Source organism: Kitasatospora sp. NPDC086801, from assembly GCF_044745805.1.
Taxonomy (GTDB): Bacteria; Actinomycetota; Actinomycetes; order Streptomycetales; family Streptomycetaceae; genus Kitasatospora.
Genome location: NZ_JBIVAX010000025.1, coordinates 57,672 through 114,090, shown reverse-complemented (window position 1 = coordinate 114,090; position 56,419 = coordinate 57,672). Strand labels below are relative to the sequence as shown.

At 72.5% G+C, this 56,419-nt stretch carries 50 protein-coding genes and 1 riboswitch (1 of these 51 running past the window's edge); of the genes, 14 read left to right on the top strand and 36 right to left on the bottom strand.

Going from position 1 to position 56,419, the window contains the following annotated elements; all coding sequences use genetic code 11:
* Positions 1-217: 217 nt before the first annotated feature.
* Positions 218-481 carry a DUF397 domain-containing protein gene (locus tag ACIPLC_RS24420; protein WP_400475125.1) on the bottom strand — a complete coding sequence of 88 codons (264 nt, stop codon included), beginning with the start codon at positions 479-481 and terminating at the stop codon, positions 218-220.
* Between the two features lie 559 nt (positions 482-1,040).
* Here ACIPLC_RS24420 and ACIPLC_RS24415 point away from each other — a divergent pair.
* Both ACIPLC_RS24415 and ACIPLC_RS24410 read left to right on the top strand, forming a co-directional pair.
* Complete coding sequence (locus tag ACIPLC_RS24415; protein ID WP_400475124.1) at positions 1,041-2,015, top strand: hypothetical protein; 975 nt, start codon at positions 1,041-1,043, stop codon at positions 2,013-2,015.
* A gap of 430 nt (positions 2,016-2,445) precedes the next feature.
* A riboswitch (cyclic di-AMP (ydaO/yuaA leader) is annotated at positions 2,446-2,606 on the top strand.
* On the top strand, positions 2,593-3,990 hold the full coding sequence (locus tag ACIPLC_RS24410) for a transglycosylase family protein (RefSeq protein ID WP_400475123.1): 1,398 nt from the start codon (positions 2,593-2,595) through the stop codon (positions 3,988-3,990). It overlaps the preceding riboswitch by 14 nt.
* 75 nt (positions 3,991-4,065) lie before the next feature.
* Here the strand turns inward: ACIPLC_RS24410 and ACIPLC_RS24405 are convergent, their stop codons facing one another.
* Positions 4,066-4,191 carry a hypothetical protein gene (locus ACIPLC_RS24405; protein WP_400475122.1) on the bottom strand — a complete coding sequence of 42 codons (126 nt, stop codon included), beginning with the start codon at positions 4,189-4,191 and terminating at the stop codon, positions 4,066-4,068.
* A 202-nt stretch (positions 4,192-4,393) separates the two neighbouring features.
* On the opposite strand from ACIPLC_RS24405, the gene ACIPLC_RS24400 reads away from it, so the two are divergent.
* Entirely contained in the window at positions 4,394-4,594 is a 201-nt protein-coding gene (locus ACIPLC_RS24400; protein ID WP_400475121.1) for a hypothetical protein, read from the top strand.
* A gap of 71 nt (positions 4,595-4,665) precedes the next feature.
* On the opposite strand, the gene ACIPLC_RS24395 is transcribed toward ACIPLC_RS24400, so the two are convergent.
* The 5 genes from ACIPLC_RS24395 to ACIPLC_RS24375 form a co-directional block, all read right to left on the bottom strand.
* Positions 4,666-5,685, bottom strand: coding sequence for a LacI family DNA-binding transcriptional regulator (locus ACIPLC_RS24395; protein ID WP_400475120.1), 1,020 nt, complete (start codon positions 5,683-5,685; stop codon positions 4,666-4,668).
* Positions 5,686-5,710: 25 nt separating this feature from the next.
* Positions 5,711-7,429, bottom strand: a complete 1,719-nt coding sequence (locus ACIPLC_RS24390; protein ID WP_400475119.1) for a glycoside hydrolase family 13 protein — start codon at positions 7,427-7,429, stop codon at positions 5,711-5,713.
* Between the two features lie 37 nt (positions 7,430-7,466).
* On the bottom strand, positions 7,467-8,372 hold the full coding sequence (locus tag ACIPLC_RS24385; protein ID WP_400475118.1) for a sugar ABC transporter permease: 906 nt from the start codon (positions 8,370-8,372) through the stop codon (positions 7,467-7,469).
* Between the two features lie 40 nt (positions 8,373-8,412).
* Positions 8,413-9,414 carry a carbohydrate ABC transporter permease gene (locus ACIPLC_RS24380; protein ID WP_400475117.1) on the bottom strand — a complete coding sequence of 334 codons (1,002 nt, stop codon included), beginning with the start codon at positions 9,412-9,414 and terminating at the stop codon, positions 8,413-8,415.
* 231 nt (positions 9,415-9,645) lie between these two features.
* Positions 9,646-10,923, bottom strand: coding sequence for an extracellular solute-binding protein (locus ACIPLC_RS24375; protein ID WP_400475116.1), 1,278 nt, complete (start codon positions 10,921-10,923; stop codon positions 9,646-9,648).
* A gap of 309 nt (positions 10,924-11,232) precedes the next feature.
* On the opposite strand from ACIPLC_RS24375, the gene ACIPLC_RS24370 reads away from it, so the two are divergent.
* Positions 11,233-11,856 (top strand): GNAT family N-acetyltransferase, encoded by a 624-nt coding sequence (locus tag ACIPLC_RS24370; RefSeq protein WP_400475115.1) that lies wholly within the window; start codon positions 11,233-11,235, stop codon positions 11,854-11,856.
* On the opposite strand, the gene ACIPLC_RS24365 is transcribed toward ACIPLC_RS24370, so the two are convergent.
* Complete coding sequence (locus tag ACIPLC_RS24365; RefSeq protein WP_400475114.1) at positions 11,849-12,913, bottom strand: aldose epimerase family protein; 1,065 nt, start codon at positions 12,911-12,913, stop codon at positions 11,849-11,851. The two genes, ACIPLC_RS24370 and ACIPLC_RS24365, sit on opposite strands and share 8 nt — an antisense overlap.
* A gap of 181 nt (positions 12,914-13,094) precedes the next feature.
* Positions 13,095-16,106: an ATP-binding protein gene (locus ACIPLC_RS24360; protein WP_400475113.1), complete on the bottom strand. Its 3,012-nt coding sequence runs from the start codon at positions 16,104-16,106 to the stop codon at positions 13,095-13,097.
* Positions 16,107-16,428: 322 nt separating this feature from the next.
* On the opposite strand from ACIPLC_RS24360, the gene ACIPLC_RS24355 reads away from it, so the two are divergent.
* From ACIPLC_RS24355 to ACIPLC_RS24345, 3 genes are all read left to right on the top strand, one after another.
* On the top strand, positions 16,429-17,376 hold the full coding sequence (locus ACIPLC_RS24355) for a terpene cyclase (protein ID WP_400475112.1): 948 nt from the start codon (positions 16,429-16,431) through the stop codon (positions 17,374-17,376).
* A 372-nt stretch (positions 17,377-17,748) separates the two neighbouring features.
* Positions 17,749-19,272: an aldehyde dehydrogenase family protein gene (locus ACIPLC_RS24350; protein WP_400475111.1), complete on the top strand. Its 1,524-nt coding sequence runs from the start codon at positions 17,749-17,751 to the stop codon at positions 19,270-19,272.
* 342 nt (positions 19,273-19,614) lie between these two features.
* Positions 19,615-19,938 carry a nuclear transport factor 2 family protein gene (locus tag ACIPLC_RS24345; protein ID WP_400475110.1) on the top strand — a complete coding sequence of 108 codons (324 nt, stop codon included), beginning with the start codon at positions 19,615-19,617 and terminating at the stop codon, positions 19,936-19,938.
* 22 nt (positions 19,939-19,960) lie between these two features.
* Here ACIPLC_RS24345 and ACIPLC_RS24340 read toward each other — a convergent pair whose 3' ends face one another.
* Positions 19,961-21,184: a serine hydrolase domain-containing protein gene (locus ACIPLC_RS24340; RefSeq protein WP_400475109.1), complete on the bottom strand. Its 1,224-nt coding sequence runs from the start codon at positions 21,182-21,184 to the stop codon at positions 19,961-19,963.
* A 150-nt stretch (positions 21,185-21,334) separates the two neighbouring features.
* On the opposite strand from ACIPLC_RS24340, the gene ACIPLC_RS24335 reads away from it, so the two are divergent.
* The 3 genes from ACIPLC_RS24335 (at position 21,335) to ACIPLC_RS24325 (ending at position 24,661) form a co-directional block, all read left to right on the top strand.
* Positions 21,335-21,844, top strand: a complete 510-nt coding sequence (locus ACIPLC_RS24335; RefSeq protein WP_400475108.1) for an NUDIX hydrolase — start codon at positions 21,335-21,337, stop codon at positions 21,842-21,844.
* 177 nt (positions 21,845-22,021) lie between these two features.
* Entirely contained in the window at positions 22,022-22,780 is a 759-nt protein-coding gene (locus ACIPLC_RS24330; RefSeq protein ID WP_400475107.1) for a TetR/AcrR family transcriptional regulator, read from the top strand.
* A 129-nt stretch (positions 22,781-22,909) separates the two neighbouring features.
* Positions 22,910-24,661, top strand: coding sequence for a hypothetical protein (locus tag ACIPLC_RS24325; RefSeq protein ID WP_400475106.1), 1,752 nt, complete (start codon positions 22,910-22,912; stop codon positions 24,659-24,661).
* 128 nt (positions 24,662-24,789) lie between these two features.
* Here the strand turns inward: ACIPLC_RS24325 and ACIPLC_RS24320 are convergent, their stop codons facing one another.
* From ACIPLC_RS24320 to ACIPLC_RS24260, 13 genes are all read right to left on the bottom strand, one after another.
* Positions 24,790-25,800 carry a TetR/AcrR family transcriptional regulator C-terminal domain-containing protein gene (locus ACIPLC_RS24320; protein WP_400475105.1) on the bottom strand — a complete coding sequence of 337 codons (1,011 nt, stop codon included), beginning with the start codon at positions 25,798-25,800 and terminating at the stop codon, positions 24,790-24,792.
* A 148-nt stretch (positions 25,801-25,948) separates the two neighbouring features.
* Complete coding sequence (locus tag ACIPLC_RS24315; protein WP_400475104.1) at positions 25,949-26,293, bottom strand: hypothetical protein; 345 nt, start codon at positions 26,291-26,293, stop codon at positions 25,949-25,951.
* A gap of 244 nt (positions 26,294-26,537) precedes the next feature.
* Complete coding sequence (locus ACIPLC_RS24310) at positions 26,538-27,248, bottom strand: spermidine synthase (RefSeq protein WP_400475103.1); 711 nt, start codon at positions 27,246-27,248, stop codon at positions 26,538-26,540.
* An 86-nt stretch (positions 27,249-27,334) separates the two neighbouring features.
* Positions 27,335-28,483: a YeiH family protein gene (locus ACIPLC_RS24305; RefSeq protein WP_400475145.1), complete on the bottom strand. Its 1,149-nt coding sequence runs from the start codon at positions 28,481-28,483 to the stop codon at positions 27,335-27,337.
* 13 nt (positions 28,484-28,496) lie between these two features.
* Positions 28,497-29,078, bottom strand: a complete 582-nt coding sequence (locus ACIPLC_RS24300) for a cysteine dioxygenase (protein WP_400475102.1) — start codon at positions 29,076-29,078, stop codon at positions 28,497-28,499.
* A gap of 229 nt (positions 29,079-29,307) precedes the next feature.
* A complete protein-coding gene (locus ACIPLC_RS24295) occupies positions 29,308-30,213 on the bottom strand; it encodes a LysR family transcriptional regulator (protein ID WP_400475144.1) in 906 nt (301 codons plus the stop codon).
* A gap of 115 nt (positions 30,214-30,328) precedes the next feature.
* Positions 30,329-31,198 carry an amino acid ABC transporter permease gene (locus ACIPLC_RS24290; RefSeq protein ID WP_400475101.1) on the bottom strand — a complete coding sequence of 290 codons (870 nt, stop codon included), beginning with the start codon at positions 31,196-31,198 and terminating at the stop codon, positions 30,329-30,331.
* On the bottom strand, positions 31,195-31,839 hold the full coding sequence (locus ACIPLC_RS24285; RefSeq protein ID WP_400475100.1) for an amino acid ABC transporter permease: 645 nt from the start codon (positions 31,837-31,839) through the stop codon (positions 31,195-31,197). Before ACIPLC_RS24285 ends, ACIPLC_RS24290 begins: the two co-directional genes overlap by 4 nt.
* Positions 31,840-31,851: 12 nt before the next feature.
* On the bottom strand, positions 31,852-32,772 hold the full coding sequence (locus ACIPLC_RS24280) for a glutamate ABC transporter substrate-binding protein (protein ID WP_400475099.1): 921 nt from the start codon (positions 32,770-32,772) through the stop codon (positions 31,852-31,854).
* Positions 32,773-32,781: 9 nt separating this feature from the next.
* Positions 32,782-33,510 carry an amino acid ABC transporter ATP-binding protein gene (locus tag ACIPLC_RS24275; RefSeq protein WP_400475143.1) on the bottom strand — a complete coding sequence of 243 codons (729 nt, stop codon included), beginning with the start codon at positions 33,508-33,510 and terminating at the stop codon, positions 32,782-32,784.
* A 47-nt stretch (positions 33,511-33,557) separates the two neighbouring features.
* Positions 33,558-33,803 carry a LapA family protein gene (locus ACIPLC_RS24270; protein ID WP_400475098.1) on the bottom strand — a complete coding sequence of 82 codons (246 nt, stop codon included), beginning with the start codon at positions 33,801-33,803 and terminating at the stop codon, positions 33,558-33,560.
* Positions 33,804-33,976: 173 nt separating this feature from the next.
* The gene (locus tag ACIPLC_RS24265) at positions 33,977-35,749 is read right to left on the bottom strand and encodes an ABC transporter ATP-binding protein (protein ID WP_400475097.1); all 1,773 of its coding nucleotides are present in this window, start codon (positions 35,747-35,749) and stop codon (positions 33,977-33,979) included.
* 64 nt (positions 35,750-35,813) lie between these two features.
* Positions 35,814-37,586, bottom strand: a complete 1,773-nt coding sequence (locus ACIPLC_RS24260; RefSeq protein ID WP_400475096.1) for an ABC transporter transmembrane domain-containing protein — start codon at positions 37,584-37,586, stop codon at positions 35,814-35,816.
* A 475-nt stretch (positions 37,587-38,061) separates the two neighbouring features.
* Between ACIPLC_RS24260 and ACIPLC_RS24255 the strand changes: the two genes are divergently transcribed.
* Complete coding sequence (locus tag ACIPLC_RS24255; RefSeq protein WP_400475095.1) at positions 38,062-38,925, top strand: aldo/keto reductase; 864 nt, start codon at positions 38,062-38,064, stop codon at positions 38,923-38,925.
* Positions 38,926-39,136: 211 nt separating this feature from the next.
* Here ACIPLC_RS24255 and ACIPLC_RS24250 read toward each other — a convergent pair whose 3' ends face one another.
* The gene (locus ACIPLC_RS24250; RefSeq protein WP_400475094.1) at positions 39,137-40,003 is read right to left on the bottom strand and encodes a MarR family winged helix-turn-helix transcriptional regulator; all 867 of its coding nucleotides are present in this window, start codon (positions 40,001-40,003) and stop codon (positions 39,137-39,139) included.
* A gap of 405 nt (positions 40,004-40,408) precedes the next feature.
* On the opposite strand from ACIPLC_RS24250, the gene fabG reads away from it, so the two are divergent.
* Both fabG and ACIPLC_RS24240 read left to right on the top strand, forming a co-directional pair.
* Positions 40,409-41,176 carry a 3-oxoacyl-ACP reductase FabG gene (gene fabG, locus ACIPLC_RS24245; protein WP_350875567.1) on the top strand — a complete coding sequence of 256 codons (768 nt, stop codon included), beginning with the start codon at positions 40,409-40,411 and terminating at the stop codon, positions 41,174-41,176.
* A 231-nt stretch (positions 41,177-41,407) separates the two neighbouring features.
* Positions 41,408-42,175 (top strand): phosphatase PAP2 family protein, encoded by a 768-nt coding sequence (locus tag ACIPLC_RS24240; protein WP_400475093.1) that lies wholly within the window; start codon positions 41,408-41,410, stop codon positions 42,173-42,175.
* Positions 42,176-42,236: 61 nt separating this feature from the next.
* Here the strand turns inward: ACIPLC_RS24240 and ACIPLC_RS24235 are convergent, their stop codons facing one another.
* Complete coding sequence (locus tag ACIPLC_RS24235) at positions 42,237-42,437, bottom strand: I78 family peptidase inhibitor (protein ID WP_400475092.1); 201 nt, start codon at positions 42,435-42,437, stop codon at positions 42,237-42,239.
* 77 nt (positions 42,438-42,514) lie between these two features.
* On the opposite strand from ACIPLC_RS24235, the gene ACIPLC_RS24230 reads away from it, so the two are divergent.
* A complete protein-coding gene (locus tag ACIPLC_RS24230) occupies positions 42,515-42,790 on the top strand; it encodes a DUF6343 family protein (protein WP_400475091.1) in 276 nt (91 codons plus the stop codon).
* Positions 42,791-42,949: 159 nt separating this feature from the next.
* On the opposite strand, the gene ACIPLC_RS24225 is transcribed toward ACIPLC_RS24230, so the two are convergent.
* The 11 genes from ACIPLC_RS24225 to ACIPLC_RS24175 form a co-directional block, all read right to left on the bottom strand.
* Entirely contained in the window at positions 42,950-44,359 is a 1,410-nt protein-coding gene (locus ACIPLC_RS24225; RefSeq protein WP_400475090.1) for an aspartate aminotransferase family protein, read from the bottom strand.
* Positions 44,349-46,259: a 1-deoxy-D-xylulose-5-phosphate synthase gene (dxs, locus tag ACIPLC_RS24220; RefSeq protein ID WP_400475089.1), complete on the bottom strand. Its 1,911-nt coding sequence runs from the start codon at positions 46,257-46,259 to the stop codon at positions 44,349-44,351. The genes ACIPLC_RS24225 and dxs overlap by 11 nt, the downstream gene beginning before the upstream one ends.
* A gap of 126 nt (positions 46,260-46,385) precedes the next feature.
* Entirely contained in the window at positions 46,386-47,414 is a 1,029-nt protein-coding gene (hpnH, locus tag ACIPLC_RS24215; protein ID WP_400475088.1) for an adenosyl-hopene transferase HpnH, read from the bottom strand.
* Between the two features lie 2 nt (positions 47,415-47,416).
* Complete coding sequence (locus ACIPLC_RS24210; protein WP_400475087.1) at positions 47,417-48,097, bottom strand: 1-hydroxy-2-methyl-2-butenyl 4-diphosphate reductase; 681 nt, start codon at positions 48,095-48,097, stop codon at positions 47,417-47,419.
* Positions 48,094-50,178: a squalene--hopene cyclase gene (shc, locus tag ACIPLC_RS24205; protein WP_400475086.1), complete on the bottom strand. Its 2,085-nt coding sequence runs from the start codon at positions 50,176-50,178 to the stop codon at positions 48,094-48,096. Before shc ends, ACIPLC_RS24210 begins: the two co-directional genes overlap by 4 nt.
* Before the next feature lie 7 nt (positions 50,179-50,185).
* Entirely contained in the window at positions 50,186-51,274 is a 1,089-nt protein-coding gene (locus ACIPLC_RS24200) for a polyprenyl synthetase family protein (protein WP_400475085.1), read from the bottom strand.
* 224 nt (positions 51,275-51,498) lie between these two features.
* Positions 51,499-52,932, bottom strand: coding sequence for a hydroxysqualene dehydroxylase HpnE (gene hpnE, locus ACIPLC_RS24195; protein WP_400475084.1), 1,434 nt, complete (start codon positions 52,930-52,932; stop codon positions 51,499-51,501).
* Between the two features lie 142 nt (positions 52,933-53,074).
* Positions 53,075-53,932 carry a presqualene diphosphate synthase HpnD gene (hpnD, locus tag ACIPLC_RS24190; RefSeq protein WP_400475142.1) on the bottom strand — a complete coding sequence of 286 codons (858 nt, stop codon included), beginning with the start codon at positions 53,930-53,932 and terminating at the stop codon, positions 53,075-53,077.
* 41 nt (positions 53,933-53,973) lie between these two features.
* Positions 53,974-54,954 carry a squalene synthase HpnC gene (gene hpnC, locus ACIPLC_RS24185; protein ID WP_400475141.1) on the bottom strand — a complete coding sequence of 327 codons (981 nt, stop codon included), beginning with the start codon at positions 54,952-54,954 and terminating at the stop codon, positions 53,974-53,976.
* 265 nt (positions 54,955-55,219) lie between these two features.
* The gene (locus tag ACIPLC_RS24180; protein ID WP_400475083.1) at positions 55,220-56,029 is read right to left on the bottom strand and encodes an ABC transporter ATP-binding protein; all 810 of its coding nucleotides are present in this window, start codon (positions 56,027-56,029) and stop codon (positions 55,220-55,222) included.
* On the bottom strand, positions 56,022-56,419 hold the 3' end of the coding sequence (locus ACIPLC_RS24175; protein ID WP_400475082.1) for an ABC transporter permease. 544 nt of this gene lie beyond the right edge of the window; 398 of the gene's 942 nt are visible here — the last part of the coding sequence; its start codon lies off the right edge, out of view; the stop codon is at positions 56,022-56,024. The genes ACIPLC_RS24180 and ACIPLC_RS24175 overlap by 8 nt, the downstream gene beginning before the upstream one ends.

Genomic DNA, 56,419 nt, shown 5'->3' with positions numbered 1-56,419 from the left:
GACCGGCCCACGCGCAGGTCCGGACTCCGGACCGTGCACGGGTCCACGCGCGGAACGGCGCGGCGCGCCCCCGCACGGTCGACCGCGAAACCGTTCGCCGCGAAGCGGTTCGCCGCGAAACCGCCCGCCGCAAGGCTCCGGACCGGCCCCGGACAAGACAAAGGCCGTCGTGGTGTCAGCACCCACGACGGCCCCCCGATGGCAAGACGGCGGCCGGTCAGACCGCCAGGTGGTCGAACTCCCCGTCCTTGGCCCCCAGCAGCAGGGCGGCGATCTCGGCCCGGGTGTAGATGAGCGCCGGACCTTCCGGGAAACGCGAGTTGCGCATCGCCACATCGCCCCCCGGCAGGGCCGCGAACTCGACGCAGTTCCCCTGGGAGTTGCTGTGCAGGCTCTTCTGCCAGGCAACCCCCTTGAGGTCGGCGGCCGCCATCCCGTTGTAGGTGTCGTACGAGCCGTGCGTGTCCTGCGAGTCGTGCATAGAAATCTCCCGAAGAGCTCCGGAGTGGTCGTCCAGCGCGGCGCCCCCGGCACCCGCCGAACGAACGGACCGGCCCCGTACCGGCCCGGCACAACGCCTCACTTGACGCGATGATAGCCGCTGTGCACGTGCATCAGCACGGGACATTGCAGGTGCACGAGGCCTTTCACCGGCCGCCCCGAACTCTTCACGGACCCTTCTCCTGACGGTACGTAAACGGACATAGCCGAGTGAATCGCCAGACTCCCGATAACCGGCCGTGAGCGGCTCCCCGCTGAATGTTGATCTTCGAGCGCCTGGAGTCGCGCCGCCGTGACCCTCCGTCAGGCGACCTCCTGGCTGTGAGACATCTCACGCGCCACAGAGGCAACTCGACGCCCCTTCGGACACGTCAGGGCAACTAGCGGCGATCACTCGAAGGCTGGGTGAGATATGTCCGGATTGCGGGTAAACCGCCCGGACCGGTGCACCGGGAGCGCGACGCACACGCCATGACCGTGCGAAACCCGAACGGCAGCCGAATGCAGGCCTGACGGGCCGATGTCCTACGATCTCCGGCATGAGCACCGCAGCCATCCCGGGCGCGCCACTGCCCGTCCGCACTCCAGGCTCCCGTGCGCGGGGGCGCCACCGCCGCCCCGAGCGCCCCGAGATCCCGGCCGGCTCCCCGGCCCTGGTGCTCGCCGTGCCCGCGACCGCCGGGCCCGAGTCCCACTCGGTCGTCGAGGAGCTGCTGTCGATCGTCCGCAGCGAGCAGAGTGGCATCCAGACCGCCGTCGGCTACCTCCCGGGCGAAGCCGCCGGGGGAACCGGCGGTGACGACCACACCGTCGCCGAACTGCTGGCCACGGCCGCCGAGGCCGGCCTTCCCGCGCCGGTCCTGGTGCCACTGGTACCCGGCCCGCACGGATTCCTGACCGAACTTCACGCCCTCGCCGCGGAGTACGGAGCCCCCGTCACCGACGTGCTCGGCCCGCACCCGCTGCTCGCCGAGGCCGTGCACGTGCGGCTGTCCGAGGCCGGCCTGGCGCGCGCCGACCGGGCCCGGCTGTTCGCCATCGCGACCGCCGCGGACGGCGTCGTGCTGACCACCGTCGGCGGCGAGGACGCCGCCGCCGCGGCCGGCATCACCGGTGTCCTGCTGGCGGCCCGACTGGCCGTCCCGGTCGTCCCCGCCGCGCTCGACGTGCCGGGCTCGGTCGCCGCGGCCGTCAACCACCTCAAGGAGACCGGCTCCCAGCGCCCGGCGCTGGCCCCGCTGGTGATCGGGCCGGAGGCCGACTCCGAACTGCTCGCCACGGCCGCCGAGGAGACCGGCTGCCCGTCCGCGGCGCCGCTGGGCGCCTATCCGACGGTCGGCCAGCTGATCGCCGCCACCTACCTGGCCGCGCTGCCGGCACCCTCCCCGGAGGAGCTGGCCCGGGCCGAGGCTGAGGCCGAGGCGGCGGAGGCCGCCGGGGGCGCCCACGCCGGCCACTCCGGCCATGGCGGTCACGGCGCTCACGCCGCCGCCGAGGAGCCGTCCGGCCGGTAGCGGAGACCATGCGCACGAAGGGCCCGGGACGGCTGCGTTCCGGGCCCTTCCGGCTTGTCCTGTGCGGAAGTTAAGGGGTGAATAGGCGCGATGTCTGTTCTGTTCGCATTTGTTCGCCGCCACTCGGCACGTGCCCCGGCGCCCGCGGTGCGGTCGCGCCCCCTTCTCGACGAGCACACCCCGGGCGACCCGACGCGCCGTCATTCGCCTCCTGAAGCGCAGACAGTTGTGCACGCCCTTGGCGACGTTGCCGGAAATCAGTCATTTCTGATCATGACAAGCAAGGGGAACGACCGTTCTCCTCAAACCGTGATGCGCGTCACAGGTGTTTGCAGTTTGAACTTAAGTCTGCTTAACGTGCTCTCCGTTCGTGGCCACACGAACCCAGTTCATCCGCGACGCCGAGTCCTGCCGTCGGATGTCCTGGCAGCGCGAAAACGCACCACGGCAGGAGCGGGGGACCCACAGGTAAGTCGCCCCGGACCGTTCCCCGGAACGATCCAGGGCTAGGGGTGAAGCCGCGCCCACAGCGCGGCCGGGCAACTCCAGCCCGAATCCGACAGCTCACCTCGCAGGCGTGGGAGAGGACTGCGTCTTCATGCTGCCCACCAACGGCACCCGTCTGTCCAGTCGTACCCGACGCGTGATCGCCGCCATCGGCGTCGCGGGCGTCGGCCTCAGCATCCCCTGCCTCACCTCCGGCACCGCCTCCGCCGCCTCCGTCTCCACCTGGGACAAGGTCGCCCAGTGCGAGAGCACCGGAAACTGGAGCATCAACACCGGCAACGGCTTCTACGGCGGACTGCAGTTCACCTCCAGCACCTGGGCCGCCTTCGGTGGCACCGCCTACGCCCCGCAGGCCAACCAGGCCACCAAGGACCAGCAGATCGCCGTCGCCGAGAAGGTCCTCGCCTCGCAGGGCCCCGGCGCCTGGCCGGTGTGCTCGGTCCAGGCCGGCCTGTCCAAGGGCGGCGCCCCGGCCGGCGTCGACACTTCGGCCGGTTCCACCACCGGCTCGGCTGCCGGCTCGACCGCCACCAAGCCCGCCCCGAAGCCGACCACCCCGGCCGCCCCGGCCGCCAAGTCCGCGCAGAACCAGGCCCCGGCCGCGAAGCCCGCCAAGCCGGCCGCGCCTGCCCAGGACCAGGTGCAGGCCCCCGCCGACTCCGCCAACGGCACCTGGGCCCAGAAGGGCCAGAGCCAAGCCCAGAGCAGCGCTCAGGCCCAGAGCAACGACTACACCGTCGCCGCCGGCGACTGGCTGTCCTCGATCGCCGACAAGCACAACCTCCAGGGCGGCTGGCAGCGGCTGTACGAGCTCAACCGCGGCACCCTGACCGAGGGTCCGGACACCATCTACCCGGGCCAGCGCCTCTCGTTCAAGGACGGCGGCCAGGCTCAGCAGTCGGCGCAGGCCGACCAGTCCGGCTCCGGCTCGTCGGCCACGTCCGGCTCGGGCTTCACCTGGTTCGACCGCTCGCAGAAGTCCGGCCAGACCTCCAACGGCGGTGCCGTGAACGCCAAGCCGGCCGCGCAGGACCAGGCCCCGGCCTCCAAGCCGGCTTCCAAGCCGGCCGCCCAGGCGCAGAGTCCGGCCCCGGCCCCGGCCACCACCGGCAGCATGGCCGCCGCGGTCTCCTTCGCCCAGTCGAAGGTCGGCCAGGCCTACGTCTACGGCGGTACCGGCAACGGCGGCTGGGACTGCTCCGGCCTGACCCAGGCAGCGCTGCGCGCCGCGGGCGTCTCCGTCCCGCGCGTCGCCGCCGACCAGGCCGCCGCGAGCACCCACGTCTCGCTGGACAGCCTGCAGGCGGGCGACCTGCTGTTCTGGTCCAACAACGGCCAGGACTCCGGCGTCTACCACGTCGCGATCTACATCGGCGGCGGCCAGTACGTCGAGGCCGCCAACCCGAGCTCGGGCGTGCGCCTGCAGACCGTCGCCAACTGGGCCCCGGACTTCGCCGGCCGGGTCTGAGCACGACCGACGGGTGACAGGTAACGGCTAACGGCTGACAGATAACAGATAACAGATAACAGATTTCATCATCTGTTATCTGTCAGTCGTCGCCCGGGCCAGCCACTCCTTGAGGAACATCGACAGCACGGCCGCAATGGCCATGACGCAGGCCGCGATCGCGAACACCGTGTCCGTCCAGGAGACGATCGCGTGCGGCACGGCACTCCGCTCCGCCGGGGACGGTGATGTACGCCACCGAACCCGCGAGGCCGACGCCACCGAGGATGCCGAGTGGCGCCATGACGCGGAAGGCCGGGTTGCGCCCCCGCCTCCCCCGGCTTCACCCCTGCCGACCGGAGACCATGGTCAAGGCCCGCCCCAAACGGGCATGCTGCTGCTCTGCGCCCGAGGAGGAGTCACCATGGCCCAGGCCACCGTCACACTCGACGCGAACCTCGCGATCGACGCGATGATGCTCTCCGGCACCAAGAACCCGCAGGACGCCGTCGAACTCGTCCTGCGCGACTACCTGGCCCGAGGCCGCCGCACCGAGACCCGGACCGGCGACGCCGCCGACGGCCAGCGACTCACCGAGAGCCGCCCCACGGAGCACGAGGACTGACCGGGCGCCCGGGCGGCACGCGACGGGCCCCGGAGAGCAACCGCTCTCCGGGGCCCGTTCGTTGACCGCCCTCAGCGCGCGCAGGCCCCCGTGGACCCGCGCATGACCAGCTCCGGCTGGAACATGAACTCCCCACGCTGGGCCGCGTTTCCGCCGACCTCCTCCAGCAACGCGTCCACCGCCGCCGTCGCCATCGCCTCGACCGGCTGGCGGATCGTGGTCAGCGGCGGCTCGGTGAAGGCGATCAGCGGCGAGTCGTCGAAGCCGACCACCGACACGTCGTGCGGCACCGACAGCCCGCGCTGCCGCACCGCCCGGATCGCCCCGAGCGCCATCATGTCGCTGCCGCAGACGATCGCCGTGCAGCCCTTGTCCAGCAGTGCGCCGGCCGCCGCGTGCCCGCCCTCCACGCTGAACAGCGTGTGGTGGACGAGGTCCTCGGCCTCCTCCCGGCTCCGTCCCAGCACCTCACGCATCGCCGCCGTGAAGCCCTCGATCTTGCGCAGTACCGGCACGTACCGCCGCTGCCCGACGGCCAACCCGATCCGCTCGTGGCCGAGTTCGGCCAGGTGCTGGACGGCCATCCACATCGCGGCCCGGTCGTCCGGCGAGATGAACGGCGCGTCGATCCGCTCGCTGTAGCCGTTGATCAGTACGAACGGCACCCCACGGCCGATCAGCCGGGCGTAGCGGTCGTGGTCGGCGGTGGAGTCGGCGTGCAGCCCGGAGACGAAGACGATGCCCGCCACGCCCCGGTCGACCAGCATCTCGACCAGTTCGTCCTCGGTGGACCCGCCCGGCGTCTGGGTGCACAGCACCGGGGTGTACCCGTGCCGGCTGAGCACCTGCTCGATCACCTGGGCCAGCGCGGGGAAGATCGGGTTGCTCAGCTCCGGCGTGATCAACCCGATCAGGCCGGCGCTGCGCTGGCGCAGTCGGGTCGGCCGCTCGTAGCCGAGCACGTCGAGCGCCGCCAGCACGGTCTGCCGGGTGGCGGCGGAGACGTTCGCCTTGCCGTTGAGTACGCGGGAGACGGTGGCTTCGCTGACCCCCGCCTGCGCCGCGATGTCTGAGAGTCGCGCCGTAGTCACGGTCCCAGAGCCTATTGCAACCACGTCAGACCGCCCACCAGCCGGTGCTGTCGGGCGCGAGCACCGTCTCGCCGCCGTCGAGCACCAGCTCCACCGAGGAGAGCAGCAGCTTTCCGGGCGCCGCTATCCGGACCGGCTCCTCCGTGGTGTTGACGGTGCAGACGAAGGAGCCGCGGCGGAACGCCAGGGTCCCCTCGGGGCTCTCCAGCCACTCCACGGCCGTCCCGGCGCCGAGGTCGTCCCGGGAGCGGCGGACGGCGAGCGCGCTGCGGTACAGCTCCAGGGTGGACGCCGGGTCGCCGGTCTGCGCCTCGACGCTCAGCGCGGCCCACTCGGCCGGCTGCGGCAGCCAGGACGGCCCGCCGGCGACCGGGCCGAAGCCGTACGGGGCCTCGGTGCCGGACCACGGGATCGGGACGCGGCAGCCGTCGCGGTAGCCGTCCTGCCCGGCCTTGCGGAAGAACGACGGGTCCTGGCGGACCTCGTCCGGCAGGTCGGTGACGTCCGGCAGACCGAGTTCCTCGCCCTGGTAGATGTACGCGGAGCCGGGCAGCGCGAGCATCAGCAGGGTGGCGGCGCGGGCGCGGCGCAGGCCGAGCTCGCGGTCGCCGGGCGTGCGGATCTGGGTGCCGAGGCCGGGCGGGTTGGCGAAGCGGGTGGCGTGCCGGGTGACGTCGTGGTTGGACAGCACCCAGGTGGTGGGGGCGTCGACCGGGCGCATCGAGTCGAGCGAGACGTCGATCACCTCGCGCAGCGCGGCGGCGTCCCAACCAGTGCCCAGGTACTGGAAGTTGAAGGCCTGGTGCAGCTCGTCGGGGCGCACGTAGTTGGCGGTGCGCTGGACGGTCGGGGTCCAGGCCTCGGCAACGCCGATCCGCTGGCCCGGGTACTCGTCGAGGATCTTGCGCCAGCTGCGGTAGATCTCGTGCACGCCGTCCTGGTCGAAGAACGGCATGACGTCGTTGCCGAGCAGCTTGAGCTGGTCCGAGCCGCCGAGGTCGGGCAGGCCGGGGGCCTTCACCAGGCCGTGGGCGACGTCGATGCGGAAGCCGTCGACTCCCATGTCGAGCCAGAACCGCAGGATCGAGCGGAACTCGTCGGCGACGGCCTGGTTCTCCCAGTTGAAGTCGGGCTGCTCGGGGGCGAACAGGTGCAGGTACCAGTCGCCGGGGGTGCCGTCCGGGTTCTCGGTGCGGGTCCAGGCCGGGCCGCCGAAAATGGACTCCCAGTCGTTGGGCGGCAGTTCGCCGTCGTCGCCCTTGCCGGGGCGGAAGTGGTACCGCTCGCGCAGCGGGGACTCGGGGCCCTCGCGCAGGGCGCGCTGGAACCACTCGTGCTGGTCCGAGGAGTGGTTCGGGACGAGGTCGACGATGATCCGCAGCCCCAGCTGGTGGGCGTCCCGGATGAGCGCGTCGGCGTCCAGCAGGCTGCCGAACACCGGGTCCACGGCGCGGTAGTCGGCGACGTCGTAGCCCGCGTCCGCCTGCGGCGAGGCGTAGAACGGCGAGAGCCAGACCGCGTCCACGCCGAGATCGCGCAGGTACGGCAGGCGGCTGCGGATCCCGGGCAGGTCGCCCATGCCGTCGCCGTTGGAGTCGGCGAAGCTGCGCGGGTACACCTGGTAGATGACCGCGTCCCGCCACCAGCCTCTGGACGCGCCACCAGTCGCAGGAGCCGGGGTGACCGCCTCGTGAGCGGCGGGGTCGGCGGCAGGCCGGGAGGTGTCGGCCAGGTTCTGGGTCATGGACGGTATCCCTTGGGGACTAGAGGAGCGAGGAGCGTTACGACTTGGAGGCACCGGCGGTCAGACCGGTGACCAGGTGGCGCTGCACCAGGTAGAAGAAGGCCGCCGACGGGATCGCGATCAGCACGGCGGTCGCGGCCATCAGGTTCCACTGGGCGTCGTGCTCGCTGACGAAGGTCTGCAGGCCGACGGCCAGCGTGTACTTGTCGGAGCTGAGCATGAAGGTGGAGGCGAACGGCACCTCTGCCCAGTACGTGAGGAAGGAGTAGAAGGCGGCCACCGCCAGGCCCGGGCGGGCGAGCGGCAGCACCAGCCGCCAGAAGGTCCCGAACGGGCTGAGCCCGTCGACCCGGCCAGCCTCGTCGATCTCCACCGGGATGGTGTCGAAGTAGCCCTTCAGCAGCCAGGCGCAGTACGGCACGGTGGTGGTCGAGTAGACCAGGATCAGGCCCAGGTAGCTGTCCAGCAGGCCGAGGCTGGAGAGCATCGTGTACATCGGCACGATCAGCACCGCGATCGGGAACATCTGGGTGACCAGCAGCGACCACATCAGCGGCCGGTGGCCGGGGAAGCGCATCCGGGAGACGGCGTAGCCGGTGGTGGCGGCGACCAGGACACCGAACACGGTGGTGACGCCGGAGACCAGGACGGCGTTGCCGAACCAGGTGAAGAAGTCGGTGTCGAACAGCACGTGGTGGTAGTTCGACAGCGTGAGCTTGTCGAGGATCGCACCGGGGTGGAGGTAGTCGGTCTTGTCCGGGCCGAGCGAGACGAAGAGGATCCACGCCACCGGGAACAGCGCGATCAGGCCGGCCACGATCAGGGTGCCGTGGGACAGCGCCCTGGCCAGCGGGCTGCTCTCACCGCGCCGACGGACCTTGGCCGGCCGGGCGGTCGGGGCCACGGTCCTCGCGGGGGTGGGGAGTTCGGTGGTGGTGCTCATCGGGGGTACCTGCCTTCGTGGGTCAACTGGGTCCGGGGCCTCAGCCGTTGGCCTGCTCGTTGCGGGCGAGCCAGCGCCGGTAGAAGGCGGTGAAGACGATCAGGATGGACAGCAGGATCACGCCGTAGGAGGCGGACTGCGCGTAGTCCCGGGGGATCTGGCCGAAGCCGAGGCGGTAGGCCCAGGTGACCAGCAGCTGGGCGTCGGGCGCGCCGGTGCCGAAGAGCAGGAAGATGACGTTGAACTGGTTGAACGTCCAGATCACGCCGAGCAGGACGACGGTGGAGGAGACGGCGCGCAGCCCGGGCAGGGTGACGTACCGGAAGCGCTGCCACGGCGTGGCACCGTCCATCTCGGCGGCCTCGTACAGCTCGGCCGGGATCGACTGCAGGCCGCCGAGCAGCGAGATCATCATGAACGGCACGCCGGCCCAGGTGTTGACCAGGATCGCGGCGGTCTTCTGCGCCAACGGGTCGGTGAGCCAGCCGGGTTCGGGCAGGTGGAGGAAGGAGAGCATGCTGTTGACGACGCCGCCGTCGGAGAGCATCAGCCGCCAGGAGAAGACGGTGACGAAGGTCGGCACGGCCCAGGGCAGGATGAGCAGCATCCGGTAGACGGCGCGGCCGCGCAGCTTCTTGTTCAGCAGCAGGGCGAGGCCCAGGCCGAGGGTGTAGTGCAGGAAGACGCAGATGGCCGTCCAGGCGATGGTCCAGACGAAGTGGGACCAGAAGCGGTCGTACGAGCCGGGGCCCCACAAGATGTCGGCGTAGTTGTGGAAGCCGACGAAGTTGTAGCTGGCCGGGATCTCGTTGACGCCGATCTTGCGGGCGACGTTGAGGCTGTTGGCGTCGGTCAGGGTGAGCCAGACGCCCTGGACGAGCGGGTAGAGCACCAGGGCGCCGAGGACCAGCACCACCGGGGCGATCATCGCGTAGGCGTACCAGTGCTTGGCGTAGGAGCGCTTGACGCGTTCCAGCAGGCCCGGACGCTGGTCGCGCTCCCGGCTGCCCTTGCCGGTGGCGCCCTGCACGGCGACTGACATCGATTGACACCTTCTCGGGGGGAAGTCTCGGGGAGAGCGGGTCCGGCCGCCGGGCCCGCCGGGTGGCCGCCGACGGCGGACGGCGAACAGATAACAGTCGACAGATAACAGATGATGAAATCTGTTATCTGTTCGCTGTCATCTGTCAGCCGCTACCTGTTGCCTGCTGGCTGCCACCTGTCCGCCGCCGGCGGCCGCCGCGATCACGGCGGCCCGGACGGTCGGCGGCGACTACTTGGCGAAGCCCGGCAGCAGCTTGGCGTAGTCGGTGGCGACGGTGTTCAGCGCGTCCTGGGTGCCGGTGCCCTGGACGGCCTTGCCCAGGTTGGTGCCGAGCGAGGAGAACAGCGAGCTGTACTCGGGCAGTTCGGGGCGCGGCTTGGCGCTGCCGAGGACGGCCTGGAAGCCGGCGATGCCGGGGTCGGCCTTGACGTCGGCGGTGAAGGCGTCGGAGCGGGTCGGCAGGGTGGAGTTCTTCTGCGCGATGAAGGCCTGGCTCTCCGCCGAGGTCATGAAGGCGGCGAACTTCTCGGCGGCGGCCTTGTGGGCCTGGTCGGCACCGGCGTAGACGGAGATGTTGTGCCCGCCGGTGGGCGCGCCGGACTTGCCGCTGGAACCCGCCGGGACGGGCGCGATGCCGAGGTTGTTCTTGTCGGCGAACGCGGCACCCTTGTAGATGTTGGTGATCTCCCACGGGCCCTGGACGATGGCCGCGACCTTGCCGCTGTTGAAGGCGTCCATCATGTGCGCGTAGGCGTCGGTGGTGACGTCGGCCTTGGCCATGCCGGGCGCGGTGAACATCGTCTTGTAGGTCTCGATGGCCTTGACGGCCTCCGGCGAGGTGACGGTGATCTTCTTGCCCGCGGCGTCGACGGTGTCGGTGCCCTCGCCGAACAGGAACGGCATCGCGTAGTAGCCGTCCGCGGCCTTCAGCCAGAAGCCGTCGACACCGGCCTTGTCCTTGAGCGCGGCGGCGTCGGTCTTCAGCTCGTCCCAGGTCTTGGGGGCGTCGGTGATGCCGGCCTTGGCGAACAGCTCCTTGTTGTAGAGCAGGCCCAGGGTGTCGGTGACCAGCGGGACGCCGTACAGCTTGCCGCCGTACTTGGCCTGCTGGATCAGGCTGGGCTGGAAGGCGGAGGTGTCGGCGGCGGCCGGGGTGCCGTCGAGCGGCTCCAGGTAGCCGGCCTTGGCGAAGGCGGCGGTCCAGCCGACCTCGGAGCGGAACACGTCCGGAGCACCCTTGGCCCCCATGGCGGTCTGGAGCTTGTTCTGCGCCTGGTCGAACGGGACGTTGACGAAGTCGACCTTGACGTTCGGGTTGGCGGCCTCGAACTTCTTGACCAGTTCCTGGTAGTTCGGCGCCTCGTTGGTGGCGTTCGAGGTGTCCCAGTAGGTGAGGGTGACCGGCCCGTCGGCCTTGCCGTTTGAGCTGGAGCCGCTGCTGCCACAGGCAGCCATCGAGACCGCGAGGGCCACAACGAGGGCAGAGGCCGCGATGCCACGCCGCATGAGAACTCCTTGGGAGGGTGGGGGTGCCCGAGATGTTCGGAGACAGGCGCATAATGGCTGCCTCGTACCGACTGCACCGTTGCTGCCGTCGGGCTCGGAAGGAAGTTAACAGCGGTGCAATAGCGACGGAAAGTCCTTGCAGCAAGTTTCTGCAAGAAATGGCGATCGTTACGCCCACGTGTCCTGGACGTAGCCGCACGGTAGTTGACAGTGTGACCAAATGTCCGAGTTCGCCCCCTTCGGGTCGATACTGGATGGCCGAGAGCACCACCCTCCCTGGCCGAAAGTCGCTTGCAGCAGACTGAACGCATGCGTATCAGAGCTGCCATGAGGGACGAACTGCCGCTGCTGTGCGAACTGGAGCGGGCCGCCGGAGCCCCCTTCGCCGCGATCGGCATGCCGGAGATCGCCGACGACGAACCACCGTCCCCGCACGAGCTGGCCCACTACCTGGACGCGGGCGTCGCCCTGGTCGCCGTCTCCGACGAGACCGACCTGCCCCACGGGACCGACCTGCCCGACGCGGCCGACCTGCCCCAGCAGCCCGGTCCCGGTCCGATCGCCGGCTACCTGCTCGCCGAGCCGGTGGACGGCGCCCTGCACATCGAACAGGTGTCGATCCACCCCGACCACGCCCGCCGGGGCATCGGCCGGGCGCTGATCGAACACCTCGCGGCCGGCACCGACGCCCCCGCGCTCACCCTCACCACTTTCGCCGACGTCCCCTGGAACGCCCCCTACTACGCCCGCTGCGGCTTCCGCCCGCTCGCCGACCACGAGCTCACCCCGGGCCTGCGGGAGATCCGCCGCAAGGAGGCCGAGCACGGTCTCGACCGCTGGCCCCGGCTCTGCATGCGCCGGGACCTCGCACGGGACCCCCGGCAGGCCCCCCAGCGGGACCTCACCCCGGACGCGCCCGGAGCGCTCAGCTGACGCCCAGCCGCAGCACCGTGGTCGAGCGGAACTCATCCCCCGGCCGCAGCACGGTGCTCGGGAACGCCGGGTGGTTCGGGGAGTCCGGGAAGTGCTGGGTCTCCAGCGCGATCCCGGCGAACGGCCCGTACGGAACGCCGCTCGCGCCGGTGACCGCGCCCTGGAACTTGTTGGCCGTGTAGACCTGGACGCCCGGCTCGGTGGTCAGCACCTCCAGGGTGCGCCCGCTGACCGGGTCCTCCAGCAGCGCCGCCCGGGCCGGGCCGCCGTCGGCCGGCCGGGCCCGGAGCACCCAGTTGTGGTCGTAGCCGCCGGGCCCGGCCAGCTGCGGGTGGTCGTCGTGCACCGACTTGCCGATCGGCGTGGCCATCGTGAAGTCGAACGGCGTGCCCGCCACCGGTTCGGTCCGCCCGTACGGGATCTGCCGCTCGTCGGCCGGGGTGTAGGCGTCGGCGTCGAGGGTGAGCAGGTGACCGAGGACGTCGCCGTTCCCCTCACCCGCAAGGTTGAAGTACGCGTGGTTCGTCAGGTTGACCACGGTCGGCTTGCTGGTGACGGCACGGTAGGCGATCACCAGCTCGCCGGTCGGGTCCAGGGTGTAGGAGACGGTGACGTCCAGCGCGCCGGGGAAGCCCTGGTCGCCGTCCGGGCTGTGCAGCCGCAGCCGCACCCCGTCCTCGATCCGCTCGGCCTCCCACATCCGCTGCGCGAAGCCGTCCGGCCCGCCGTGGATGGTGACACCGCCGCCGGTCGGGGCGAGCGGGTGCTCCTCGCCGTCGATGGTGACCCTGGAGCCGTCGATCCGGTTGGCGTACCGGCCGACCACGGTGCCGTAGTGCCGGGCCGGGCCGAGGATCTGCGTCAACTGGTCGGTGGAGAGCAGCAGTTGGGCGGGTCGCCCGACGCGGTCCGGGCCGCTGAAGGTGTGCAGGGTGGCGCCGAGGGTGAGCACGCTCGCCTCGTACGGGCCGGCGGCGAGCGTCCAGCGCTCGATCGCGGCGCCCGCGCCCGAGGGGTCGAGGGGTTCGTGCCGCACGCTGGTGGCCTCGCTCGCCATGGCCTGCTCCTCACTGGCGGTCGCGGGGTGCCGTGACCGCCCCGGTTCCGGGTCCGTCCAGGGGGTCGCCACGGCGACCCCACGTCTGCGTCAGCCTAGCGACGGCGACCGCCCCGGGAGCGCTCCCGTGCCTCCGCGCGCCGCCCGGGCGCCCTCCGCCCGCGCGCCCGGGCCGCCACGGCTACTCCTCCTCGGACTCCGCCACCGACCGGGTGGCCCCGCGCGGCTGCGCCGGCAGCCCGAGGGCGGAGGCCAGGCCGTCCGGCCCGCTGCCCGCCTTGCGGTAGACGGCGGCCAGTCGGCGGTTGACCAGGCTGAGGTGCACGCCGAGCTCGTCGGCGATGCGCTGCGGCGGCACGCCCCGCACCGCGAGGTTGGCGACCTCCCACTCCGGCTGGCTGAGCGTCTCCCGGAAGTCGCGGAGCCCCAGCCGGTTGGGCCGCAGGCCGTAGTTGGCCAGTTCCCGCCGCGCCTGCTCGACCAGTCCCTCGGCCGAGCAGTGCTGGGCCAGTTCGATGCCCTGGTACAGGTACTCCTGCGCGTCCTCCAGCCGTCCGACCCGGCGCAGCGCGGCGCCGAGGTCGACCAGCGCGACGGCGTGCTCGTACCCGGCCGGCGACTGGCCGAGGTACGTCACGGACTGCTCCAGCAGCTCGACCGCCTGCTGGCCGTCCTCGATCTGGGCGTTCAGCCGCAGCGCGGTGCCGATCGCCGAGGCGGTGCCGAAGGTGCGGGCGTCCTGGACGGCCTTCTGGGCGTATTCGCGGGCGCGGTCGGGCTCGTCGGCCGCGATCGCGATGGCGAGGTGGCCGGCCCAGGGCGCCCAGACGGTGTTGTGCCAGCCGCGGGCCTCCAGTTGGGCGCCGGCCTCGGTGAGTGCGGCGGCCGCCCCGGCGTAGCGCTTCATGGCGATCAGCAGCTTGCCGTACAGCGAGGGCGCGTCGGGCAGCACCATCGCGGTCGCGTGGTACGGCGGGTGGAAGCGGAACTCGCTGGCGAGTTCCCAGGCCTCCTCGATCCGGCCGCGGGCGAGCAGGGTGTCCACCAGGACGCCGACGGCGTCCCAGGCGAGCGGCAGCTTGGGGCCGATCCGCTCGGAGAGTCGCAGTGCGCGGCGCAGGAAGTCCTCGGCCTCGGCGAGCAGGCCGCGGCGGAAGCGGGCGAGGCCCATCAGGAAGTACGCGAAGCCCCGGTGGGCCCCGCTCCACCCGGCCACCTCGAACTGGATGATGGCGTCCGCGAACAGCCGCTCGGCCTGGGCGATGCGGTCGTTGTAGGTGTAGGTGAGGCCGAGCATGGAGGGCAGTTCGAAGCCCCAGGTACTGTCGGTCCAGCCGAGTCCCTTGGGCAGCCGGCCGGCGTCGAGGACGCCGTCGGCGTAGGTCAGCGCCTCGGCGGAGGGGGCGCCGCGCAGGGTGAGGTCCCAGGCGCGCATCGCGAGGACGGCCCGGTCGGCGGCGTCGCGGGTGCTGAGGCCGTCGCACATGGTGCCGAGCTGGGTGGAGCGGCCGGGCCCGTCCTCCTCGGACTTGCGGAAGGCGTGCCACATGAACGAGGCGGCCTGGAGCCGGAGTCGGCCGGCCGGGTCGGCGGTCTGCCGGGCCTCGTCCTGGCAGACCAGCGCGGCCTGGCGCAGTTCGCCGCTGTGCGCGAGCACCTCGGAGAGCCGGAAGGTGGCGTCGACCCGCAGTTCGGGGCGCAGCGGCCCCTCGTCGGGGTCGAGGGCGAGCTTGAGCTGGTTGACGGTGGCGACGGGGTCGGTGAGCAGGGCGGAGCAGCCCAGTTCGTACAGCACCTCGGCGCGGATGTCGTCGGCCGGGGGTTCGTTGAGGGCGCGGTGCAGACAGCGCTGGGCGGCTTCGGGGGCGCCGATCAGCAGGTGCTCGACGGCGGCCCGGCGCAGCTTGCGGACGGTCTTGTCGTCGCCCTCGCCGGAGAAGGTCTCGACGAGGTGACGGGAGGCGGCGAGCAGGCCGAGACCGGCGTTCTCGATCTCGGCGGCGGCGACCCCGTGCATGCCGGTGCGGGTGGCCTCCGGCATGGTGTTGTAGATCGAGCTGCCGATCAGCGGGTGGACGAACTCGAGGTTGCCGTTGGGGGTCTGGGTGAGCACGCGCTGCTTGCGCAGCTGCTTGATGGCCTCGCGGGCGCCCTCGGTGGTCTGGGCGCAGATCCGGGTGGCGAGGTCGACCCGGATGTCGGTGCCGAGCATCGCGCAGGCCCAGGCGAAGCGCAGGGTGCTGGAGCCGAGCCGGTCGATCCAGCTCTTGAGGGTCATTCCGGTGGCGTCGACGGCGAGTTCGCGCAGTTGCTGGGAGTTCTCCTCGACCGGTTCGAGGTCCTGGTCACGGACCTGGTCGAGCAGGGCGACGGCTTCGAAGGGGTTGCCGTTGACGACGTTCCAGAACTCGTAGCAGAAGGCGTCCTCGGCCTTGTCGCCGAGTTCGGCGCGGATCATGTCGGTGACGGAGGTCAGCGAGAGCCGGTTGAGCTCGTGCTTGCTGGTGGCCAGGCCGAGGACGGCCTTGCGGTGCTGCTGGATCTCGGACGGCCAGTCGTTCTCGTCCTCGCGGAAGGCGAAGACGAGCAGGACGGGCAGTTCGCGGGAGCGGACGGCGAACTGGGTGAGCCAGGAGAGCGACTCGTGGTCGGCCCAGTGCAGGTCGTCGACGATCATGACCAGCGGGGCCCGGCGCGGCGCGAGTTGGGTGAGGACGTAATCGAGGCCGTCGCGCACGCCCTGGGGGTCGAGGCGGCGGGCGCCGGCCTTGGGCTGCTTGAGGCCCATGGCCGGTCCGACGACCTCCTCCCAGGTGCCCATGACCTGGCTGAACTCGTCGGGCCGCAGGTTGGTGAGGGCGGGCTGGAGGAGCTGGCGCAGCACGTGGTAGGGCTCGTTGAACTGGCGTTCGCCACCGCGGGCGAACAACACGGTGGCGCCGTCCCGGAGTTTGGCGATCCGTCGGACCTCGTGCAGCAGGCTGGTCTTGCCGATGCCGGGGCGGCCGGAGAAGGCGAGCAGTTCGCCGATCTCGGTGCCGCCGGCGGCGAATTCGCGGCAGAGCTTGTCGACGGCCGCCTCGACGGAGCGCAGTTCGGCGTCGCGGTCGCGCAGCCTCACCCTCGGCGAGCCGATGTCGCCGTCCCGGTCGGAACCTGATCCCGTCCGAAGTTCGTTGCCCTGCTCGGTCACCGTCGCGCCTCCGCCTCGCCGCTCGCGTCACAGCCCGTGTCGCCGCTCGCATCACTGCTCGTGGAGCTGAGGTTAGCGCTGCGTGGCGCTCGCTGTGGGGCATTCGCGCAGGCTGGGGCCGACGGTGAGGGTTCGGACGGCTTGCCCAGGGCAATTGCCCTATACCCCTAACGTCTGATCATTACATCAGATACCCTACGGCGCGCGAGGCGAAGATGATCTTTCGCTACCAACCTCTCCCCGAAAGCCTCGCCGCGTCAACTCCCCCACCCCCAGCATGAGAACCACTAGCACCCCCACCCTTCGCTGCACCGGGAGTCCGATGTCTGACGACAGCTCACTTCAGATTCCGTTCCCGCACCGCCGCAGCCCGCACGGCCCGCGGGCCACCGCGCTGCACCGGGACTGGCTGGCCCGCCACCCGCTGCTCCCCGACGCCGACCACCCCGGGTACGCCCACTGGGAGGTGGTCGACCTCGCCGCCCTCGGCTACCCCGACACCGGCCCGGACGAACTCGCCCTCGCCGCCGACCTGATGGGCTTCTACTTCCTCTTCGACGACCAGTTCGACGGGCCGCTCGGCCGCCGCCCGACGGAGGTCGCCCCCATCTGCGAGCGGCTGATCGCCGTCCTGCACGGTGCCCGCCCCGACCAGGACTCGCCGGTCGAGACCGCCTTCGCCGACCTGTGGGACCGCAGCGTGCACGGCATGCCCGCCCGCTGGCAGGCCCGCGCCGCGTACAACTGGGAGTGGTACCTGGCCAGTCACCCCGCCGAGGCCGCCGGCCGCATCTCCACCCGGCCACCCGACCGCGACGGCTACCTGGTGCTCAGACGGGGCACCGCGGCGATGGAGACCATCTTCGACATGGTCGAACGCCTCGGCCAGTTCGAGGTGCCCGCAGCCGTCCTGCACCACCCGGTGCTGCGTCAACTGCGCCAGCTGGCCGCCGACATCCCCTCGCTCAGCAACGACGTCCGGTCGTTCCCGCTGGAGGCCCCGCGCGGCGACGTCAACAACCTGGTGATGATCGTCCAGCGCGAGCGCCGCTGCTCGGCCGAGGAGGCCTGCGCGGTGGTGCTGGAGGAGGCGCAGCTGATGGTCGAGCGGTGCCGGGACCTGCACGACCGACTGCCGGACGTCTACCGGGAATTGGGCCTGTCCCGGGTCGAACGGACGATCGCCCAGCGGTACGCGGACGGGCTGGTCACCTGGCTCGCCGGCTACCTGTGCTGGGAGTCCCGCACCGGCCGGTACCACGCGGTCTGACGACCCCTGGGCCACCGGTACCACCGGACCCGCCGCCCCCCCGCGGGGGGGGGGGGGGGGGGGGGGGGGGGGGGGGGGGGGGGGGGGGGGGGGGGGGGGGGGGGGGGGGGCGGCGGGGACGCGGGAACGCGGTGCGCGCCCGCCCGCGCAACGGCCGGAACGCGCACCCTCCGTACGGGCCTGGCGCACGGACCGTAGCCGCGCCCGCGCCGGGCGGCTATCGTGCTCGACGGCGGACGCCCCGGCGGGCGTCCGCCCCGAGTTGCGTGTCCGCACCCTCCCGCCGGGCCGCCCCGCGCCGGGCGCGGCCCGGCGCGCCGCCCCCGCCACCCGGTCCGGGCGGCGCCCGACGTCGCGAGGAGACACCAGAGCATGACGGTCTACCAGCCCCCCGGCACGCCCGGCAGCATCGTCGCCTACCGCTCCCGGTACGAGCACTGGATCGGCGGCGGCTGGACCCCGCCGGTGCGCGGCGAGTACTTCGGCGACCCGACCCCGGTCACCGGCGAGGTGTTCACCGAAGTCGCCCGCGGCACCGCCGAGGACATCGAGGCCGCGCTGGACGCGGCCCACGCCGCCGCCCCCGCCTGGGGCCGCACCCCGCCCGCCGAGCGGGCCCAGGCGCTGCTGCGGATCGCCGACCGGATGGAGGCGAACCTGGAGCGGCTGGCCGTCGCGGAGAGCTGGGAGAACGGCAAGCCGGTGCGCGAGACGCTGGCCGCCGACCTCCCGCTCGCGGTCGACCACCTGCGCTACTTCGCCGGCGCGCTGCGCGCCCAGGAGGGCGGTCTGTCCCAGCTGGACGAGGACACCGTCGCGTACCACTTCCACGAGCCGCTGGGCGTGGTCGGCCAGATCATCCCGTGGAACTTCCCGATCCTGATGGCGGTCTGGAAGCTCGCCCCGGCGCTCGCGGCCGGCAACGCGGTGGTGCTCAAGCCCGCCGAGCAGACCCCGGCCTCGGTGCTGCTGTGGGTCGAGCTGATCGCCGACCTGCTGCCGCCCGGCGTGCTCAACATCGTCACCGGCTTCGGCGGGGAGGCCGGCGCCCCGCTGGCCTCCAGCAACCGCATCCGCAAGATCGCCTTCACCGGCGAGACCACCACCGGCCGGCTGATCTCCCGCTACGCCAGCGACAACCTGATCCCGGTCTCGCTGGAACTCGGCGGCAAGAGCCCCAACCTGTTCTTCGCGGACGTCGCCGACGCCTCGGACGCCTTCTACGACAAGGCGGTCGAGGGCTTCGCGATGTTCGCCCTCAACCAGGGCGAGGTGTGCACCTGCCCCAGCCGGGCGCTGATCCAGTCCTCGGTCTACGAGCGGCTGCTCGCCGACGGCCTGGAGCGGGTGCGCGCGATGCGCCAGGGCGACCCGCTGGACACCGAGACCCAGGTCGGCGCCCAGGCCAGCGTCGAACAGTTGAAGAAGATCCTCTCCTACTTCGAGATCGGCCAGGCCGAGGGCGCCAAGCTGCTGGTCGGCGGCGAGCGGGCCGACCTCGGCGGCGCCCTGGCCGGCGGGTACTACGTGACGCCGACGGTGTTCGAGGGCGTCAACAGCATGCGGGTCTTCCAGGAGGAGATCTTCGGCCCGGTCGTCTCGGTCACCCGCTTCGAGGACTTCGCCGAGGCGATCACCCTCGCCAACGACACCCAGTACGGGCTCGGTGCGGGCGTCTGGACCCGCAACCTCAACACCGCCCACCAGGCCGGACGCGCCATCCAGGCCGGCCGGGTCTGGACCAACTGCTACCACGCCTACCCCGCCCACGCGGCTTTCGGCGGCTACAAGAACTCCGGCATCGGCCGGGAGAACCACAAGTCGCTGCTGGAGCACTACCAGCAGACCAAGAACCTGCTGGTCAGCTACTCCCCCGACGCGGTCGGCTTCTTCTAGGCCGCACCCCTCGCGCAGGCCACGCCATCGCGCAGGCCACGCGCTTCGCGAACCGCGGAATCTCGCGCAGGCCGCGCCCTGCGCGAACCGCGGAACCAGGAACCGCGTAAACGCGGAGCGGGAGACCGGTCCCGGTCTCCCGCTCCGCTGCCACTCCCCGTGGCCGCAGCGCGAACGCCCGTCCGGACGTCCTCGCTGCACAACCCTTCGCTGGGCAAAACGCCCATTTCGGGATCTAAGCACATGAATACGCGATTTTCTCGACGCGCCGCCGACATGCCCGCACACACCCGGCGAACGTCGTAAACAGGACTCCCCGCCCCTCACCCCCCGGGAGTCCCGATGTCCATCTCCCCCGCCAAGCTCTCCGACCCCACCGTGCGCGCCTTCGTCGCCGCGGTCAACGCGGGCGACCGCGACGCCTTCCTGGCCACCCTCACTCCGGACGCGACCATGTCCGACGACGGCTCCGACCGCGACCTGGCCCAGTGGATCGACAAGGAGATCTTCACCGTCCGCGGCCGGATGGACGTCCAGACCGAATCGGACGGCGGCCGCGCGCTGATCGCCAACTTCACCAACGACACCTGGGGCGAGATGCGCACCGCCTGGCGCTTCACCGTCACCGGCCCGAAGATCATCCGCTTCGAGACCGGCCAGGCCTGACGGCCCGGGACCGGGCCCGGCGCTACCCGGACAGCCCCAGGCACCCCCGCACCGAGCGGATCAGGTTGCGCGAGCGGATGTCGCCGGTGACGCCCGGCTGCATGCCGTTGGTGACGTAGCCGAAGCCCAGCCCGAGCTCCGGGTCGGCGAAGCCGAGCGAGCCACCCCGGCCGGGGTGGCCGAAGCTCGCCGGGGAGGCCATCGGCGCAGTCGGGCCGTGCCGCCAAAAGCCCAGGCCGAAGGTGGAGTTGACGATCAGCACCCGGTCCGGCCCGCTCACCGCGGGCCCGACCGCGCGGGTCAGCACCCCCGGGCCGAACAGCGGCGGCAACAGTGTGCCGGAGCCGTCCGGGCGGTCGGCGGCGCCGATCAGCGCCGCGTAGAAGCGGGCCAGCGAGCGGGCGGTGCCGATGCCGCCCGCGCCGGGGATCTCGGCGGCCTGCACCGCCGGGTCGTTGAGGTCCACCCCGGGGCGCACCGAGGCGAAGGACCGCGCGGTCAGCGAGGCCGGATCCTGGTAGGCGTCCCGGACGGACTGCTTGGGCCGCAGCCGCAGCCCGCTCGGCCCGGTCCGGGCCGCCTCCGGGGCGGGCAGGTCGACCAGTCGGCCGACCCTCGGCGCGGCCCCGGCCGGCAGCCCGATCCACAGGTCCAGCCCGAGCGGCCGGGCGATCTCCTCGGCGAAGTACTGGCCGATCGTGCGCCCGCTCACCCGCCGCACCACCTCGCCGACCAGCCAGCCGAAGGTGTACGGGTGGTAGCCGTGCGCGGTGCCCGGCTCCCAGGCGGGCGCCTGCGCGGCCACCGCGGCCACCGCGCGCTCCCAGGTGAGCACGTCCTCCAGCCGCAGCGGCACGTCCAGCGCGGGCACCCCGGCCTGGTGCGACAGCAGCCAGCGCACCGGCACCCCGCCCTTCCCGGCCTGCGCGAACTCAGGCCAGTAGGAGGCCACCGGGGCGTCCAGGTCGAGCAGGCCGCGCTCGGCGAGCAGCAGCGCGGTGGTCGCGGTCAGGCCCTTGGTGACCGAGCGCAGCACCTGGGCGGTGTCCGCCGTCCAGGGCACCGCCGGCGCGGGTCGCCCGCCGACCTCGGGCCGGGCGTCACCGCCCCACAGATCGACCACCTTGCGGCCGCGCACGTACAGCGCGAAGGCCGCGCCCAGTTCGCCGTACGCGTGGAAGTTCCGCGCGAAGGCCTCCCGCACGGGCTCGAACCCCTCGGCCGTCTCGCCCCAGATCTCCACCACCGCGCGCCGCCCTCCGCCTGTCCGGTCGGTTCCTGCGTTTTCCTGTGCTCCCGCCCGAGTTCGATCACCTCGGATCACCTCGGATCACATCCGATCGCGTCGCACTCGCAAAGCGTTCGAAGCGGGCCCCGAAACCCTAACCTGTCCGTCATGACCAACCCTGCCGAAGAACTGCTGGACGTCGTCGACGAGCACGACCGGGTGATCGGGACCGCGCTGCGCGGGGAGGTGTACCGACAGGGGCTCACCCACCGGTGCGTCTTCGTCCTGGTCCGCGACCCGGCCGGGCGGATCTTCGTCCACCGCCGCACCGACACCAAGCTGTTCGCCCCCGGCGCGTACGACATGTTCGTCGGCGGCGTGGTCGGCTCCGGTGAGACGTACGCCGAGGCCGCCGTCCGCGAGGCCGAGGAGGAACTCGGCGTGCACGGGATCACCCCGCGCCCGCTCTTCAAGTTCCTCTTCCAGCAGGACCGGCTCTCCTGGTGGAGCGACGTGTACGAGGCCGAGTGGGACGGCCCGGTCCAGCCGCAGGAATCCGAGGTCGCCTGGCACGCCTGGCTCACCCCCGCCGAACTCGCCGACCGCCTCACCCGCGACCACTTCGTCCCCGACGGCCGCGAGGCCTACCGTCGCTACCTGGACCTCCACACCGCATAGGCCCCGCCCCGGGCGGCGGATAGGGTGGCGCGCATGGCCTCCCGTACGCCGTCGCCGACGGCCGCCCGCGCTGCACGGACCCCCGCCCCGGAGCAGGCACCGGACCGGGCGGCGGGTCGGGCGGCGGGCCAAACGCGGGACCGGGCGGCGGGTGAGCGGCCGCGCCGCAGGCTCAGCGTGGACGAGCGGCGTGAGCAACTGATCGCCGTCGCGCTGGAGCTGTTCAGCCGGCGCCCGCCGGAGGAGGTGTCCATCGACGACATCGCCGCCGCCGCGGGCGCCTCCCGGCCGTTGGTGTACCACTACTTCCCCGGCAAGCAGGCGCTGTACGAGGAGTCGCTGCGGCGGGCCGGCCGGGAGCTCTCGGCGCGCTTCGAGGAGCCCGCCGACGGGCCGCTGTCCGAGCGGCTGTACCGGGTGATGGGCCGCTACCTGGACTTCGTGCAGAGCCACGGGCCCGGCTTCGCGGCGCTGCTGCGCGGCGGCTCGGTGGCGGCCAGCGCGGGCACCTCGGCGGTGATCGACGAGGTGCGGCGGTCCGCCCACGACCAGATCCTCTCCCACCTGGCGATCCCCGCGCCGAGCCCCGGGCTGCGGCTGACCGTCCGGGCCTGGATCGCCAACGCCGAGATCACCTCGCTGGAGTGGCTGGCCGAGCGCTCGGTGCCGCTGGAGGAACTGCAGCTGCACCTGGTGCAGGAGTTCGTCGCCGCCCTCACCCTCACCGCCGCCCGGGAGCCGGCGCTCGCCGCCGAACTCGCCTCGTTCTTCGCCGACGAGCGTCCGGACGGCCCGACCGGGCGCCTGGTGCGGGAACTCGCCGGGCTGTTCACCGTCCCCGGGATCGCCGAAACGGTCACCGCGCTCGCCACCGCGCCGTCCGGCGAAACGTCCCCGCAGGCCACGGGCGAAACGGCCGCGGCTCCCATCGAGTGATCCGCCGGTTCGGTCCCGACAGCGGGCTCTGATAGGAATGAGCACGGATCCGACGGCACCCCGCCACGGGCGCGCGCGGACCCACCCGAACCAGCGACCGCAGACGCAGCAGAGCGGGGGGCTCATCAGTTGACCCAGGACGTCCAGTTCAGCGCGGAGGCCAATCCCTTCGCGGCGGCGGAGCAGGTCTGCGCGACCCTCGGCACGCTCACCGACGCCCTCTTCGACGAGCGCACCTCCCGCCACCCGGCGGCCTCGCTCAGCGCCCTGCGCCCGGCCGAACACCCCGACGCCGAGGCGCTGTTCGGCCTCCCGCTGGCCCCCAACGGACCGGTGCACGCGGCCGTGGACCGGCTCGGCACGGTGATCAGCGCCGGCACCGCCCGCCCCGGCACCGGCGCCCGGGTCGCCGACCGGGTGACCGCCGCCCTCCACACCCGCTACGGCGGCGGGGCAGTGCGCGGCGCGATCGCCGACCGGGGCACCACCTCGGCCGCGCTGTTCCAGCTGCCGGTCACCGGCGAGTTCGCCGACCCCAAGCTGCGCCCGCCGTTCGCCCCGGCACTGGCCGCGCTGGCCGGCGGGCAGCAGACCCGCCAGCCGGTCGAACTGGCCACCGGCGCGGGCGCCGAGGTCCGGCTGGTGGTCCCGCCCGGCTTCCACCCGCTGACCTCCCCGGGCGGTCCGGCCGGGGTCTGTGCCCGTGCGGTGCCCGCGCCGGCGGGCGGGGCGGACGGCGTCGACCCGGCCACCGCCGCGGCTGCCGAGGAGCTGACCGGGCATCTGGCCGAGGTCGCCGAGGAACTGTTCAGTGGTGACGGCCCGGAACCGCGCCGCGACTTCGCGGTCATCGCCGCCACCCTCACCGACCTGGTCCACGACGCCGGCACGGTCTACGCGGGCGTCTGCGCCCTGGACGTGGACGGCCGGGCCTCCGACGCCGCCCTCGTCGTCTCGCTCGCCCGGCACCCGCTGCCGATCACCGCGCTCGCCACCGAACTCGCCACCGTGCGGCGGCACGCCGAGGTGTGGACGGTCCTGCTGCCGGCCGGGCCGGCCGCCGTCCTGGTCGAGGGACGGACCGTCCCGGTGCCGGGGCAGCTGTCCGCCGACGGGCAGCGGCGCTGGGTGGTCACCTCGGCCGTCGAGGCCTTCGTCCCGCTGCCGGACGGCGGCACCGTGCTCTGCGCACAGCTGTCCACGGCGCAGCCGGAGGACTGGGAGCTGTACACGCAGGCGTTCGCGGAGCTGCTGAAGAGCGTTCAGTTCGGCTGGGACGGGGAAGTGGCCGGCACCGTGCCCGTTCCCGCGCCCGTGCTTGTGCCTGCCACCACCGCGTCGGCTTCCGCTCCCGTCGAGAGGACGCCGGAGGAGGAGGCGGAGGAGGAGGTGCCGGTGCACCTGCGCGGCACGCCGGTGCAGGTCCCGCCCGCGGACTTCGACCCGTTCGCGCCCGTCGCGGAGGTCGTCCCGGTCGACACCGAACCGGAGGCGGCGGCCTCGCGGAAGGGGACGCCGGTCATGGTGCCCCCGCCGGACTTCAACCCCTTCGCCCCGGAAGGCCTCCCGTCCACCCCGGGCACGGCAGCGGCCGCCCCGACCGCCGACCCGTTCGGCACGGTGACGGCCGACCAGCCGGACCCGTTCGGCACCACGCTCGCGGCGCAGGGCCCGGCCGTCCCGCCGCCGCACTCCGCGCCGCCGGTCGTTCCCGCGCAGGCTGCTCCCGCGGAGGACGCCCCGCGGAAGGGCACTCCCGTCATGGTGCCCCCGCCGGACTTCAACCCCTTCGCCCCGGAAAGCCTCCCGTCCACCCCGGACGAGGCGCCGGAGGCCGACGCGGCGGAGGCTTCGGGCCCGGAGACCAGGCCGTTCGGCTGAGCCCCGCCGGGGAGGCGGGCAACGGCGAACGGCCGACGGCGAACAGATAACAGCTGACAGATAACAGATTTCATCTTCTGTCAGCTGTTACCTGTTCGCTGTCCGCCCCCGGCCCCCGTCACGCTCCCCTACCCCGCCGTTCGGCCACCGCTCCGTTCGATCACCGCACCGATCCCGTCCAGCATCCGCGCCATCCCGAACTCGAACAGCGCGTCCAAGCCCAGATCGACCCCCGGCCCCCGGTTCAGTGTGTGGAACATCGGGAACCGCTCCGGGTCCGCCATCAGCCGGTCATGGTCGTCATCGCCCAGACGCTCCATCCACTCGTCCGCAGACATCCCGCTGTCCTGCTCGTCCTGCGCCTCCCGCTCGAAGTGGATGGCCAGCCCGCAGACGAAGGCCGCCAGGGCGACGGAGGCCTGGGCCATCTCCTCCGTGCTCAGCCCCGACCCCGCCAGCACGGCCAGTGACCGCTCGGTGTGCAGGGCCGCGTCCGGCGCCAGTACCGGCCGGGTGAACGACATCGTCGCCGCCAGCCACGGGTGGCGGCGATAGATCCGCCACTGCAGCCGCGCGACCGTTTCCAGCCCCTCCCGCCAGCCCGCCGACAGCGGGTCGGGCAGCGGCTGCTCGCGGAAGGCCTCGCCCATCATCAGCCGCAACAAGTCGTCCTTGCTGGGCACATGGCGGTAGAGCGACATGGTCGCGGCGCCGAGTTCGGTCGCGACCCTGCGCATCGACAGCGCCGCCAGCCCCTCCGCGTCGGCCACCTGGATCGCCGTCGCGACGATCCTCGCCCGGGTGAGGTCCCGCTCGCCGCCGTCCCGCGGCCGCCGCGCCCCGGCAGTACCGGGCGCACGTTGCGCATCCTGCGGATTCCTCAACTCCCGCACCGGCTGCGGGTCCCCGGCCGCGCCGACCCGCCCGACCACCACCGTCCCCACCCCCGGAACGGCACGGACCAAACCCTCCTCCCGCAACCGGGTCAGCACCCTGGTCGCGGTGGCCATCGCCACGCCCCACTCCCTGGTGATCCGCCGGGTCGACGGCACCCGCGCCCCCGGCGCCAACTCCCCGGCGGTGATCCGCCGCCGCAGCTCCGCCACGATCCGCCCCGACGGCGTCCCGTCCTCCACCACGCCTCGCCTCCATCCGGGCACCACGGCCCACCGGCAGAGCTCCGACAGAGCACCGACAGGGCGCCGCAGCACCGCACTCACCAGGACCTGTCCGACACATGATCGCGCAGTGGCCCCGCGCCACCACGGGAACGGCGATCGGGCACGCCTAATCCCCCATGAGCCACAGATAGCTGCCCGGCGTCGTCGCACAGGCGGCCAGCAGCCTCGCGAGATCACGAACGGCGACCGTCTGCGACTCGTTCACGCACAACGGCAACAGGCCGGGAACCTCCAGCAGGACGGCCCCGGCCTCGCCCGCGTCGAACAGCGTGTCGCCGAAGGGGGCCACCGAGCAGAGCCTGCCCGGGCCCTTCCTCCCCAGAGCCAGCACCTGCGCCAACGCCTCGCCGTGCCCGTAAGACCCTTGAAGGAGCGTAGCCCTGGAGGCATCCCACACGTCCCACTCGGTCCACGCGGGCCGCTCGGAGTGCAGTTCGAGCTCAATCCCCATGATCGCCCCCCTCCAAGCCACACGCCGAAGCCCACCGAAAGCCCACCACAAGCCCACCCGCGATCCCGCCGCGAGCCCAAAGAGAAGGCTGCGAGCGGCAGTTGAACCACCCGCCGGGGCCCAGCACCAGGAGGCCGGCCGCCGCAGCACCCGGGCCCTTCAATGCGTCACCGGAAACCAGCAGTTGACCGCCTCCGTGGACAACGCCCGGACCCAACAGGAAGGTTGGTGAGGCCCTACGCCGTCAGTCCGCGCGCCGGGCCAGGTGGACCACGTCCGGCACGCCCCGGCTGACCGGGATCTCGTGCGTGACGACGTCGGAGAAGCCCACCGCCCGCAGCGCCTCCTCGAAGCCCGCGGAGGGCTGCGCGCTCCACACCGCCAGCACCCCGCCCGGCTGCAGCCGGTGCCAGAGCACCGCGAGCCCGTCGGCGCCGTACAGTCCGGCGTTGGAGTCGGTGACGGTCCAGTCCGGGCCGTTGTCGATGTCGAGGCACAGCGCGTGGTAGCGCTCGCCGTCGGCCGCCGCCAGGTACTCCAGCAGGTCGGTGTGGAGGACCTGGACCCGCCGGTCCTCCAGCGCGCCGCCGGAGAAGGCGCCGAGCGGCCCGTTCCGGTGCCAGTCGATGATGGCGGTCTCGCGCTCGACGATGGCGATCCGCCCCCAGCGCGGCTCGGCCACCGCGTACGCCAGCGAGAAGCCGACGCCGAGGCCACCGATCAGCACCGAGGGCCGCTCGACGGGGGCGCCGGTGCGGTCCAGTTCGTCCAGCGCCGCCTGGATCAGCAGGCGTTCGGAGCGGCCGTCGACGGTGTCCATCAGGAAGCAACCGTTGGCGATGATCTCGAAGTGCCGACCGCGCTGGCGCAGTACCACCTCACCGAACGGGCCGTCCCGGCGGTCGAGCGTGACGACGGCCTCGTGAACGTCCCGTTCGGGCAGTGCGGTGGACATGCGGCTTCCTCAGCGGACTCGGGTGCAGGAGCGTCCCGGCGGACGAGTACCCGCCCGACAATAGCCGAGTCCGCCCCCGGCGCCCGTCACGTCGTGACCAGCACTCCGGCGTAGGAGACGCCCGCGACGACCACCCAGGAGCCGAGCCCGAGCAGGGCGAGCCGCCCGCCGGTACGGACCATGCTCGGCAGGTGCACGGCACTGCCGAGGCCGAACAGCGCAGCGGCCAGCAGCAGTTCCTGGGCGTCCCCGGCGAGGGTGAGCGCCCGCTCCGGGAGCACCCCGGTGGTCCGCAGGACGATCATCGCGAGGAACCCCGCCACGAACAGCGGGACGATCGGCGGACGGCTGCCGATCTTGACCGGGTTCCTGGAAGGACCTTCGCTCACGCTCTCCGTCCCGACCGCACCCGTCCCGACCACACCCGTCCCGACGACGGCCTCCCCGACCAGGCCCGCCCCCGCGACGGCTTCCCCGCCCCGCCGCGCCCGGCGCCGCACCGCGACGGCCATCCCGGCGACCAGCGGCGCCAGCAGCACCACCCGCATCAGCTTGACCAGGACGGCCTCCCGCAGCGCGCCCGCCCCGCCGGTCTGCGCGGTGGCGACCACCTGCCCGACGTCGTGCACGCTCGCGCCGACCCACCGCCCGAACTCCACGTCGCCCAGCCCGAACGGCTGCTGGAGCAGCGGCAGTACGGCGATGGCCAGCGTCCCGCACAGGGTGACCAGGGCCACCGAGGCGGCGACGTCCTCCTCCTCGCTGCCGGCCGCCTGGCTGACCGCGCCGATCGCCGAGGCCCCGCAGATGGAGTACCCGGTGGCGACCAGCAGCGGCTGGTCGCCCGGCAGGCCGAGCCGTCGGCCGAGCCAGAGCGTGCCGGCGAAGGTGGCCGCGACCACCGCGAGCACCATGGCGACGGTGGCCCAGCCGAGGCCGAGCACGTCGTCGAGGCTGAGCTTGAGCCCGAGCAGGACGATCCCGAGCCGCATCAGGCGCTTGCCGGCCGTGGACAGCCCGGGCCGGGCCACCCCGCGCACCACCGGGCGCAGCCCGGGCAGGTGGGCCGCCGCCATGCCGAGCACGACGGCGGCGGTGAGCTTGGGCACGGCGGGCACGGCCGCGTGGACGGCGATCGCGGCGGTCACCCCGGCGGCGGCGAGCAGCAGGCCGGGGGCGTCCCCGCCGAGCGGGGGCAGTGAGCGGGTGCGCGTGGCGCGCTCCCGGAGGGTCAGTGCCACGCCGCCCTCACTGCTGCTGGTCGGCGGGCAGCCTGTAGACGCGCCGGATACTGGTGCCGAGCCGCGAGACGTCCGCGCCGTACACGTGGATGGAGATGGCGGTGCTGTTACAGGCGTTGCGCACCAGGTGGATGTCGCCGGGCGGGGCGAAGGCGGCGACGGTGCCGGCCGGGCCGGCGACGTGCTCGGTCTCGACGAGGCGGGCGGTGCGGCCGTCGGAGACCAGCCGGTAGCGGGTCTCGCTCTCCTGGCCCCGGTGGACGCCGGCCACGCACCAGGAGACGTGGTCGTGGATCGGGGTCTGCTGGCCGGGCAGCCAGACCAGGGCGACGACGGAGAAACCGCCGTCCTCCTCGGCGTGCACGACGTGCTGGCGGTAGCGCTTCGGGTCGCCCTCGCACTGGGCGGGGGTGAGCAGCGCGTCGGGTCCGTCGAAGTCAGCGTGCAGGTGCGGGGCGAGGCGTTCGCCGACCAGGTAGGCGGTGAGTTCCGGGGGCAGTCCGCGGTCCACGACGGCACGGATCTCGCCGATCAGGGCGGTCATCCGTTCGGTGAGCCGGTCGCTGCCGACCGTGGCTGGGGGTGTCATGCCTGCAGGTTCGGCCGCACCAACCTATCACGTCCAACGAGGGTTCTTAAGCTTCCCCCCAATCTCAGCTTATGAATCGCCCCGGCGAACACCCACCGGAGCCACGACTCGGCACCCGTTCGACATCCGGCCGGCAGCCGTTCAGCGCCTGATCAGCAACGGCTCAGCACCCGACCAGCGACCGCCCGACACCCCACCAGTACCAGATCAGTACCCGCTCAGCAGCCGTTCAGCAGCCGATCCGGCTCGCCGCCGCCCGCCGCAGGTGGTCCAGCACCAGCCCGGTGGCCGGGATCCGCCGGTGCTCGCGCAGCACGTACGCGCTCACCTGCCGCCGCAGGTGCGGCTCGACGGCCCGCCCGGTGACCTTGCGGTGGCACATGAAGGAGAGCACCAGCGCGGGCATCAGCGCGATCCCGACCCCGGCGGCGACCAGGCTCTGCACCGCGAGGTTGTCGTCCGTGGAGAACACGATGTCCGGGGCGAAGCCCTCCTCCGCGCAGACGTTCAGCAGGTTGGCCCGGCAGCGCGGGCACCCGGCGATCCAGCGCTCGCCGTCGAGGTCGGCGAGCCGTACGGCGTGCCGACGGCCGAGCGGGTGCCCGACCGGCAGCAGCACGGTGAGCAGGTCCTCCATCAACGGGATCTCGTCCAGCCCGTCGGGCACCTCGGTCGCGCCGCCGGGGTAGCGGAAGGCCAGCGCGATGTCGCACTCCCCGCGCAGCAGTCGCTGGACGGAGTCCGGCGGTTCGGCCTCCAGCAGCTCGACCCGCACGCCGGGGTGTTCGGCGAGCAGCCGGGCCATCGCCTCGGGTATCAGGGTGGCGTTGGCACTGGGGAAGGCGCAGACCCGCACCCGCCCAGAGCGCAGCCGGGCGAGCGCGGCGAGCTGCTGCTGGGCGGCGGAGAGGCTGCCGAGGATCAGTTCGGCGTGCCGGGAGAGCGCCTCGCCGGCCTCGGTGAGCCGCAGTCCGCGCCCGGCCCGGGTGAACAGCGCGACGCCGACGGTGCGTTCGAGCGCCTTCATCTGCTGGGTGATGGCGGGCTGGGTGTAGCCGAGTTCGCGGGCGGCGGCCGAGTAGGAGCCTGCTCTGACGACCTCGTGGAACGTCCTGATGTGCCGCGAGTCGAACACCGGCTCCATGGCCCCTCCGCCCAGTCGTCGTCCAGCCTCCGCAATCATAAGAGGAAATTGGAGGTGCCCGCTCTATCCCCACCCGCACCTATGGTTCAGGATCGAACCAGGCCCCTCACTGCTGCGCGGACGGCGGCAGCCCCATCGCCACCCCGGCCTTGACCACCGGCGCCCCGCCCCGCATGCTCGGGCTGCGCCGGCTGCGGCGCTCGACCCAGCGGGCGAGCCAGGAGAGCAGCAGGCACATGCCGATGTAGATCGGCGCGATCACGATCACCACCGGGATGAACGGCAGGTCGTAGTCGAGGTTGGTGGCGATCAGCTTGCCCGCGTGCAGGAACTCCTCGTAGGTGATCAGGAAGCCCAGCGAGGTGTCCTTGAGCGCGACCACCAGCTGGCTGATGATGGCCGGCAGCATGGCCCGGTTGGCCTGCGGCACCAGCACGTACGTCATCACCTGGGTCTTGCGCATGCCGAGCGCGTAGGCCGCCTCGCGCTGCCCCTTGGGCACCGCCAGCACGCCGGCCCGGAAGACCTCGGCCAGCACCGACCCGTTGTACAGCACCAGGCCGGCCACCAGCGCCCACAGCGGCTGCACCTTGAGCGCGACGAAGACGAAGAAGATCATCACCAGCAGCGGCATGGCCCGGAAGAACTCCACCACCACCGTGGAGAGCACCCGCACCACCTTGTGGTCAGACAGTCGCCCGGCCGCGAACAGCGCGCCGAAGGGCAGCGCGAACAGCACCGTCCAACCGAAGGCCCTGAGGGTGTTGCCGAGCCCGCGCAGCAGCAGGTCCTGGACGCCCCGGTACTCGAAGGGCATCCACTTCTGGTAGGTGAACTGGTGGGTGTGGAACAGCATGTAGACGATCCAGCCGATCAGCGCCGCGATCAGCAGCAGCGCGATCCCCCCGTACAGCCGGTGGCGGGCGAGCGCCTTCGGACCGGGGATGTCGTACAGCGCCGAGGATCCAACGGTCATCGCGACACCGCCACTCGTCGTTCCAGCAGGTTGAAGACGGCGCTGATGGCCAGGGTGATGATCAGATAGCCGACGGCGATCCAGACGAAGGTCCAGATGATGCTGTAGCCCAGCTCGTTGATCGTCCGGTAGGTGCCGAGCAGTTCGGTGACGCTGAACGAGCCGGCGATCGCCGTGTTCTTCGCCAGCGCGATCAGCACACTGCCGATCGGCGCGACCACCGACCGGTACGCCTGCGGCAGCACCACCACGCTCATCGTCTGCCCGAAGCTCATGCCCAGGCTGCGCGCCGCCTCCCCCTGCCCCGCCGGCACGGTGTTGATGCCCGAGCGCATCGCCTCGCAGACGAAGGCCGAGGTGTAGCAGCCGAGCGCGGCCACCGCGAAGGTGAAGAACGGCAGCGTGATGTTGAAGCGCGGCAGGCCCAGCACCACGATGAAGAACAGCAGGGTCAGCGGCGTGTTGCGCAGCAGCGTCACCCACACCGTCCCGAACACCCGCAGTGGCCGGACCGGCGAGACCCGGAAGCCCGCGATCAGCACGCCCAGCACCAGCGACAGCACGGCGCTCACCGCGAACAGCGAGAGCGTGCCGAGGAAGCCGTCCCAGTAGGTCGACCAGTTGTCGGTCAGCGTTTTCACAGCGCGGCCCCCTCAGTACCGGTCGATCGGCGGCGGCGTGGGCGCGGGCTCCCCGGACAGGCCCAGGGTCGCGTCGTAGGCCTTCTTCCAGTTGCCGTTCTGCTCGTTCCGCGCCAGCGCGTCGTCCAGGGCCAGGCGCAGCACGGTGTCGTTCTTCGGGGTGCCGATCCCGTACGGCTCCTGGGAGAACAGCGGGCCGACCACCTTGAGCTCGTCCGGCACCTTGGCCGCGTAGCCCAGCAGGATCGCGTTGTCCGTGGTGACGGCGTCGACCTGGCCGGTGATCAGGTTGTCCACGCAGGCCGAGTAGCTGTCGTAGCCGATCAGCTTCGCCTCCGGGTACTGCGACTGGATGCGCTGGTACGGGGTCGAGCCGGCCGCCGAGCAGACCTTCCTGCCGTTCAGGTCCTGCGGGCCGTGGATGCTGTCGTCGTTCCGGCGCACCAGCAGCGACTGCCCGGCGACGAAGTACGGCCCGGCGAAGCCGACCAGCTTCTTCCGGTTGTCGTTGATGGTGTAGGTGCCGACGTAGTAGTCCACCTGGCCGTTCTGCAGCGCGGTCTCACGGTTGGCCGAGGCGATGGTCTTGAACTCGATCCGGTCCGGCGCGAAGCCGAGGTCGGCGCCGACCATCTTGGCGATCTCGATGTCGAAGCCGGAGTACACGCCGGTGGCCGGGTTCTTCTCCCCCAGGTACGGCTGGTCCTCCTTGGCGCCGACCACCAGGTGGCCCCGGCTCCGGGCGGCGTCCAGGGTCGGCGAGCCGGTGATCGAGGCGGCGTCGCGCACCTGGTAGCTGGGCAGCGCGCTCGCCTGCGGGCCCTTGGGCGGCGGGGTGCCGGGCTTGCCGCAGCCGGCGGCCAGCGCGGCGAGCAGCAGGACGGCGGCCAGCGCCGTCCGGCCCGGGGCGGCGGGCGTGGTCTTCCTCGTCACGGCGCCGCCTCAGTGCTTCAGGATCTTGGACAGGAAGTCCCGGGCGCGCTCGCTCTCGGGAGCTCTGAAGAAGTCCTCCGGGGCGCGGTCCTCGACGATCCGGCCGTCGGCCATGAAGACCACCCGGTTGGCGGAGGCCCGGGCGAAGCCCATCTCGTGGGTGACCACGACCATCGTCATGCCCTCGTGGGCGAGCTGGCGCATGACGTCCAGCACCTCGTTGATCATCTCGGGGTCGAGCGCCGAGGTCGGCTCGTCGAACAGCAGCGCCTTCGGGTCCATCGCCAGCGCCCGGGCGATCGCCACCCGCTGCTGCTGGCCGCCGGAGAGCTGGGCCGGGTACTTGCCGGCCTGTGTCTCCAGCCCGACCCGCTCCAGCAGGGCGCGGGACTTGGCGTCCGCCTCCGCCCGGGGCCGGCCTCGGACCTTGATCTGCGCGAGCGAGACGTTCTGCAGCACGGTCTTGTGCGCGAACAGGTTGAAGGACTGGAACACCATGCCGACCTCGGCGCGCAGCCGGGCCAGCCCCTTGCCCTCCTCGGGCAGCGGCTCGCCGTCGATCAGGATGGTGCCGTTCTCGATCGGCTCCAGCCGGTTGATCGCCCGGCACAGCGTCGACTTGCCGGAGCCGGACGGCCCGATGACCACGACGACCTCGCCGCGGCCCACCGTCAGCTCGATGTCCTGCAGGACGTGCAGGTCCCCGAAGTGCTTGTTGACGCCGCGCACCTCGATCAGCGGCGTGAAGGCCGAGGGCCCCGCCTGGGCCGGCCCGGGAGCGCTGGTCACCGGCCGCGACGCCCCTTCAGCAGCCAGCCCAGCGCGCCGCCGGCGAGCAGCGTGGCGAGCAGTGCGATCCAGAGCGGCGCGGTGACGGTGAAGACCCAGAACTGGATCTTCACCTTGTCGAGGTTCGCGAACAGGAACCACACCGCGAGGACGACGATGACGCCGATCCCGATGTACCGGGTGGGGATCCCACCGATCTCGCTGCGCTTGGAGCCGGATGAGCCGTCTGAAATCTTGGTCACCGGAGCAGTCTGCGGGCCGGGGAGCCGATTTGCCCGGTTACGCGCCCTGACGGGCGAGGTAGTAACCCGCACGGGGCAATCCGGCCCCGTGCGGGTTTAAGAGCTCCGTGCGGCTTCAGCGGCTCCGCGCGGGCTCACCGTCGCCGCGCGGGTGCACCGTCGCCGCCGGCCCGCTACCGCTCGTCCCGCCAGGAGCGCCAGAGCGCCGCGTACGGGCCGCCCGCCGCGACCAGCTCCGGGTGGCTGCCGTACTCGCTGATCCGGCCGCCCTCGACCACCGCGATCACGTCCGCGTCGTGCGCGGTGTGCAGCCGGTGGGCGATGGCGATCACCGTGCGGCCCTCCAGCACCCGGGCGAGCGAGCGCTCCAGGTGCCGGGCGGCGCGCGGGTCCAGCAGCGAGGTGGCCTCGTCCAGCACCAGGGTGTGCGGATCTGCCAGCACCAGCCGGGCCAGCGCCAGTTGCTGGGCCTGCGGCGGGGTCAGCACGGTGCCGCCGGAGCCGACCTCGGTGTCGAGGCCGTGCGGCAGCGCGTCCACCCAGCCGCCGGCGTCCACCGCGTCCAGCGCGGAGCGCAGTTCGGTGTCCTCGGCCCCGGGCGCGGCCAGCCGCAGGTTGTCCCGCAGGGTGCCGACGAAGACGTGGTGTTCCTGGTTCACCAGGGCGACCTCCGCCCGCACCCGCTCGGCCGGCATCCGCGCCAGCGCCGCCCCGCCGAGCGTCACGCTGCCGCGCCCGGGGGCGTAGATCCCGGCCAGCAGCCGCCCCAGCGTGGACTTGCCCGCCCCGGACGGCCCGACCAGCGCGACCCGGCTGCCCGGCGCGACGTCCAGGCTGATGCCGTGCAGGACGTCGGCGCCCTCGTGGTAGCCGAACCGGACGTCCCGGGCCTCGACCCGGCGGCCGTCCGGACGGCTGGACTCGTCGCCCTCGTGCTCCGGCACCTCGCGGACGCCGACCAGCCGCGCCAGCGAGGCCTGGCCGATCTGCAGCTCGTCGTACCAGCGCAGGATCAGGTCGACCGGGCCGGTCAGCATCTGCGCGTACAGCACCCCGGTGGTCAACTGGCCGACGGTGATCCAACCCTTGAGGGTGAACAGCCCACCCAGCAGCAGGGTGGCCAGCACCGCCGAGGAGTAGACCGCGTCGATGGTCGGGAACCAGACCGAGCGCAGCCACAGGGTGTAGCGCTCCCAGGCGAGCCACTCGCGCAGCTTGCGGTCCGTCAGGGCGATCCGCTGGTCGCCCAGGCGCAGCGCCTCGACCGTCCGCCCGGCGTCCACCGTCTCGGCCAGCACGGTGTTCACCGCGGCGTACCCGGCCGACTCGTTGCGGTAGGACTGCGGCGCGCGCCGGAAGTACCAGCGGGAGCTGACCAGCAGCAGCGGCAGGCCGACCAGCGAGGTGAGCGCGAGCAGCGGCGAGGTGACCAGCAGGGCGCCGATCACCAGCATCAACGACACGACGGCGACGGCGAGTTCGGGCGCGGCCTCGCGCACCGACTTGTCCAGCCGGTCGACGTCCGTGGTGCCCCGGGAGACGAGGTCCCCGGTGCCGGCCCGCTCCAGCACGCCGGTGGGCAGCGCGACCGAGCGGACCAGGAAGTCCTCGCGCAGGTCGGCCAGCACCCGCTCGCCGAGCACGGCGCCGCGCATCCGGGACCAGCCGGTGAAGGCGGACTGCACCACCAGCGCGAGCAGGTACCAGCCGACCGCGACCGCGATGGTGGCCTCGGCCGTCCCGGTGGCCAGCGACTCGACCAGGCTGCCGAGCACCCAGGGCCCGACCAGCCCGGCCACGGTGGCCACCGAGTGCAGTGCCACCACCGCGGAGAACCCGCCACGGTGGCGACGGGCGAGCAGGCGCAGGTAGGCGCGCACGGCGGCCGGGGAGCCGACCGGCAGGGTGGTGGCCGGCCCCTGCTCCTCATGGACGGGGGGCTTCATGACGTGCTCCTCGGGTGCATGGCGGGACGGACGGAACGGACGGTGCGGGTGCCCGCTCGGCCGCTCATACGGTCTCCCCCACCGGTTCCGGCTGCTCTTCACGGGTGACCACGGCCCGGTAGGCCGGCTCGGTCCGCATCAGGTCGCGGTGGCGCCCGGCCGCGGCCGCCCGGCCGTCGCGCAGCAGCACCACCCGGTCCGCCTGGTCGAGCAGCAGCGGGCTGGTCGCGAACACCACGGTGGTGCGCCCCGCCCGGGCGTCCCGCAGTCCGGTGGCGATCCTGGACTCGGTGTGGGCGTCCACCGCGCTGGTCGGCTCGTCCAGGACGAGGACCGGCGGGTCGGCCAGCAGCGCGCGGGCCAGGGCGAGCCGCTGGCGCTGCCCGCCGGACAACGAGCGCCCGCGCTCGGTGATCCGGGCGCGCATCGCGTCGCCCGCGCACTCCGGCGAGCCGTCCACCAGGGCGTCCAGCACGTCGTCGGACCGGGCGGCGGCCAGCGCCTCGGCCACCGAGACCCGCCCGGAGGACGGGATGTCGAACAGCCCGGCCAGGGTGCCGGAGAGCAGCACCGGCTCCTTGTCGTGGACCAGCACCGCCGCCCTGGCCTCGGCCAGCGGCACCGTGTCCAGCTCCGTCCCGCCGAGCCGGACGGAGGGCTGCTCCGGCTCGTCCTCGGCGGCCGGGACGTGCCCGCCGAGCCGCCCGGCGAGCGCCCCGGCGAAGTCCGGGTCCCCGCAGACGACCGCGGTCAGCTCGCCGGCCCGCGCGGTCAGCCCGGTCGCCGGGTCGAACAGGTCGGCGCTCCCGGGCTTGTTCAGCGAGGCCTCGGCCACGGCGCTGGTGCGGCTGAGCGAGAGCACCCGGACGGCGCGCCCGGCGGAGACCCGGGCGACGCTCCAGGCGTGCGCGGCCTCGCCCAGGATCCGCAGCGGCGCCGCCAGGAACGCGGTGGCGCCGTACACGGCGATCAGGGTGCCGACGGCGAGCTCGCCCGCTGCCGCCTGCCGGGCGCCGTACCAGGTCACCCCGATCACGAACAGGCCCGGCAGCAGGACCTGTTGGGCCTGCATCAGCGACCAGAGCCGGGCCGAGCGGACGGCGGCGGCCCGGACCTTCTGGGACGCGGCCCGGTACCGGTCGAGGAACAGTTCCTCGCCGCCGATGCCGCGCAGCACCCGCAGCCCCGCCACGGTGTCGGCGGCCAGCTCGGTGGCCTTGCCGCCGAGCGTGCGCTGCTGCTCGTACCGCCGCTCGAACGGCCCGATCAGCGGCCAGACGGCGGCCGCCAACACCGGGACGCCGAGCAGCACCCCGACCCCGAGCACCGGTTCGACGACCAGCACGGCCACGCTGACGGCCAGCCAGACGATCACCGCGGCCCTGACCCGGGCGACGAGTTCGACGTACCAGCCGATCCGCTCGACGTCCCCGCTGCCGACCGCGACGACCTCGCCGGTGGCGATCCGGCGGGACAGCCCGGCGCCGAGGTGCGAGGCCTGCCGGGCCACCAGCTGCCTCACGTGGCACGCCGCGTGGATCCAGTTCCAGACCGCCTGGCGGTGCAACATCACGGCGCCGAGCGCGGACAGCACGGCGAGCGCCACCGCGAGGGCACCGGCCCGCCAGATCCCGTCGGCCTCGCCGTCGACGGCGGCCTGCACGCCCCACCCGAGCGGTATCGGCAGCGCCGCCTGGCCGCCCATCTCCAGCAGCGCCCAGCAGGTGGCGAGCACCTGCCCACGCCGCTGGCCGCGCTGCAGCCAGCGCAGGAAGGCCAGGGGTGAGGAGAGATCAGGACTGCCGGGGTCGGCCAACGGCAGGGGGGTGAGCGGCATGACACTCCGATACAGGAGGGTGCGGGACGGTGCTGAAGGGCACGAACGGACGCGGAGGGGGAGAGAAGGGCACGAGCCGCAGGCACGGGTCTCGCGGCACGGCGGGCCCGGCTCGTGCGCATGGCACGGGACGGACGGCGGCGGCGGGCAAGGCGGTGCGGCGCCTCGCCCCGGCGACGTCGGCGCGCCCGGGGCGGTGCCGGACGGGAAGGTGCCGGACGAGACGGCCGGACGGGACGGCCAGACGAAGGAGGGAAGGGCACGAAGGGCCCGGATCTCAGGAGGTCATGGCCGCGAGCCTGCCAACCCCGATGTGATCCGCGCAACAGGTTTTTTCGCCGCCCGGCCCCCGGATCCCCGCCGGAGCGGGCCTCCGGCCCCCGCAAGATTCCCCCGAACGGCGGGAACAATCCCGCCCGGGTGCCAGTTGCCCCCTTCTGGAAACGCACGGACAACCAGGAGGGCACCCCTTCTCGTGAGCAACATCCCCAACGTCACGCTGAACGACGGCGCACAGATTCCGCAGCTCGGTTTCGGCGTGTGGCAGGTCCCGGACGACGAGGCCACGGCCGCCGTCCGCACCGCGATCGAGGCGGGCTACCGCTCCATCGACACCGCGGCCATCTACGAGAACGAGGCCGGCACCGGCCAGGCGATCACCGAGGCCCTGGCCGGCGGCGTGGCCCGCGAGGACCTCTACATCACCACCAAGCTGTGGAACTCGGGCACCCGCGACTGGTCCGGCGAGCAGGGCCGCGACGCCGTCCTGCGCGAGTTCGACGCGTCGCTGGCCAAGCTCGGCCTCGACTACGTCGACCTCTACCTGATCCACTGGCCGCGCCCGAAGCACGGCAGCTACCTGAACGTCTGGAAGGCCTTCGAGCAGCTGAAGGCGGACGGCCGGGTCAAGTCGGTCGGCGTCTCCAACTTCGGGCCCGAGCAGCTCACCCGGCTGCTCGACGAGACCTCGGTCGTCCCGGTGCTGAACCAGGTCGAGCTGCACCCGTACTTCCCGCAGACCGAGCTGCGCGCCTTCCACGCCCAGCACGGCATCGCCACCGAGGCCTGGAGCCCGCTGGGCCAGGGCAAGGAGCTGCTCTCCGAGCCGGCGCTGGCGAAGATCGCCGAGAAGCACGGCCGCACGGTCGCCCAGGTGGTGCTCCGCTGGCACCTGCAGAGCGGCGTGATCGCGATCCCGAAGTCGGTCACCCCCGCCCGCATCCGGGAGAACCTGGACGTCGCCGGCTTCGAACTGGACGCCGAGGACCTCGCCGCGATCGCCGGTGTCGCCACCGACAAGCGGATCGGTCCGGACCCGCAGGAGTTCGACTGGAACTGACGGCACCCGCCGTCCGACTTCTCTGACGAGCGGTCATATCGAAAGACCGCCCACCCCGGTCAGGGGTGGGCGGTCTTCGGCGTGCCACTGTCCGCCGACGCCGACGGCCGCAGGCCTTCGGCACGTCAGGCCGTCAACGCATCAAGTCCTCAACACACCAGGCCTTCCGTACGTTGGCGAATCGTTTTGGCTGGAGCTCAAAAGGATTCTTCTAGAGCCGCGCCGCCTTGCCGAGGATCGCCAGCGCAGGCCCGTGCTCACCCTCGTCCAGCGGGGCGAGCAGCAGCCGCTGGACCTCGGCCACGCCGGCCGCCGAACGGTGCAGCAGGTCCTGGCCCGCCGGCGAGAGCGACAGCAGGTTGCGGCGCCCGTCCGAGGGGTCACGTCGGCGCTGCACCAGACCGCGGCGCACCAGCCGGCTCACCATCTCGGCCATCGTCGCCTTGTCCAGCGAGGCCAGCTCACCGACCGTGCGCTGGTCGGCGCCCGGTTCCAGCTCCAGCGCGTCCAGCACCGCGTACTGCGGAGCCGTCAGCTCCGCACCGACGTGCTCCGACCAGAGTTTGGTGTGCACCTGCTGGCCCACCCTGATCAGGTAGCCGATCGCCCGCTGCGCGTCCAGTATCGGCCGCGCGTCGGAGAACACGGCGACCGCGGCGGGCTCCAGCCTGGCTATCTTGGCCATCACCCGCACGATCTCCACCTGCTCCTCCGCCGTCAGCGGCTCGAACAGGGTGCGCTGCACGCGGACCACACCGCCGGTGGCCTCACGCACCGCCTGGGCACCGCTCTGCGAGAGCGCGAGCAGTTTTCGCCGGCCGTCGGCCGGATCACGCCTTCGCAGCACCAAGCCGCGGCGGACCAGCCGCGCGACCATCTCCGCCATCGTCGCTTTGTCCAGCGAGGCACGCTCGCCGACCGTCCGCTGGTCGGCCCCCGGTTCGAGGGCCAGGACCAGCAGGACGGCGAACTGCGGAGCCGTGAGATCGGCTCCGACATGCTCGGACCACAGCCTGGTGTGAACCTGCTGTGCAACGCGAATCAGGTGTCCGGGCGACTGCTGCAGTCGCGCGGACACGCGGGTCGTCGGGATCTCCCCCAGCACCATGTATCCGTCCCGATGTCACACCCGGTGTGTGTGGGACACCCGGGTGGGGCAGTAACGGCGAGTGGGCGTCCAGCTATGAGGGAGGGCGCTCCAGCCGTGCAGCCGGTGGCTGCTGGCGGACACTATACAAACGGCGGGCCCTTGCTGGCAGGCAGGGGCGGATAGTAGACGCAGGTTCGGCAACATTGGCATATTTACGCGCCCGCCACGCCCTCTCGGTAACCCGTTCTCAGTAGAAAGCCGACCGGCCGGTCCTTACCGACCGTCACCCGCGGCTCGCCGACCCTGTTCGCCCTCCCTACTCGCGGGTAGGGTGTGGCCACCCTCCCCGGGGCGCTCCCCGCGGAGACGACCCCGAGAGAGACGAGAGCGAGCATGACCGAGCAGAGCACCGCCCCCCGGGTCGCCGTCGTCACCGGCGCCGCCCGCGGCCTGGGCGCCGCCACCGCCGTGCAACTGGCCGCCGACGGTTACGCCGTGGCCGTCCTCGACCTGGACGAGACCGCCGGGAAGGACACCGTCGACCGGATCACCGCGGCCGGCGGCCGGGCCCTGGCCGTGGGCGCCGACGTCTCGGACGCCGACCAGGTGCAGGCCGCCGTCGACCGGGTGGCGGCCGAACTCGGCGCCCCCGTCGTGCTGGTCAACAACGCGGGCGTGCTCCGCGACAACCTGCTCTTCAAGATGTCCGAGTCCGACTGGGACACGGTCATGAACGTCCATCTGCGCGGGGCCTTCCTGATGACCCGCGCGGTGCAGAAGCACATGGTGGACGCCGGATTCGGCCGCATCGTCAACCTGTCCTCCTCGTCCGCCCAGGGCAACCGCGGCCAGGCCAACTACTCGGCCGCCAAGGCCGGTCTGCAGGGCTTCACCAAGACTTTGGCCATCGAGCTGGGCAAGTTCGGCATCACCGCCAACGCCGTGGCCCCCGGCTTCATCGCCACTGACATGACCGCGGCCACCGCCGCCCGGGTCGGCATGGACTTCGAGGACTTCAAGCGGGCCGCGGCCTCCCAGATCCCGGTCCAGCGGGTCGGTCTGCCCGAGGACGTCGCCCACACCATCTCCTTCCTCGCGAGCGAGGGCGCCGGCTTCGTCTCCGGGCAGGTGATCTACGTCGCGGGCGGCCCCCTCGACTGAGCACGGAACCTACACAGGGTTACCACGGAGTGGGAAGCCGGCCGAGCCGGCCCCCCACTCCGTTTTCTTTACCGGGGCTTTTGCAGAATCATTCGAACACCACACTGGCATTCGATCCGAGAATCGCGGAAATCACTCCCCGGGCGGACCTCTCCACGCCAATTGTCGATTTCCCGGGAAAATGACAATTCCCTCCGGAATAGCCCCGGTCGGATGGGTAAGGTCACCCCCGTGCAAGCCCCGAGTACCCCCGCGCCCTATCCGAACCAGGGGCCGGAGCAGCTCACCACCACTCACCGCGAGCGCCCGAGCCCCGAGCGAGCCCACCGCCGCGAGCCCGGCTGGCCGCCGATGAGCCGACGGCAGGCCGCCCTGCTCGCCGTGACCTGCGTCGCCTACCTGTTGGTCCTGGCCGGTGTCCTGCTCAACACCGCCCTGGTCGACCTCGACTGGTCGGTCCGGCTGTTCCGCCCCTACGAACGCTGGCCCAGCCTGGAGCCACTGCTCGACACCTGGGTGGTCGCCGGGCAGCGCGGCCCCTCCGCCGTCGCCGCCTTCGTCTGGCTCGGCTGGCGCGCGCGCCGGCTGGGGCGGCTGCGCCCGCTGCTGGTGATGGCCGTCGCGCTGCTGCTGCTCAACGTCACGGTCGGCGCGGTCAAGATCGTCACCGGTCGGCTCGGCCCGCACTACGCCCAGTACGTCGGCTCGCCCGAACTGTTCTCCGGCGGCACCATCTTCCCGTCCGGTCACACCGCCAACGCGGTCGTCACCTGGGGTGTGCTCGCCTACCTCGCGGTCCGCTGGCGGCGCACCGGTGCGGTGATCGCCGCCGCCACCGCCTGCTCGATCGGCCTGACCACGCTCTACCTGGGCACCCACTGGGTCACCGACGTGCTGGCCGGCTGGGCCGCCGGACTGCTGGTACTGCTCTCGCTGCCGCTGCTGGAGCCCCTGGTCGTCGCCGCCGAACAGCGGCTGGCCCGGCGAACGGGCCACTGAGCCCGCACCGCGACCACCGGAACCGACCGCAGCCCGCCGGGAGAGCGGGGAGAGCGGGGTCCTACCCCTCCCAGCTGCGCTCGACCACGCCGTCGCGCACCGCGAGGTTGAGCCGGCCCTCGCGGTGGTCCATGGTCATCGTCGCCCCCGGCTCCAGCACCCGGACGGAGGCCCAGCCGTGCCGCCGGGCCAGCTCCCGGGCCCGTTCGATCCGCAACCCCGCGTAGCCCTCGGCGTCCGCCGCCGCGTCCGACCCCGTCATCGCGTCTCCCCCGCTCTCCCCCACGGACGTACGCTGGAATGGTAGCCCCCACCCGCGCGGCCCGGAGGTGAACGGCCATGCGCACCACCACTCCGCGACGGCCCTGGCGAAGCGGCACCGAACCGGCCACCGCCCGCAGCGACCTCAAGCTCCGCTACCTGCTGTCGCTCACCTTCACGCCGCTGTTCGCGCTCGCGACGGCGGGCTTCGCGGTCTGGGCGGCGTTCTCCCCCGCCTACGGCGCCCCCAGCCGGGGGACCCTCACCGGCTTCGCCATCGCCTGCGGTCTGCTCACCCTGTTCGCCGCCGTCGATCTCGTCGTGGTCATCCGGCGCCGCCGGACCGAGCTCTGACGCGGTGTCTCCCACGGAGTGGGAAGTCGGCCCGGCCGACTTCCCACTCCCACAGCACTCCCACACTACTCCCGCACCACTCCTGCACCACTCCCGCACCACTTCCACAGCACTCCCGCAGCGCCCCCACCCGCCCCGGGACACCTGCTCGGACCCGGCTCAGCGACTGCCGACCGCCTGCTTCACCAGCGTCCGCCCGAAGTCCCACATCAGCCCGCTCCCCCGGTGCGCGTCGTCCATGATGTCGGTGAAGGCGTCCACGAACCGGTCGACGTCGCGCTCCGTGATGATCAGCGGCGGGATCAGCTTGATCACCTCCAGGTGGTCACCGGACACCTGGGTCAGGATCCGGTGCCGCTGGAGCAGCGGGACGACCACCATCTGGGCGAACAGCCCCTTGCGCGCAGCCTGCAGGGCCGTCCAGCTGGTGCGCAGCTTGAGCGACTTGGGCCGGCCGAACTCGATGCCGATCATCAGCCCCCGGCCGCGCACCTCGGCGAGCAGCTCGTACCGGTCGACCAGCGCGGCCAGCCGCTCGCGCAACTGGTCGCCGACCTGACGCGCGTTCTCCACCACCTTCTCGTCGCGCATCACCTCCAGGGTCGCCAGTCCGGCCGCCATCGCCTGCGCGTTGGAGCCGAAGCTGGCCGAGTGCACCAGCACCCGGTCCATCGAGGAGTACACCTTGTCGAAGATCCAGCCCTTGCCGAGCGTCGCCCCGACCGGCACGTAGCCGCCGGAGAGCGCTTTGGCCACGCAGACCAGGTCAGGCAGCACGCCCTCCTCGTGCTGGTAGGCGAAGAACTCGCCGGTACGGCCGATCCCGGTCTGCACCTCGTCGCAGATCAGCAGTGCCCTGTGCTCGTGCAGCAGAACCTGAGCGGCGCGCAGCCAGCCGGGCGGCGGCGCCTGGACGCCCTTGCCCTGGATCGGCTCGACGATCAGGGCCGCGACGTCGCCGCGCTTCAACTCCTTGGCCAGCACGCCGAGGTCGCCGAGCGGGATGGCGGTGTCCGGCAGCAGCGGGTCGAAGCCCTTGCGGAAGCCGTTCTCCCCGTTGACGGAGAGCGAGCCGGTGGTCAGCCCGTGGAAGGCGTGGTCGGCGTACAGGACGCGCCTGCGGCCGGTGGCGTACCGGGCGAACTTGAGCGCGGTCTCCACCGCCTCGGTGCCGCTGTTCCCGAAGAACACCCGGTCCAGCCCGGGCGCGTACGAGAGCAGCCGTTCGGCGAGCAGCCCGGGCAGCGGCGAGCAGTCGAAGCGGACCAGGTCGGGCAGGTCGAGGTCCATCACCTGCTGGATCGCCGACCGCACGACCGGGTGGTGGCGGCCCAGCGCGAAGATGCCGAAGCCGGCCAGCATGTCGAGGTACTCGTGGCCCTCGGCGTCGTAGAAGTACGGGCCCTTGGCGCGCTCGTAGTACTTGTCGAAGCCGATGGTGTGCAGCATGCGCGGCAGCTGCGGGTTGAGGTGGCGGCCGTGCAGCTCGTACCGCTCGGCGCCGCGTTCGGCGATCAGCGCGGCGAGGTCGAAGCTGGCGGCGGCGGTGCGGTCGGGGTCAGCCGGCATGGCGCTGGTTCGCTCCTCGGTTCGGTAGCAGGTTCTTGGCGAAGACGGCGGTCTGGGCGGCGACCCCGGTGCCGGTCAGGCCGGTCTCCTCCAGGATCTCCCCGCGAGCGGCGTGGCCGAGGAACTCCTGCGGCAGGCCGAGCACCCGCACCGGCACGTCCACGTCGGCGTCGCGCAGCGCCTGGGCGACGGCGGCGCCGACGCCACCGGTGCGGCCGTTGTCCTCGACGGTGACGACCAGCCGGTGGGCGGCGGCCAGTTCCGGCAGGGCCGGGTCGACCGGCTTGACCCAGCGCGGGTCGACGACGGTCGCGGTGAAGCCCTCCGCGAGCAGCAGCCGGGCGGCGTCCAGGCAGGCGGGGGCGGTGGTGCCGACCGCGACCAGGAGGATCTCCGACGGCCGACCGGTGCGCAGCAGGACGTCCACCCCGCCGATCCGCTCGACGGCCGGCACGGCGGGCCCGATGGTGGCCTTGGGGAAGCGGACCACGGTGGGGGCGTCCGCGACCTCGACGGCCTCGCGCAGCTGGACCCGCAGCTGGTCGGCGTCGCGCGGGGCGGCGAGCCTGAGGCCCGGGACGACCTGGAGGATCGACAGGTCCCACATGCCGTTGTGCGAGGCGCCGTCGCTGCCGGTGACCCCGGAGCGGTCGAGGACGAAGGTGACGCCGAGCCGGTGCAGGGCGACGTCCATCAGGACCTGGTCGAAGGCCCGGTTCAGGAAGGTCGCGTAGACGGCGACGACCGGGTGCAGGCCGCCGGTGGCGAGGCCGGCGGCGCTGGTGACGGCGTGCTGCTCGGCGATGCCGACGTCGAAGGTGCGCTCCGGGTAGGCCTTGGCGAAGCGGGCCAGGCCGACCGGTTGGAGCATCGCCGCGGTGATCGCCACCAGGTCCGGCCGCTCGGCGCCGAGCGTGACCAGCTCGTCGCCGAACACCGAGGTCCAGGAGACCCCGCCGCTGGGCGAGATCGGCAGGCAGGTGTACGGGTCGATCGGGTTGACGGCGTGGAAGCGGTCGGCCTCGTCCTGTTCGGCGGGGCGGTAGCCGCGCCCCTTGACGGTCAGGCAGTGCACGATGACGGGGCCGCCGAAGTTGCGCGCCTGGCGCAGCGCCTGCTCGACGGCGCCGAGGTCGTGGCCGTCGATCGGCCCGAGGTATTTCAGCCCGAGGTCCTCGAACATGCCCTGTGGTGCGAAGGCGTCCTTGAAGCCCTTCTTGGCGCCGTGCAGCGCGTCGAAGATCGGCTGGCCGACCAGCGGGGTGCGTTGCAGCGCGCCCTTGCCGAGGGCGAGGAAGCGCTCGTACCCCTGGGTGGTGCGCAGGGTGGCCAGGTGGTTGGCGAGGCCGCCGATGGTCTTGGCGTAGGAGCGTTCGTTGTCGTTGACGACGATGACCAGCGGCCGGTCGCGGGCCTCGGCGATGTTGTTGAGCGCCTCCCAGGCGAGCCCGCCGGTGAGCGCGCCGTCGCCGATCACCGCGACGGTGTGCCGGTCGTGCTGGCCGAGCAGTTGGGCGGCCTTGGCGAGGCCGTCGGCGTAGGACAGGGCGGTCGAGGCGTGCGAGTTCTCGACCAGGTCGTGTTCGGACTCGCCGCGCGAGGGGTAGCCGGAGAGCCCGCCCTTCATCCGCAGCCGGGAGAAGTCCTGGCGGCCGGTGAGCAGTTTGTGGACGTAGCTCTGGTGGCCGGTGTCGAAGACGATCCGGTCGTACGGGGAGTCGAAGACCCGGTGCAGGGCGATGGTCAGCTCGACCACGCCGAGGTTGGGGCCGAGGTGTCCGCCGGTGCGGGTGACGGCGTCGATCAGGAACGCGCGGATCTCGTCGGCGAGCAGCGGGAGTTCGGCCGCCGGTAGCTTTCGCAGTTCGGCCGGGGACGTGACGCTGGAGAGCAGTGACATGGGTACACCTCACGACTCGGAGTGGTGCGGTGGTGCCGCCGCCCGGCGGGGGCGGGGCCGGCCCGGGCGCGGGGCCCGGGCCGGTCGGTGTGTCCTCAGGAGCGGTGGCGCGGTCGAACGACCGTCTCAGTGGCCGCGGTTGGCGCCGATGGTCTCGGTGATGGCGCGCAGCGACTCCTTGAGCGAGCCCATGGTGGCGAGTACGGCGGTCGGCTCGTAGCCGCAGTGCGCCATGCAGTTGGCGCAGCGCGGGTCCTTGCCGCGGCCGTACTTGTTCCAGTCGGTCTTCTCGACGAGTTCGCGGTAGGTGGGCACGTAGCCGTCGGCCATCAGGTAGCAGGGCCGCTGCCAGCCGAACAGCGAGTAGTTGGGGATGCCCCAGGGGGTGCACTCGAAGTCGGCCTTGCCCTCCAGGAAATCCAGGAAGAGCGGGCTGTGGTTGAGCCGCCAGCGGCTCCGGTTGCCGCCGGAGAAGGCCTTGCGGAAGAGCTCCCGGGTCTGGTCGACGCCGAGGAAGTGCTCCTGGTCGGGGGCTTTCTCGTAGGCGTAGGCCGGGGAGATCATCATCTCGTCGACCTTGAGCTCGTCGTTGAGGAAGTCCAGCACCTCGATGATGGTCTGCGGGGTGTCGGTGTTGAAGAAGGTGCTGTTGGTGGTGACCCGGAAGCCGCGCCGCTTGGCCTCCTTGATCGCCGCCACCGCCTCGTCGAAGGTGCCCTCCTTGGCCACCGACTCGTCGTGCCGCTCGCGCATGCCGTCGATGTGCACGGCGAAGGTGAAGTACGGCGAGGGCTTGAACTTGTCCATCTTCTTGCGCATCAGCAGCGCGTTGGTGCAGAGGAAGACGTACTTGCGGCGCTCGACGAGCTGGCGGACGATCTCGTCGATCTGCGGGTGCATCAGTGGCTCGCCGCCGGCGATCGAGACCATCGGGGCACCCGACTCCAGGACCGCGCCGACCGCCTGGGCCACCGGCATCCGCTGCTTCAGCACGCCCGCCGGGTGCTGGATCTTGCCACAGCCCTCACAGGCGAGGTTGCAGGCGAACAGCGGCTCCAGTTCGACGATCAGCGGGAACTTGTCCCGGCGCTTGAGCAGCTTCTGCTGCATGAGGTAGGTGCCGACCCGCACGGTCTGGCGCAACGGCATGGCCATGGCTAGCTCGCCTCCTGGGGGAGCGTCGAGGATGTGGGGTGGTGCAGGTCTGCGGGGCCGGGCCGGGACTCCTGCCGGTACCAGTCGACCAGGGCGGGGACCGTCGCCCGCAGGGTCCGCCAGGCGCGCACCCCGGCCGGGAGGGTGCCGAGCCGCAGCAGTTCGCGCTGGGGGGTGTCCACGACCACCCGCAGGACGGCGGCGGGCAGCGTCGGCCGCCGTTCCCGCAGCGCGGCCAGCACGGCGGCGGCCTCCATGTCGACGGCGAGCGCGCCCTGCAGGTGCAGGGCCCGCCGTTCCAGGCCGCGGACGACGTGGTCGGCGGTGTGGTGCACCCCGGCGTGCGCGGTCAGGCCGAGCTCCTTGAGGGCCCTGGCGAGTTCCGGGCCGGAGTCGACGGGGTACAGGTGCCCCTCCGCGTCGCGCACGCCGTCGGCGACCACGACGTCGCCCGGCAGCACGCCCGGGCCGACCGCGGCGCCGAAGCCGGCCACCACGACCGCGCCGTAGCCGCCCGGGGCGGAGCCGAGCAGCCGGCGGACGGTCAGCGCGGCGCGCCGCCGGCCCATGCCGGTGCGCACCAGCACCGGCGGCCCGCCGGCCGCGCCGCGCCAGTCGCCGCCGCGCAGCGCCCAGACCTCGGGGCCCAGCGCGCAGAGCACCAGGAGCGGGGCGGTGGTCACCGCGCCGCCCCGATCGCCGGGGTCTCGCCGTTCCTGCGGCCGAGGGCTGGGCTGCCGTGCAGGTAGCGGCCGAGCGCGGTGACCGGGAAGACCAGCCGGTACAGGTGGTAGTTGATGGAGAAGTCCCACGGGAAGCCGGTGCCGGTGAACTGCGGCTCGTCCCAGGTGCCCTCGGGCAGCTGGGTGCGCACCAGCCAGTCCACGCCGCGTTCCACCGCCGGGTTGGCCCGGCCGTCCGGGCCCTCGCCGGCCGCGAGCAGTGCCATCAGCGCCCACGCGGTCTGCGAGGCGGTGGAGTCGCCGCGACCGGCCCAGCGGGCCGGATCCTCGTAGGAGCGCATGTCCTCGCCCCAGCCGCCGTCGGTGTTCTGCCGGTCCTCCAGCCAGCGCACGGCGCGCCGGATCGCCGGGTGCTCGTCCGGGACGCCGGCCGCGACCAGGGCGGGCAGCACCGAGCCGGTGCCGTAGATGTAGTTGGTGCCCCAGCGGCCGAACCAGGAGCCGTCCGCCTCCTGGTTGTGCAGCAGCCACTCGACGCCGCGCCGGGTGCGCCGGTCGCGGGCCCGGCCGGTCTCGGCGAGCATCTCCACCACGTGGGCGGTGACGTCGGCGGACGGCGGGTCGACCACCTCGCCGAAGTCGCAGAACGGCAGCTTGTTGGGCAGCGTGCTGGTGTTGTCGACGTCGAACGCGCCCCAGGCGCCGTTCTTGGACTGCATGCCGAGGTTCCAGAGCACGCCGCGGTCCATCGCCGCGTCGACCTTGGCCGGGTCGGGGTGGTCGACCCGGCCCAGCGCGAGCACCACCTCGGCGGTGTCGTCGATGTCGGGGTAGGTGTCGTTCTCGAACTCGAAGGCCCAGCCGCCGGGGGCCAGCGAGGGCCGCTGGACGGACCAGTCGCCGTCCTTGCGGATCTCCTCGCCGAGCATCCAGTCGACGGCCGAGACCAGCGCCGGGTGGTCGGCCGGCAGCCCGGCGTCGACCAGCGCGATGGTGGCCAGGCAGGTGTCCCAGACCGGGGACTGGCAGGCCTCCAGCCAGCGCCGGCCGTCCTCGGTGTGCACGGTGAAGCGGTCGAAGGAGGAGAGCCCGGCCTGCATCACCGGGTGCTCCAGCTCGTAGCCCTCCAGGTGCAGGGCGATCAGCGAGTAGACGGCGGGCGGCTGGATGCCGCCCCAGCAGCCGTCGGCCTCCTGCCGTTCGACGATCCAGCGGCAGGCCTGGGAGACGGCGAGCCGGCGCAGCGGGCGCACGGCGCGGCGGTGGTAGGCGTGCAGGACCTTGTCGAGGCGCTCGAAGAGGCCGTCCCAGCTGGTGGCGGGGGCGAGCGGCCGGTCGGGGTAGGGGTGGTCCGGGTCGGTGTGCAGCTCGGTGAGCGGGAAGGGCGCCGGACGGACGGGGCGGTGGGCCGAGACGACGGTCAGCGGGACGATGGTCTGGCGGGCCCAGCAGCCGAAGGCGTAGATGTTCAGCGGCAGCCACTTGGGCAGGAAGATGATCTCGGGCGGCATCTCGGGGAGCCGTTCCCAGGGCCACCAGCCGAAGAGCGCGAGCCAGATCCGGGTGAAGACCCGGGCGGCCGCGATGCCCCCGGCGGAGCGGACGTACCGCGCGGCGGCCAGCATGTGCGGGGCGTCGGGGTCGTCGCCGGCGAGCTTGAGGGCGACGTACGCCTCGACGGTGGTGGACAGTTCGGCCGGCCCGCCGTGGAAGGTGGCCCAGGTGCCGTCCTCCCGCTGCTGGGACCGGATCCATTCGGCGGTGGCCTTGGTCTGGTCCTCGGTCCGGATCCCGAGGAACTGCCTGAGCAGTAAGTCCTCGGCGTCCATGGTGACGTTGGTCTCCAGGTCGCCCTTCCACCAGCCCTCGGAGCTCTGCAGCGAGAGCAGGTGGGTGGTGGCTCGGGCCAGGGCCTCCCGCGCGTCGGCCGGTCCGAGGTCCGCCTCACCGGCCGGCCGGAGCTGGTCGGTGTCTTCGGGCTGCCACCGCCCGGCGCCCAGCAGGGTCGGGGGGCGGTCGCCCACCGCGACCGGCTCGGAATCGTACTCAGGGTCGAGCCGGCCGTCCGCGGTTGCTGTCAACGTAACGTCACCTCTCTCGTACCACCACGAATTCGGCGAGTGCGACGAAGTGCTCGCGCACCTCGTCGGACATGGGCACCTCGTCCAAGGCGGCGAGGGCAGTCGTGTGCTGGCGGCGGGCTTCCTCCTGGGTCCAGGCGCGGCCGCCGGCCTCCTCGATCAGCGCGGCCCGGGCGGCGAGCTCGGGCTCGCCCTCCTCGCCGCGGCCCTTCGGGTCGGCCAGCTGCTCGGCGAGCCGGCGCGAGGCCGCGCCGCCCTCGGCCAGGGCGGCGGCGACCGGCAGGGACTTCTTGCGCTGGCGCAGGTCGCCCCAGTGCGGCTTGCCGGTGACTTCGGTGGCGCCCCAGATGCCGAGCAGGTCGTCCACCGCCTGGAAGGCCAGGCCCAGGTGGTGGCCGTAGCGCTGGAGCGGTTCGGAGACCTTGTCGTCGGCCCCGGCCAGGACGGCGCCGATCGCCGAGGCGGCCGCCAGCAGCGCCGCGGTCTTGCCGCCCTCCATCTCCAGGCACTCGGCGACGGTGACGCTGTCGCGCTGTTCGAAGGCCACGTCCATGGCCTGGCCGTCGATCAGTCGGCGGGTCGCCGTGGTGAGCAGCCGGACGGCCCGCGCGGCGTCGGTGGGGCTCGTACCGCCGGTCACCGCGGCGTCGAGCAGCACCTCCGTGCCGAGCGTCGCCAGGGCGTCGCCGACCAGGATCGCCTGGGCCGGACCGAAGACCGTCCAGGCGGTGGCCCGGTGCCGCCGGGTCTCGTCACCGTCCATCAGATCATCATGGAGCAGGGAGAAGTTGTGCACCAGTTCAACGGCGACCCCGCCCGGCACGCCGACCTCGGCGGCGGCGCCGGTGGCCTGGGCGGAGAGCAGGGCCAGGGCGGGGCGCACGGCCTTGCCGCCGTCGCCCTTGGCCGGGGTGCCGTCCCGGTCGATCCAGCCGAAGTGGTACGCGGCGACGGTGTCCATCGGTGCGGCCAAACGGGCGACCGCGGACCGTAGCGGCGGGGTGCAGAGCGTGCGGCTGCGGGCCAGCAGCTCCGGCACCGAGACCGGTTCGGCGTGTGCCGTGCCTCCGACGGCGGTGCCGGTGCGTGACTCCACGTGCGTTCCCTCTCCCTCGTGGTGCCGGACCGCCCGGGGCGGCCGGGTGCTTGCGCTGTCGGTGCGGCTGGTGTCGGTGTGGCCGGTGTCGATGCGGCTCGTGTCGATGCGGCTGGTGTCGGTGTCACCGGTGTCAGTGCCACCGGTGCGACCGGTGCCGGTCCCGCCGGTGCGGCCTACGGTGGACCCGCCGGCTCTGGCGGGGTCCCCGGCGGCGCCCGCCGTCACCGGGGCCACCTCCCGTCGCCCCGGTCCACCGGGAGCCGGGAGCCGGCCCCGGCGAGCGCCGCGTCGGCCGCGGCGTGGCCGCTGCGCACGGCCCCCTCCATGGTCGCTGGCCAGCCGGTGGCCGTCCACGCGCCGGCCAGCAGCAGGCCAGGGACGTCCGTGCGGGCCGACGGCCGCAGCAGCGCGCTGCCGGGCGCCGGGTCGAAGGTGGCGGTGCGCTCACGGGTGACGAAGAAGTCCAGCACCTCGGCCCCGGCCGCGGCCGGGAGCAGCCGGGCCAGCTCCGGCAGGTACCGGCGACGCAGCTCGGCGACCGGCAGGTCGATCTCGTCCTGGACGGCGGACTGCGAGAGCGCCAGGTACTGGGCGCCGGGGTGGGCCCGGCCGAGCCCGGTGCCGGCCAGGCCGGAGTGCGCGGTGCGGTCGAAGACCCACTGCACCGGGGAGCCCAGGGCCGCGAAGAACGGCCGGCGCAGCACCTTGCGGTCGTAGACCACGTGCACGTTGAGGATCGGCGCGGTGCCGAAGTCGGTCAGCCGGTCCTGGCCGGGGACGGCGTTCTGGGGCAGCAGGGCGGCCGCGCTGTCCTGGGCGCCGGCCAGCACGACGGTCTCGGCGGCGAGCGGCTCCGCGCCCTCCAGGTGGACGGCGTGCTGGGGCACGGCCGGCTTGAGGTCCGTGACACGGGCGCGCAGCAGCACCTTCACGCCGGCGCGTTCCAGCTCGGCGAGCGCCCGGTCGTGGTGGATCACGCCGAGCGGGACGGCGGCCATGCCGATGTCGGAGGCGCCCGGGTCGGAGAGCAGGCCGGTCTTGAAGACCATCGCCGCCAGCGCCAGCGACACCTGGTCGGCCCGGGCGTTCAGGGTGGCGACGCCGACCAGGTCCCAGAGCGCGGCGAGGGTGTTCGCGTTCTGCCCGTTGCGGCGCAGCCATTCGCCGAAGGAGATCTCGTCCAGTGCCGGGTCGGCGAGGTCCAGGCCCTGCAGCGCGAGCGCGCCGCGGACCACCCGGGCGCGGTCGGCCGGCGCGAGGTGCGGGTAGCGGGCGAGGCTGCCGGCCAGGTGCAGCGGAACGGGCAGGCCGGCCCGGCGCAGCCGCCCGAGGGTGCGCACCGGGGCCGCGTCCGGCCCGGCGACGGAGAGCACCGGGACGTCCAGCCGGTCCTGCAGGTGGACCAGCCGGGTGGCGCCGAGCCGCTCCAGCAGGCCGCGGTAGGCGGTGCAGCAGCGCAGGTACACGTGCTGGCCGTTGTCGACGGTCAGCTCGCCGCGCTGGAAGGAGAACGCCAGCCCGCCGAGCCGGGGCCGCCCCTCGACCAGGGTGACCCGGTGGCCCGCCTCGGCCAGCCGCAGCGCGGCGGTGATCCCCGCCAGGCCGCCGCCGACCACGACGGCGGCCGGGCGCGCGGCATCGGCTCGCCCGGTCATCGGCCCTCCCCCTCGCAATCGCTGGACCGCCCTGCGGCGGTCGCTCCGGCCGGCACGCTCGTGATCGGCCCGGTCGTGGTCAACACTGCTCTGCCCGCTTGTGATTCCCCGCTGACACAGCGTGACAGAACTGCGGTGAGAATCAAGAACGCCCCCCGGCGAGCCCGGAAAGCGCGACGTACGCCTTCTCCCAGCCCGGCAGCGAGACCCGGCCGCGCAGTACGGACTCGGGGTCGGCGGCGATCCGGCCGAGCAGCCGGTGGTAGATCCCCGCCATCGCGGCGGTGCAGGCCCGGCTGCGGCGGTCGAGCATCGGCAGCAGCCGCAGGCCCTCCTCGAAGGCGGCCTGGGCGCGGGCGGCCTCGAAGGCCACCAGGCCGGTGAAGTCGGCGCCGACCGGCGGCCTGGGCAGCGCGAAGCCCTGCTCGCAGCCGAACCGGGCCAGGTCCTCGGCGGGCAGGTAGGTGCGGCCGTTCAGGGCGTCCTCGCGCAGGTCGCGCAGGATGTTGGTGAGCTGCAGGGCCAGGCCCAGGGTGTCCGCGTAGCCCGCGCCGCGCTCGGGGTCGTCGCAGCCGTACACGCCGAGCGAGAGCCGGCCGACCGAGCCGGCCACGCAGCGGCAGTAGACCTTCAGTTCCTCGTAGGTCTGGTACTCGGCGCCCTTGAGGTCCATCTCGACGCCGTCGATCAGTTCGTCGAAGCCGCCGAGCGGGATCGGGAAGCGCCGGGCCGCGTCGGCCAGGGCGACCTTGATCGGGTCGGTGTCGTCCTCGGCGACCGCCCCGGCGCGGACCTCGTCCACCAGTTCCCGGGTGCGCAGCAGCGCCTCGGCCTTGCGGTCGGACGGGAGGTCCCCGTCGCCGATGTCGTCGACCCGGCGGGCCAGGGCGTACAGGGCCGACATGGCCAGCCGCTTGGGTTCGGGCAGCAGCCTGATGCCGTAGCTGAAGTTGCGTGCCTGAAGTCCGGTGACTGCCTCGCAGTACCGGTACGCCGCCATGACCTGGGCCGACGCCAGTGGTGATGCCGCCACTCGGGCGTTCACCTTCCCTTCGCGAAGATGGCCGCCGCCTTCGCTGCGAGGCGGCGCTTGTCAGGCTTCGCCTGCTGCGCGAGCACGTCGTACCCGGCGTCCTCGATGGCCGCCAGGGCCGCGTACCCGCCGGCGGTGAATCCCGCCAGGAGCAGTCGAAGCCTCCCCCGAACCGTACCTACCAATGGCGCGCCGCGGTCGAGCAGGGTGCGGGCCCGCTGCACCTCGAAGGCGATCAGCTCGCGCACCGCGCCGTCGGCGGAGGGGGCGGCGAGGTCGGCCTCGGTGACGCCGAACCGGGCGAGGTCCTCGGCCGGGAGGTAGATCCGGCCGCGGGTGAGGTCCTCGGCGACGTCCTGCAGGTGTTCGACCACCTGGAGGGCGCTGCAGATCGCGTCGGACAGTTCGATCCGCTCGGGGGTGGCGACGCCGGCGATGGCCAGCACCAGGCGGCCGACCGGGTCGGCGGAGAGGGTGCAGTAGCCGATCAGGTCGTCGTAGCCGGCGTAGCGGGCGGTGGTCTGGTCCACCCGGTTGGCCTCGATCAGGCGGCGGAACGGCTCCGGGGTGAGCCCGTGCCGGTCGACCAGCGGGACGAGGCGGCGCAGCAGCGGGTGGCGGGGGCCGTCGGGGGCTCCCGGGTGGAGCGCCGCCTCGAAGACCCGGTCGAGGTCGTGCTCCAGGCCGTCCAGCAGTGCGAGGCGGAAGGCGACCTCCTGCGGAGTCGGCGGGCCGGACTGGGCCGAAGGGGTGGCGGGGGGCGTGGCCCCGACCCCGAGCAGGGCGGCGGTGGCGGCCGGATCCGCCAGGTCGCCGTCGCCGGCGTCGTCGACCAGCCGGGCGAAGCCGTAGACGGCCATCAGGTCGTCGCGCCAGGCCGCGGGCAGGAAGAACGGGGCGACCGGGAAGTTCTCCGCGCCCGCCTTGTCCAGGGTCTCCCCCGCGGAACGGTTCACCGACGTATCTCTGGGCTGGGCCGAAGCCGACACTGCTGTCACTCCCCCGTTCTACACCGCTGGGTATCACCGGCCCGACTCGGACACGCGTCCGAGCGGGGGCGCCACGTCCGGCACACCGCCCCCGCGCATACAGCCTGACACCACGGGGCGCGCCGGAGAAGAGCGCCCCGCCCGGCGCACGGGGGCGCTCACCCCCGCGGCGGCGGGCCACCCGGGGTAGCGGCGGGGGCGCACGAACAGGGGACCGGCCCCGGAGATCCCCGGAACCGGCCCCCTGGACGGTTTGGTGCCAGCCCTACGGACGCTCGCCGCGCTCGTAACAGCCGACGACCTCCTCGGTCGGGCCGTCCATGATCAGCTCGCCGGCCTCGATCCAGATGGTCCGCTCGCAGACCTCGCGGATCGAGCTGTTGTCGTGGCTGACCAGGAAGACCGTACCGGCGGACTTGCGCAGTTCCTCGATCCGCTTCTTGCTGCGCTGCTGGAACGCCTGGTCGCCGGTGGCCAGCGCCTCGTCGATCAGCAGCACGTCGTGGGTCTTCGCGGCGGCGATGGCGAAGCGCAGGCGGGCGCCCATGCCGGAGGAGTACGTGCGCATCGGCAGCGAGATGAAGTCGCCCTTCTCGTTGATGCCGGAGAAGTCGACGATGTCCTGGTAGCGGCTCCGCACGTCGGCCGGCGCCATGCCCATCGCCAGGCAGCCGAGGATGACGTTGCGCTCACCGGTGAGCTCGTTCATCAGAGCCGCGTTCACGCCCAGCAGCGAGGGCTGGCCGTTGGTGTAGATGCCGCCCTTCTCGGTCGGCAGCAGGCCCGCGATGGCGGCCAGCATGGTCGACTTGCCGGAGCCGTTGGAGCCGATCAGGCCGATCGCCTCGCCCTTGTAGGCGGTGAAGCTGACGCCGCGCACGGCGTGCACCTCGCGCACGCCCGCGGAGCGCTTGCGGCTGATGATGCGGCTCAGCGCCGAGGTGGCGCTGCCCTTGCCGGAGCCGGCGCCGTGCACCCGGTAGACGATGTGCACGTCGTCGACGACGACGGTGGGCTCGCGGGCGACGTCCGCGTCCCGGATGGTGTCCAGCTTGCTCAGTTCGACGTCAGCCACGGCCGTACTCCTCCTCGGCCTTCCAGAAGAAGACGTATCCGATCACGAACATCACGACGGCCCACCCGATGCCGTAGGTCCACTGGTGGAGCGGGAGTTCCTGGTGCTGGGGCTGGTGCTTGTTGTAGATGATCGGCGCGAAGGCGTGCCGGAGCAGGTCCATGTAGACCGAGGCCGGGTTGAGGGCCATCAGCGTCTGGATGTACTTGGGCCACTCGTGGATCTTGTCCTGGATGCTGAACATCACGCCGGACAGGAACATCCAGGCCCGCATCACGAAGGGGATCAGCTGGGAGATGTCACTGGTCTTGGAGCCCAGCCGCGCCATGACCAGGGCGATCCCGGTGTTGAACATCATCTGCAGCACGAGGGCCGGGATGATCAGCAGCC

What these genes read in the sequence shown, in the direction of transcription:
- ACIPLC_RS24420 (WP_400475125.1), bottom strand. Translation starts at nt 481, where the DNA reads ATGCACGACTCGCAGGACACGCACGGCTCGTACGACACCTACAACGGG.
- ACIPLC_RS24415 (WP_400475124.1), top strand. Translation starts at nt 1,041, where the DNA reads ATGAGCACCGCAGCCATCCCGGGCGCGCCACTGCCCGTCCGCACTCCA.
- ACIPLC_RS24400 (WP_400475121.1), top strand. Translation starts at nt 4,394, where the DNA reads ATGGCCCAGGCCACCGTCACACTCGACGCGAACCTCGCGATCGACGCG.
- ACIPLC_RS24390 (WP_400475119.1), bottom strand. Translation starts at nt 7,429, where the DNA reads ATGACCCAGAACCTGGCCGACACCTCCCGGCCTGCCGCCGACCCCGCC.
- ACIPLC_RS24385 (WP_400475118.1), bottom strand. Translation starts at nt 8,372, where the DNA reads ATGAGCACCACCACCGAACTCCCCACCCCCGCGAGGACCGTGGCCCCG.
- ACIPLC_RS24380 (WP_400475117.1), bottom strand. Translation starts at nt 9,414, where the DNA reads ATGTCAGTCGCCGTGCAGGGCGCCACCGGCAAGGGCAGCCGGGAGCGC.
- ACIPLC_RS24375 (WP_400475116.1), bottom strand. Translation starts at nt 10,923, where the DNA reads ATGCGGCGTGGCATCGCGGCCTCTGCCCTCGTTGTGGCCCTCGCGGTC.
- ACIPLC_RS24370 (WP_400475115.1), top strand. Translation starts at nt 11,233, where the DNA reads ATGCGTATCAGAGCTGCCATGAGGGACGAACTGCCGCTGCTGTGCGAA.
- ACIPLC_RS24365 (WP_400475114.1), bottom strand. Translation starts at nt 12,913, where the DNA reads ATGGCGAGCGAGGCCACCAGCGTGCGGCACGAACCCCTCGACCCCTCG.
- ACIPLC_RS24355 (WP_400475112.1), top strand. Translation starts at nt 16,429, where the DNA reads ATGTCTGACGACAGCTCACTTCAGATTCCGTTCCCGCACCGCCGCAGC.
- ACIPLC_RS24350 (WP_400475111.1), top strand. Translation starts at nt 17,749, where the DNA reads ATGACGGTCTACCAGCCCCCCGGCACGCCCGGCAGCATCGTCGCCTAC.
- ACIPLC_RS24345 (WP_400475110.1), top strand. Translation starts at nt 19,615, where the DNA reads ATGTCCATCTCCCCCGCCAAGCTCTCCGACCCCACCGTGCGCGCCTTC.
- ACIPLC_RS24335 (WP_400475108.1), top strand. Translation starts at nt 21,335, where the DNA reads ATGACCAACCCTGCCGAAGAACTGCTGGACGTCGTCGACGAGCACGAC.
- ACIPLC_RS24315 (WP_400475104.1), bottom strand. Translation starts at nt 26,293, where the DNA reads ATGGGGATTGAGCTCGAACTGCACTCCGAGCGGCCCGCGTGGACCGAG.
- ACIPLC_RS24310 (WP_400475103.1), bottom strand. Translation starts at nt 27,248, where the DNA reads ATGTCCACCGCACTGCCCGAACGGGACGTTCACGAGGCCGTCGTCACG.
- ACIPLC_RS24300 (WP_400475102.1), bottom strand. Translation starts at nt 29,078, where the DNA reads ATGACACCCCCAGCCACGGTCGGCAGCGACCGGCTCACCGAACGGATG.
- ACIPLC_RS24290 (WP_400475101.1), bottom strand. Translation starts at nt 31,198, where the DNA reads ATGACCGTTGGATCCTCGGCGCTGTACGACATCCCCGGTCCGAAGGCG.
- ACIPLC_RS24265 (WP_400475097.1), bottom strand. Translation starts at nt 35,749, where the DNA reads ATGAAGCCCCCCGTCCATGAGGAGCAGGGGCCGGCCACCACCCTGCCG.
- ACIPLC_RS24260 (WP_400475096.1), bottom strand. Translation starts at nt 37,586, where the DNA reads ATGCCGCTCACCCCCCTGCCGTTGGCCGACCCCGGCAGTCCTGATCTC.
- fabG (WP_350875567.1), top strand. Translation starts at nt 40,409, where the DNA reads ATGACCGAGCAGAGCACCGCCCCCCGGGTCGCCGTCGTCACCGGCGCC.
- ACIPLC_RS24235 (WP_400475092.1), bottom strand. Translation starts at nt 42,437, where the DNA reads ATGACGGGGTCGGACGCGGCGGCGGACGCCGAGGGCTACGCGGGGTTG.
- ACIPLC_RS24230 (WP_400475091.1), top strand. Translation starts at nt 42,515, where the DNA reads ATGCGCACCACCACTCCGCGACGGCCCTGGCGAAGCGGCACCGAACCG.
- ACIPLC_RS24225 (WP_400475090.1), bottom strand. Translation starts at nt 44,359, where the DNA reads ATGCCGGCTGACCCCGACCGCACCGCCGCCGCCAGCTTCGACCTCGCC.
- dxs (WP_400475089.1), bottom strand. Translation starts at nt 46,259, where the DNA reads ATGTCACTGCTCTCCAGCGTCACGTCCCCGGCCGAACTGCGAAAGCTA.
- hpnH (WP_400475088.1), bottom strand. Translation starts at nt 47,414, where the DNA reads ATGGCCATGCCGTTGCGCCAGACCGTGCGGGTCGGCACCTACCTCATG.
- hpnE (WP_400475084.1), bottom strand. Translation starts at nt 52,932, where the DNA reads ATGACCGGGCGAGCCGATGCCGCGCGCCCGGCCGCCGTCGTGGTCGGC.
- hpnD (WP_400475142.1), bottom strand. Translation starts at nt 53,932, where the DNA reads ATGGCGGCGTACCGGTACTGCGAGGCAGTCACCGGACTTCAGGCACGC.